Source organism: uncultured Nostoc sp., from assembly GCF_937863485.1.
In the GTDB taxonomy this organism is placed as follows: Bacteria; Cyanobacteriota; Cyanobacteriia; order Cyanobacteriales; family Nostocaceae; genus Nostoc.
This window is the reverse complement of sequence record NZ_CALMFY010000174.1, coordinates 1-57,671: the sequence shown is the minus strand read 5'-3', so window position 1 is coordinate 57,671 and position 57,671 is coordinate 1. Positions and strand designations below refer to the sequence as shown.

Annotated in this window: 49 protein-coding genes and 2 pseudogenes; 31 read left to right on the top strand and 20 right to left on the bottom strand. The window is 42.3% G+C overall.

Features of this window, described 5'->3' with window-relative positions; translation table 11 throughout:
* Positions 1-302: 302 nt before the first annotated feature.
* The 4 genes and pseudogenes from Q0541_RS34580 to Q0541_RS23390 form a co-directional block, all read left to right on the top strand.
* Positions 303-488, top strand: a pseudogene (locus Q0541_RS34580) (toll/interleukin-1 receptor domain-containing protein); the annotation flags it as partial.
* Positions 489-524: 36 nt separating this feature from the next.
* Positions 525-1,160 (top strand): hypothetical protein, encoded by a 636-nt coding sequence (locus Q0541_RS23400; protein WP_298916152.1) that lies wholly within the window; start codon positions 525-527, stop codon positions 1,158-1,160.
* Positions 1,161-1,521: 361 nt separating this feature from the next.
* Complete coding sequence (locus tag Q0541_RS23395) at positions 1,522-1,920, top strand: type II toxin-antitoxin system death-on-curing family toxin (RefSeq protein WP_298916149.1); 399 nt, start codon at positions 1,522-1,524, stop codon at positions 1,918-1,920.
* 134 nt (positions 1,921-2,054) lie between these two features.
* A complete protein-coding gene (locus tag Q0541_RS23390) occupies positions 2,055-3,110 on the top strand; it encodes a M20/M25/M40 family metallo-hydrolase (protein ID WP_298916146.1) in 1,056 nt (351 codons plus the stop codon).
* 220 nt (positions 3,111-3,330) lie between these two features.
* On the opposite strand, the gene Q0541_RS23385 is transcribed toward Q0541_RS23390, so the two are convergent.
* Positions 3,331-3,783 carry a hypothetical protein gene (locus Q0541_RS23385; RefSeq protein WP_298916143.1) on the bottom strand — a complete coding sequence of 151 codons (453 nt, stop codon included), beginning with the start codon at positions 3,781-3,783 and terminating at the stop codon, positions 3,331-3,333.
* A gap of 640 nt (positions 3,784-4,423) precedes the next feature.
* Here Q0541_RS23385 and Q0541_RS23380 point away from each other — a divergent pair.
* The 12 genes and pseudogenes from Q0541_RS23380 to Q0541_RS23325 all read left to right on the top strand — a co-directional run bounded on the left by Q0541_RS23380 (position 4,424) and on the right by Q0541_RS23325 (position 17,552).
* Positions 4,424-6,097, top strand: a complete 1,674-nt coding sequence (locus tag Q0541_RS23380; RefSeq protein WP_298916138.1) for an alpha/beta hydrolase — start codon at positions 4,424-4,426, stop codon at positions 6,095-6,097.
* Between the two features lie 842 nt (positions 6,098-6,939).
* Positions 6,940-7,617, top strand: a complete 678-nt coding sequence (locus Q0541_RS23375) for a DUF6875 domain-containing protein (RefSeq protein WP_298916135.1) — start codon at positions 6,940-6,942, stop codon at positions 7,615-7,617.
* 1,681 nt (positions 7,618-9,298) lie between these two features.
* A complete protein-coding gene (locus Q0541_RS23370; RefSeq protein WP_298916132.1) occupies positions 9,299-9,862 on the top strand; it encodes a DUF2808 domain-containing protein in 564 nt (187 codons plus the stop codon).
* A 303-nt stretch (positions 9,863-10,165) separates the two neighbouring features.
* Positions 10,166-11,227, top strand: coding sequence for an LLM class flavin-dependent oxidoreductase (locus Q0541_RS23365; protein WP_298916129.1), 1,062 nt, complete (start codon positions 10,166-10,168; stop codon positions 11,225-11,227).
* Positions 11,228-11,464: 237 nt separating this feature from the next.
* Positions 11,465-11,680, top strand: a pseudogene (locus tag Q0541_RS23360) (FAD-dependent oxidoreductase); the annotation flags it as partial.
* 18 nt (positions 11,681-11,698) lie between these two features.
* Entirely contained in the window at positions 11,699-11,878 is a 180-nt protein-coding gene (locus Q0541_RS23355; protein WP_298916126.1) for an NIL domain-containing protein, read from the top strand.
* Between the two features lie 113 nt (positions 11,879-11,991).
* Positions 11,992-12,198, top strand: coding sequence for a hypothetical protein (locus Q0541_RS23350; protein WP_298916123.1), 207 nt, complete (start codon positions 11,992-11,994; stop codon positions 12,196-12,198).
* Between the two features lie 56 nt (positions 12,199-12,254).
* A complete protein-coding gene (locus Q0541_RS23345) occupies positions 12,255-12,953 on the top strand; it encodes a MetQ/NlpA family ABC transporter substrate-binding protein (protein ID WP_298916120.1) in 699 nt (232 codons plus the stop codon).
* Positions 12,954-13,051: 98 nt separating this feature from the next.
* A complete protein-coding gene (locus Q0541_RS23340) occupies positions 13,052-13,258 on the top strand; it encodes a hypothetical protein (RefSeq protein ID WP_298916117.1) in 207 nt (68 codons plus the stop codon).
* A 29-nt stretch (positions 13,259-13,287) separates the two neighbouring features.
* Positions 13,288-14,499 (top strand): MFS transporter, encoded by a 1,212-nt coding sequence (locus Q0541_RS23335; RefSeq protein ID WP_298916114.1) that lies wholly within the window; start codon positions 13,288-13,290, stop codon positions 14,497-14,499.
* 71 nt (positions 14,500-14,570) lie between these two features.
* Positions 14,571-15,638 carry an NADPH dehydrogenase NamA gene (namA, locus tag Q0541_RS23330; RefSeq protein ID WP_298916111.1) on the top strand — a complete coding sequence of 356 codons (1,068 nt, stop codon included), beginning with the start codon at positions 14,571-14,573 and terminating at the stop codon, positions 15,636-15,638.
* A gap of 594 nt (positions 15,639-16,232) precedes the next feature.
* A complete protein-coding gene (locus Q0541_RS23325; protein ID WP_298916108.1) occupies positions 16,233-17,552 on the top strand; it encodes an MFS transporter in 1,320 nt (439 codons plus the stop codon).
* Between the two features lie 151 nt (positions 17,553-17,703).
* Here the strand turns inward: Q0541_RS23325 and Q0541_RS23320 are convergent, their stop codons facing one another.
* From Q0541_RS23320 to Q0541_RS23305, 4 genes are read right to left on the bottom strand one after another with little or no spacing between them, the layout of a single operon-like run.
* Positions 17,704-18,528 (bottom strand): ABC transporter permease, encoded by an 825-nt coding sequence (locus tag Q0541_RS23320; RefSeq protein WP_298916105.1) that lies wholly within the window; start codon positions 18,526-18,528, stop codon positions 17,704-17,706.
* Positions 18,529-18,533: 5 nt separating this feature from the next.
* Positions 18,534-19,316 carry an ABC transporter ATP-binding protein gene (locus Q0541_RS23315; RefSeq protein ID WP_298916102.1) on the bottom strand — a complete coding sequence of 261 codons (783 nt, stop codon included), beginning with the start codon at positions 19,314-19,316 and terminating at the stop codon, positions 18,534-18,536.
* Between the two features lie 4 nt (positions 19,317-19,320).
* Positions 19,321-20,073, bottom strand: a complete 753-nt coding sequence (locus Q0541_RS23310) for an ABC transporter substrate-binding protein (protein WP_298916213.1) — start codon at positions 20,071-20,073, stop codon at positions 19,321-19,323.
* A gap of 18 nt (positions 20,074-20,091) precedes the next feature.
* Positions 20,092-20,316 carry a hypothetical protein gene (locus Q0541_RS23305; RefSeq protein WP_298916099.1) on the bottom strand — a complete coding sequence of 75 codons (225 nt, stop codon included), beginning with the start codon at positions 20,314-20,316 and terminating at the stop codon, positions 20,092-20,094.
* 630 nt (positions 20,317-20,946) lie between these two features.
* On the opposite strand from Q0541_RS23305, the gene Q0541_RS23300 reads away from it, so the two are divergent.
* The 8 genes from Q0541_RS23300 (at position 20,947) to Q0541_RS23265 (ending at position 30,352) form a co-directional block, all read left to right on the top strand.
* Positions 20,947-22,788 (top strand): vanadium-dependent haloperoxidase, encoded by a 1,842-nt coding sequence (locus Q0541_RS23300; protein ID WP_298916096.1) that lies wholly within the window; start codon positions 20,947-20,949, stop codon positions 22,786-22,788.
* Positions 22,789-22,854: 66 nt separating this feature from the next.
* Complete coding sequence (locus tag Q0541_RS23295) at positions 22,855-23,898, top strand: cytochrome c (RefSeq protein WP_298916093.1); 1,044 nt, start codon at positions 22,855-22,857, stop codon at positions 23,896-23,898.
* A gap of 215 nt (positions 23,899-24,113) precedes the next feature.
* Positions 24,114-25,511, top strand: a complete 1,398-nt coding sequence (locus Q0541_RS23290) for a tetratricopeptide repeat protein (protein WP_298916090.1) — start codon at positions 24,114-24,116, stop codon at positions 25,509-25,511.
* Positions 25,508-26,518 carry an aldo/keto reductase gene (locus Q0541_RS23285; RefSeq protein WP_298916088.1) on the top strand — a complete coding sequence of 337 codons (1,011 nt, stop codon included), beginning with the start codon at positions 25,508-25,510 and terminating at the stop codon, positions 26,516-26,518. The genes Q0541_RS23290 and Q0541_RS23285 overlap by 4 nt, the downstream gene beginning before the upstream one ends.
* A gap of 439 nt (positions 26,519-26,957) precedes the next feature.
* Positions 26,958-27,599, top strand: a complete 642-nt coding sequence (locus Q0541_RS23280) for an HAD family hydrolase (protein WP_298916085.1) — start codon at positions 26,958-26,960, stop codon at positions 27,597-27,599.
* 452 nt (positions 27,600-28,051) lie between these two features.
* Positions 28,052-28,645, top strand: a complete 594-nt coding sequence (locus Q0541_RS23275) for an HD domain-containing protein (protein WP_298916083.1) — start codon at positions 28,052-28,054, stop codon at positions 28,643-28,645.
* 25 nt (positions 28,646-28,670) lie between these two features.
* Positions 28,671-29,663 (top strand): ABC transporter substrate-binding protein, encoded by a 993-nt coding sequence (locus Q0541_RS23270; RefSeq protein ID WP_298916078.1) that lies wholly within the window; start codon positions 28,671-28,673, stop codon positions 29,661-29,663.
* 254 nt (positions 29,664-29,917) lie between these two features.
* A complete protein-coding gene (locus Q0541_RS23265) occupies positions 29,918-30,352 on the top strand; it encodes a hypothetical protein (RefSeq protein ID WP_298916073.1) in 435 nt (144 codons plus the stop codon).
* Between the two features lie 190 nt (positions 30,353-30,542).
* On the opposite strand, the gene Q0541_RS23260 is transcribed toward Q0541_RS23265, so the two are convergent.
* Positions 30,543-30,695, bottom strand: coding sequence for a lmo0937 family membrane protein (locus Q0541_RS23260; RefSeq protein ID WP_298916065.1), 153 nt, complete (start codon positions 30,693-30,695; stop codon positions 30,543-30,545).
* A gap of 131 nt (positions 30,696-30,826) precedes the next feature.
* Positions 30,827-32,167, bottom strand: a complete 1,341-nt coding sequence (locus tag Q0541_RS23255) for a hemolysin family protein (protein ID WP_298916062.1) — start codon at positions 32,165-32,167, stop codon at positions 30,827-30,829.
* Between the two features lie 768 nt (positions 32,168-32,935).
* Between Q0541_RS23255 and glgX the strand changes: the two genes are divergently transcribed.
* Positions 32,936-35,062, top strand: a complete 2,127-nt coding sequence (glgX, locus tag Q0541_RS23250; protein WP_298916059.1) for a glycogen debranching protein GlgX — start codon at positions 32,936-32,938, stop codon at positions 35,060-35,062.
* Between the two features lie 164 nt (positions 35,063-35,226).
* Here glgX and Q0541_RS23245 read toward each other — a convergent pair whose 3' ends face one another.
* From Q0541_RS23245 to Q0541_RS23235, 3 genes are read right to left on the bottom strand one after another with little or no spacing between them, the layout of a single operon-like run.
* The gene (locus Q0541_RS23245; RefSeq protein WP_298916056.1) at positions 35,227-35,610 is read right to left on the bottom strand and encodes a hypothetical protein; all 384 of its coding nucleotides are present in this window, start codon (positions 35,608-35,610) and stop codon (positions 35,227-35,229) included.
* Entirely contained in the window at positions 35,607-37,196 is a 1,590-nt protein-coding gene (locus Q0541_RS23240) for a GMC family oxidoreductase (protein WP_298916053.1), read from the bottom strand. The genes Q0541_RS23245 and Q0541_RS23240 overlap by 4 nt, the downstream gene beginning before the upstream one ends.
* A 36-nt stretch (positions 37,197-37,232) precedes the next feature.
* Positions 37,233-38,861 carry an FAD-dependent oxidoreductase gene (locus Q0541_RS23235; protein ID WP_298916050.1) on the bottom strand — a complete coding sequence of 543 codons (1,629 nt, stop codon included), beginning with the start codon at positions 38,859-38,861 and terminating at the stop codon, positions 37,233-37,235.
* 732 nt (positions 38,862-39,593) lie between these two features.
* Here Q0541_RS23235 and Q0541_RS23230 point away from each other — a divergent pair.
* The 4 genes from Q0541_RS23230 to Q0541_RS23215 all read left to right on the top strand — a co-directional run bounded on the left by Q0541_RS23230 (position 39,594) and on the right by Q0541_RS23215 (position 43,939).
* Positions 39,594-40,520: an SMP-30/gluconolactonase/LRE family protein gene (locus Q0541_RS23230; RefSeq protein WP_298916045.1), complete on the top strand. Its 927-nt coding sequence runs from the start codon at positions 39,594-39,596 to the stop codon at positions 40,518-40,520.
* Positions 40,517-41,059 (top strand): DoxX family protein, encoded by a 543-nt coding sequence (locus Q0541_RS23225; RefSeq protein ID WP_298916042.1) that lies wholly within the window; start codon positions 40,517-40,519, stop codon positions 41,057-41,059. Before Q0541_RS23230 ends, Q0541_RS23225 begins: the two co-directional genes overlap by 4 nt.
* Before the next feature lie 330 nt (positions 41,060-41,389).
* On the top strand, positions 41,390-43,675 hold the full coding sequence (locus tag Q0541_RS23220; RefSeq protein WP_298916040.1) for an FUSC family membrane protein: 2,286 nt from the start codon (positions 41,390-41,392) through the stop codon (positions 43,673-43,675).
* Between the two features lie 123 nt (positions 43,676-43,798).
* A complete protein-coding gene (locus Q0541_RS23215) occupies positions 43,799-43,939 on the top strand; it encodes a hypothetical protein (protein WP_298916037.1) in 141 nt (46 codons plus the stop codon).
* Positions 43,940-44,380: 441 nt separating this feature from the next.
* Here the strand turns inward: Q0541_RS23215 and Q0541_RS23210 are convergent, their stop codons facing one another.
* The 10 genes from Q0541_RS23210 to Q0541_RS23165 all read right to left on the bottom strand — a co-directional run bounded on the left by Q0541_RS23210 (position 44,381) and on the right by Q0541_RS23165 (position 53,015).
* The gene (locus tag Q0541_RS23210; RefSeq protein ID WP_298916034.1) at positions 44,381-44,803 is read right to left on the bottom strand and encodes a peptidoglycan-binding domain-containing protein; all 423 of its coding nucleotides are present in this window, start codon (positions 44,801-44,803) and stop codon (positions 44,381-44,383) included.
* Between the two features lie 417 nt (positions 44,804-45,220).
* Complete coding sequence (locus Q0541_RS23205; RefSeq protein WP_298916031.1) at positions 45,221-45,511, bottom strand: hypothetical protein; 291 nt, start codon at positions 45,509-45,511, stop codon at positions 45,221-45,223.
* 5 nt (positions 45,512-45,516) lie between these two features.
* Positions 45,517-46,476: a VOC family protein gene (locus Q0541_RS23200; RefSeq protein WP_298916028.1), complete on the bottom strand. Its 960-nt coding sequence runs from the start codon at positions 46,474-46,476 to the stop codon at positions 45,517-45,519.
* A 296-nt stretch (positions 46,477-46,772) separates the two neighbouring features.
* A complete protein-coding gene (locus tag Q0541_RS23195; protein WP_298916026.1) occupies positions 46,773-48,137 on the bottom strand; it encodes an NAD(P)/FAD-dependent oxidoreductase in 1,365 nt (454 codons plus the stop codon).
* 54 nt (positions 48,138-48,191) lie between these two features.
* Positions 48,192-48,437 carry a hypothetical protein gene (locus tag Q0541_RS23190; protein ID WP_298916023.1) on the bottom strand — a complete coding sequence of 82 codons (246 nt, stop codon included), beginning with the start codon at positions 48,435-48,437 and terminating at the stop codon, positions 48,192-48,194.
* A 39-nt stretch (positions 48,438-48,476) separates the two neighbouring features.
* Positions 48,477-49,142, bottom strand: a complete 666-nt coding sequence (locus Q0541_RS23185; protein WP_298916020.1) for a heme-copper oxidase subunit III — start codon at positions 49,140-49,142, stop codon at positions 48,477-48,479.
* 177 nt (positions 49,143-49,319) lie between these two features.
* Positions 49,320-50,996 (bottom strand): cbb3-type cytochrome c oxidase subunit I, encoded by a 1,677-nt coding sequence (locus Q0541_RS23180; RefSeq protein WP_298916015.1) that lies wholly within the window; start codon positions 50,994-50,996, stop codon positions 49,320-49,322.
* Positions 50,986-51,906, bottom strand: coding sequence for a cytochrome c oxidase subunit II (locus tag Q0541_RS23175; RefSeq protein WP_298916012.1), 921 nt, complete (start codon positions 51,904-51,906; stop codon positions 50,986-50,988). Before Q0541_RS23175 ends, Q0541_RS23180 begins: the two co-directional genes overlap by 11 nt.
* Before the next feature lie 24 nt (positions 51,907-51,930).
* Complete coding sequence (locus tag Q0541_RS23170) at positions 51,931-52,524, bottom strand: DUF2231 domain-containing protein (protein WP_298916009.1); 594 nt, start codon at positions 52,522-52,524, stop codon at positions 51,931-51,933.
* Positions 52,521-53,015, bottom strand: a complete 495-nt coding sequence (locus Q0541_RS23165; protein ID WP_273765609.1) for a DUF2231 domain-containing protein — start codon at positions 53,013-53,015, stop codon at positions 52,521-52,523. The genes Q0541_RS23170 and Q0541_RS23165 overlap by 4 nt, the downstream gene beginning before the upstream one ends.
* A gap of 957 nt (positions 53,016-53,972) precedes the next feature.
* On the opposite strand from Q0541_RS23165, the gene Q0541_RS23160 reads away from it, so the two are divergent.
* Together Q0541_RS23160 and Q0541_RS23155 are read left to right on the top strand one after the other, a co-directional pair.
* On the top strand, positions 53,973-54,785 hold the full coding sequence (locus tag Q0541_RS23160; protein WP_298916002.1) for an SDR family oxidoreductase: 813 nt from the start codon (positions 53,973-53,975) through the stop codon (positions 54,783-54,785).
* Between the two features lie 609 nt (positions 54,786-55,394).
* The gene (locus Q0541_RS23155) at positions 55,395-57,521 is read left to right on the top strand and encodes a glycogen debranching N-terminal domain-containing protein (RefSeq protein ID WP_298915999.1); all 2,127 of its coding nucleotides are present in this window, start codon (positions 55,395-55,397) and stop codon (positions 57,519-57,521) included.
* The last annotated feature ends 150 nt before the right edge of the window (positions 57,522-57,671 follow it).

Below are 57,671 nucleotides of genomic sequence, written 5' to 3'. Positions count from 1 at the left end.
CTCTTCTTCTTTGCTCAGTACTCAGCACTCCTCTAGTGGGGCACTGTAAGTGAAGTTGCGCTCTGTGTCAAAAGACGAACTGTCAAACTTGATGTTTACTTTCGGAAATTAGTTCTTTTGTACTGTTATAAGATATAAAGGTATTAATCATAAGTAAATACCTGCCTTTGATTAATAATTGTCGAATGGCTACAGTTTTTTTCTCTTATTCACATCGGGATGAAACCCTGCGCGATAAGCTGGAAGTTCATCTTGCTATGCTAAAAAGGCAAGGTTTCATTGAGACGTGACATGATCGGCGAATAACTGCTGGTGAGGAATTTGATAAGGCAGTAAGCAAAAACTTAGAAGAAGCAGACATCATCCTTTTATTAGTCAGTTCAGATTTTCTAGCTTCCAATTATTGTTATGACATTGAGATGCAACGTGCGATGAAAAAGCATGAGCAAGGAGAATCTCACATTATACCAGTCATCCTGCGTCCATGCGATTGGCCCAGTGCGCCATTTGGCAGGCTCTTGGTCATGCCAACTGATGGCAAGCCTATCACAAAATTCCCCGATCAAGACGATGCTTTTCTTGAAGTAGTCAACGCTGTAAAACGGACAATTACTCGCTTACAACTCCGTCAGAATTCCACGCCACCAAGCATAAGTTACGGTTCTGCTGTCAAACCACAAATTTTGGATATACCAAGATCGAGCAATCTGCGTATTCGCCAAACATTCTCGGATCGAGACAGAGATCAATTTGTAGAGGAATTGTTTGAATACATAGCCAACTTTTTTGAGAATTCACTTGCTGAATTATCCAAGCGAAATCCAGAAGTAGGTACACATTTTAAACGTATAGATGCAAATCATTTTTCGGCTATTGTCTACATTGGGGGAAAGAAAGCTACTCAATGTCGAATTTGGATAAGAGGAAGTAGCCATCTTTATGGAAACGATATTGCATATTCCTCAAATGCTTCAGGAAGTGACAATAGTATTAATGAATCTATGTCTATAGTTGATGATGGATACGCTCTTTTTCTGCAACCTTTGGGAATGGCTTTCTTTGCAAGCCAACAGAATGTAAATAAATTATTGTCTCAACAAGGAGCTGCTGAGTATTTTTGGGACATCTTGCTAAGACCATTGCAACAAGGATCAACATGAATGTTCTGTCATAAGAGTCAATCTGTAAAGTAAAAGAAACCTCTTGCACAAATAATTTATAGTATAGTAACTGATTAACCAAAACTTAATTGAGGATTACCGTCAACATTTGTATCTTCTAAATTCTAACCACTACTTTTGAGTTTATCATGCAAACCTTAAGACTTCGTAAGATCAAAAACAAATTGATACCATCTTTTCAAAGTCTAAAGTTTAGACATAGTAAGAATGGGGTATTTTTAGTTACGAAACATTCTCGGAATCCTCAAACAACACATTACAAGTCTGAATTTGAAAAGGCTATGGAAGCTTATCAAAAAGTAAGCATTAAGTATAGGAATGCACTTCGTGAGCTAGCTAAGTGAATGAGATTTTTTGGTTGAGTGAGGCAGTCATTAAAACGATGCACGAAGAACAACTAGCAGAACACGGCGGACTTATAGGTATAAGAGATAGAAATCTGCTTTTAGCTAGTTTAGATAGACCTAAAAATTTATTTGCTTATGGTGAACCTACACCAACTGTTTTTGAGTTAGCTGCTGCTTATGCTTTTGAATTTGTAAAAAATCATGCATTTATAGATGGCAATAAAAGAGTAGCTTTCGTTTCGATGGCTACCTTTCTGATATTGAACGGTTATTCTTTAGAAGTGCCAGAAAAAGAAGTTGTATTAATGATAAAAAGACTTTCAACTGATCAAGAGACTCAAGAGTCGATAGCAGATTGGTTTAAAGAAAATTGTCTTAAAATAGACAATTAAACTTATTGCAAAGTGACTTTGCAGGCTTATTTAAGAATTTAGGGAACCAAAATATTAAACCCTTCCTAGCAATCTTGGAAAGTTATACCTGTGGATTTGCGCTACCCTAAGTCTGAAAGCCAAGGATAAATCACATGAGAAAATGGATTTGGCTGATGCTGTTGGTGCTGATGGCAGTTGCGGTGGTGGGTAGCAGAGGTAGTACGTTTTTTGAACAGCGTCCGTCACCAGCAATTGTTCAAAGCATTCCAGTGGAAACACGCCAACCACAGCTAGAGTCAAAGGAAGTTGACAGTACCCTGCAAGTGTCTAGTGACAAGCTGTTAATCCATATACAAAAGTTGAATTTTCAGCGCTATACAACAACAGAGCGATCGCTTACTCGCACTTATATCACAACTGAACTGAGAAAATTAGGCTGGAAGCCCAAATTAGAAAAGTTCTCTGACGGTGTGAATATTTTTGCCGAACGCCCAGGAACTAACAAAGCCGCTAAAGCAATTCTCGTAGGAGCGCATTACGACACTGTTCCCTTATCCCCTGGTGCTGATGATAACGCCAGTGGTGTAGCCGTGGTGCTGGAAGTTGCTCGGTTGCTAGGTTCCCGTCCCACCCCACGGACGTTACAGCTAGCTTTTTTTGACAAAGAGGAAGCAGGACTTTTAGGTAGTCAGGCTTTCGTTAGCAAGACACCACGCTTGCAAAACTTGGGCGGAGCGATCGTTATGGATATGGTAGGTTATGCATGTTACACTCCTGGATGTCAAAAATACCCTGCCGGATTGCCTGTTACCCCACCTAGCGACAAGGGCGACTTTTTGGCAGTAGTCGGTGATACAGAACATTTGCCTTTGCTAAATGCCTTTCAAAGCTCACAGATGTTCCGCTCAACCGCTCTGAATAAACAGGAATCAAATTTGCCACCAGTCCTAACACTACCAATTCCTTTTAAAGGTTTACTGACACCAGACACCCTACGCAGCGACCATGCACCATTTTGGTATCAGGGTGTGGGCGCTGTGCTGGTGACAGATACCGCAAATTTACGGACTCCCCACTATCATAAACCTAGCGATGTTCCAGCGACTATCGAGCGATCGTTTTTCACAGGAGCAGCACAGATTGTAATCAATGCTACTACTGCCTTGTTAGAGAAAAATGAGGTTTTGGAAACTCAACCACCAAGCTGAGTAAATAATTCCTAATTCGTAATTAATCAATTCAGGGACAGAGTGACTTAATTTATTACAGCAGTTTTCATTTCTTTGAACCACATATGTTGTAGGCACACAGCAATGCTGTGCACATAGGGCGTGGCCTATTTACCTGAAAATAGCTGTAATGAAAAAATAAATTTATTCATTACTTATTTGCCTACGACACGCTGTACGAACAGGCATGGGGCTATAATTACGAATTATGTTGACCAACTTTTAGTTCAGGGAAAGTCAACGTCCAGTTCTGTTTATCATTGATCTGAGAATACAAACCTTGGAGAATCAGCCGCAGAGCTGTTCGAGTTCTAATAAACTTCCTTAGCAGATAAGTTCCTGGTTCAGCAAAGATATCATTAAAGTTTTTTTGATAACCAAATTGTTTTGAACAGTAACTGCCAGCACCTTTAACTGTTAACACAAAAAATTGAGCTTGTTTGTATTTATCAGGAATCATAAAGATTCCATATATATGGTGACGACCAAGCCACGGCTGAACAATAACCTTAGTAGCATGTACTTGGAATTTTGTAGTTTTTGATGCAAGAATCGCCTTGGAATTGCAATCAGAATTATTCACAGGCCAGTAAAATGTAATAATACTCAGGGAGAGCAGCAAAATTAAAATATAGCGGAGTCTGTGACGCATAAAGCCAAGAAAAATTGTTGATGCAGCTGGTATTTGATGAGTAATGATTGTGCAGCCACAGCAGCAAGCTAAGGGGCAAAGACAAAACATTCAGCGCTCGGTTAAAGTTTCCTGTCAAAAAAAATTGCACTTAAGATATCAGTTCACAAAAAGTGCAGATTGGAGATGCGTAGTTTACCGCCGCAGGCATCGCTTACCCTGTTTTAGAGCTTCGTTACAGTATTAAACTTAGTTGAGAAACAATCGGACTTTTGTGGCTGTAAACACCGATTTATGCTCAAATTTTTAGCTGTGATGAATTTTACAATTCGTTGCTTTTGATGTGGCTCTGTTCGCATTAGCAGATGCTTTGAGGATATTAGGACTTACGCAATAACTCTCTGAAACCTTATTCCTTTGTGTCCTTTGCGTCCTTTGCGGTTCGTTTTTTCATGATTTTGCGTAAGTCCTGGATATAAAAGCGACGCTTAGAGCGAGTCTTGTCTGCGACACGCTCTTGCGTTCGAGCGTCATAGCCCGCCCTTAGACATCGCCATTAAATTCAAGAAAAAATTTGCTTTTGTTTCTAGACAATTAATAGAGTAGTCAAATACACAAATATTGGTTATATTCCCGTAAGTAACAATTGGTATAAAAGTTTGTGGGAAAAAGTTGGGGAAATATTAAGACAGTTGCGGGTTTCTTTAGCGCAATTGTACTGACACAGTTTGGGGCAAATACTTCGGCGATTGCGGCTGACACAGTTGTTGTGCGTTTGGGTTTATTTACAGAATCCATCTCCCTTGCTGAGTTGCAAAAGGCTGCAAAAACTGGGAAATTGTCTGGGAGTTTGCAGCCTTACGTTAAAAAATTATCTGAACAACAACGCCGCTTTTTCTTGGGGGCGCTGGGCATGAATGTACCGATGAGTGTTGTCACTGTTAATAAGTTAGTTAATACTCAGATTGGCACAACTATTCTCAATGACTTCGCTACGGCCTTAGCCCGAAAAGACAAAGCTGGGGTACAAGCACTTAGAGCAGGATTGGTATTAGGCTCTACTGCACCGCAGGGTCTTTCTATACTGAGTTTTATCGCTGCTTATCCCAGTAAACGCCTAGAAATTAATTTGCCACAGGCTTTTATAGTTACAAGGAGTTTGAACACAGCTTTTTGGCGTACCCAGCAATTTATGCTAGCGTTGACGCATAGCGGCTTGTCGTCAGACATCTCTCCCCAACTCGACCCGAAAACACCGCAGATTCCTTTCCCTTTTGATCCTAGCCAACCAGGAATAGCTCAAGTAAAAATACTCAACTTAAGCCTGAATGACCAAAAGCGCGCTCGCCAAATTCCAGTTGATATTTACTGGTCAACTGCTGCAACTGCCAATAAACCTGTAATTGTATTTTCTCACGGCTTTGGGTCAGTCCGCACGGACTTGCGTTACCTAGCAGAACATTTAGCATCCCACGGTTATGTGGTAGCAGCTTTAGAACATCCCGGTAGTAATGAGGCAAATATAAACTTCGCATTTCAAGGCAAAACCAGAGTTATGAAGCCTCAGGAGTTTTTGAATCGCCCTCAAGATATTAGTTTTGTTCTCGACGAATTAGAAAAGCTCAATCAAACAGCTAATAATCCGCTTCAAGGGAAACTTGCAACCAATAAAGCGATGGTTATTGGCTATTCTTTTGGTGGTAGTACAGCTTTAGCACTTGCTGGAGCAGAGTTCCAACTGGAACATCTCAAACAACGGTGCAAAAAGAACTTGACTATCTTGAGTCTGGGAGAAGCTATGCAGTGCATCGCTCAAGAACTACCAGAAAATAGCTATCAACTACGGGATACCAGAATAAAACAGGCGATCGCTCTCAATCCGACAACTTCTCTGATTTTTGGCGAAACTGGGTTAACTAAAGTGCAAGTTCCTACCCTAGTGTTAGCAGGTTCCGCAGATAAAACCACCCCAGCTTTAACTGAACAGATTATAGGATTTAACAAAATCCCATCTCCCAAATGGCTAGTTGGCATAGTTGGGGGTACTCATCTGAGTGTAAAAGACCCCAGTAAGACTTTGGATCAGATAGGACAACCGAATACACCAATCAGTGGCGGTGAAGTTGTGGGTGAACAAGCAGCAGATGTTCGCAAGTACGTTAAAGCTATAGCTTTGGCGTTTGCTGCACAGATGACTCCAGAAGCTAAAAACTACGCTATCTTTCTGACATCAGATTATGCCCAGTTTGCTTCAACTGCCGCATTTCCATTTCGCCTAATTACACAGATTCCTCCTGATGCTATGGCAGTGGTGAAAGAATTTGTTGAGAAATAAGTGACTTCCAATTAAAAAAATATCCAATTTTGTAAGAGAGCCAGTCTATTGCCCAAAGTTGTCTGAGTAGAGGTTTCCTCCGCTTAGAACTAAGAGTAGGGATACGGAAAACGGCAGAAGCCGCTGCTCATCCTGCCTCCCCTACGATTAGTAGATAAGTCAGTTAGCACAATAAAACCAAACTATGTCTATATTGATGAACTAGGCTAAAACCCTCTTCCCTCCTGCTTTCTAACTTATCCCAACGACAAATTTTTACGTCAACTTAAGTAATATACAGCTTATAAAATTGGATTTAATTTTTTATATTTTAATTGTATAACTTTATACTTTTTAATGTTAAGCATATAGTTGCTGTAGAATCACTACTAAATTTTTACAGTAAAAATAACTATTTAGACATAAATTTTATCTAGTTAAAATTCTATTAACTTGATATTAAGCCTATAGGTGCTGTTAAAACAATACTAAATTTTTACATTAAAAATAATTATTTAGACATAAACTTTATAATATTTTAGCTAAAAATAATAGAAACTTGAGAGTATAAAAAAAAGTAGGAGCATCTACTGGACAATACATATGTAGTATCAAGCTAAAATGCCAAAAATAAATGAACACAAGTTGCTTAGTGTGAAAACAAATTTGTGTATTTATTAGCATAATTATTTTAAAACTCACAAAAATACTAGAGCATTTTTATCTACTACAAGCCACAGATGAACCAAAAAATATCAAAGCTTGTTTTGTTTTCTTAGATAATAATTGGATTTCAGACACTTAATATTGTAAAAAGAATTTTGAATTCATAATTAAACTATTATTTAATTTTACTCAAGCTTATGCAACTCTATACACCTCTTGAAATCAAACAACTCCAGCAATACGAAGACCTTCCTTACTTACTTGAAATTCTGGAGTGGGTGAAAAGTTTTTTAGCAAGACCTCATCCTAACTTAGGAAGACCGGGTGTAGTTTGCCCTTTTGTACCTCACTCTCTCAAGTCAAATAGTATTCGTTTGGCGGTTATTCATACAAAAGATTTGTATCTAGAACAATTAGAAAAAGTTGTTGTGCGCTACCGAGATATCTTTCTTGAGATGGAAGTTAAAGAGCAGGAATTGGCAATAAATAGAGCTTTTTTACTTATATTTCCTGATGTTCATATAGAAGATGCTTGTAAGCTAATAGATAGTGTCCAACAAAAACTTAAACCTTTGTTTGTTGAGTCAGGACTGATGATAGGAGAATTTCATAAACGTAATGAAAGTCCTGGTCTGCACAACCCAAACTTTCGTCCACTTCGTAGCCCTATCCCTTTGTTGGCTATCCGGTTTATGGTTGAAGCTGACCTCCCCTTTCTTGAAAGTCCGGCTGATCCACGCTTACGTATTAGGTATCTAGAAGCTTATTTAAAGTGTTTTGGTAATAAATTTACAGATGAAACAAAGTTTAAAAATGCTCATCAAGCATTGGCTTTAGCGAAAGAAGAACTTAAAGGCGAAAATTTGGTGTATTAGCATATAAAATCAAATATTTGAATTGGGGGCGATCGCCTGGAGTTGATTTTTGAAAAGGACTTGACAAAATCAATCAAATGTGAAACTGATGAGATGATTAACTGAGTCTTGAAGATTATGTCTGATGCAGAAGAAAAGCCACTGTACGCGAGTAAGTTGAAGCGATCGCATTTGTTTCTTTGTGTCCTACCCTGCGGTCAGCCACAACTCTACAAGACGCTCCGCGTAGCTTGCTTCTCCGTAGGAGTATGTGTCTATGCGTTCAACTCTACAAGAGGCTGCGCGTAGCTTGCTTCTCCGTAGGAGTATGCAGTTCGTTCCTCATATAGTTTGGCGCATCTTCATACAGAATTGGTATAACGAACCCCCAGTGAACTATTTTGGATGAATATCAGTGACCGAGGCAATATGAAATTTTTAGAATGGCTGTTGTCATTCCGTCCCATAATGTCATCACTCATAAGTTACTACGACAATTGACATGATTGTTTTACTACAAAAGCAAAAAGTCACTTTGATGTGGTACGAAGTGCGTTTTTATAATTTAACTTTAAATTTTCCAGAATAACTCCTTCTGTTTTAGGCAAAGAGGGAGTTTGGTTAATTGCAATTTTTCTCCGTGGAATTTACGAAGGCGATTACGGCGTTTCTATTCCTAATAGGGATTTTGCCTAATAGAGGCGGAAGCTAAAGATGCAGCATTTATCAGGGATAGTTTGATCTTACCCTGCCTTTACTTCCCATTCCCTACTTCCTAATTGTCTAGAGTGAATAGAATGAGACTGTTGGCGAATTGATACGGGGTCTAACCCATTAGCTTCAATCCATCTGAAATTTCTGGAATTTTAGTGCGTTGAATTTATTGCAGGGCGGGAAAGCCAACGCAAAACTAAAGTTTTAGGGGTGGGGGGTTAAACCCCTTGTCAATTGACCAGCAGTCTCATAGAATTCGCGGCTACACAAACGTAGGTAAAGCGTTCCTTGTGGGTAGTCTGCTGAGACGGAAAGCATGAAAAATACAGGCTTTGAAACCCACGTTCGCGCAGCGTCCCGTAGGGAAGGTGGGTTTTGTCTATGTAGCTGCGGTTTATAACCGCCCTTCTAATATCATGTTCGCTTGATTACTTATTGTATTTTTAGGGAAAATCACTAATCTAAATCTGCTAAATTTGTGTCTTTTAAAGGAATTAAATCATTATAAATCAGTGTATTTTAGTATTTTAGTATAATTTAAAAATTATTACTTAAATAACCTTATTGATATGTAATTCAATTGATAAATTTACTTTTATGGAAATTTATTATTTAAACTACGGTAAATATATCAATTTCTAGATATATGCATTTATTAAAACTACGGTAAATGTATCGAGATGAGTGTGTTTACGTTTAGTCATAGCCCAGTAAAATCATCGGCTTCCGAGGGAATTTACTAATAAAAATTATGGCAAAATTACTAGTTATATTTAAATTTAACTATCTGTCTTTTATTTATAGACAATTAAAAATTGCGTGCTAGAATTACAGCAAAATAGCCTAATAAATAGTCAGCGAACTTGATTAAAGTTGCTGATTTGAGAGGCTGTAGTCATTCATTTGCTCAGGTTTAAATATGGGTATTTGAAGCAAGACTCAAATTATTGAGTCTTAGATAAAAGTCATTGAGGTAAAAATATAAATTATGAAATACGTTACTAATTTTTTTAGTACTCTATTTGTTGTTAGCACTGGACTATATTTACTACCTCATTCGGTAGCCAATGCAGTTACCTTAAGCAATGGCACGATCGCCTTTGCCCAACCACCACGTTTAGTTAGTGCCAGCACTCCATACAGCGATACAAGTGTTCCGAATACGACATACTATTTCACTCTGGAAGTGCCAGTGACAGCTGGGGAACCGTTGCAGCAGGTTACTTTTAATCAGATTGAGGGGACTGAAGATATTGAATTCAATCAGAAAGATACTTTTGCTTTTGAAGGCACACGTAATAGCCAAGGTTCAAAGTTGGCACTCAAAGCTGTGAAAGCTGACAACAAACAACAGACTTTCATAGTAACTTTTGACACCCCTATACCACCAGGAAAGACGGTTACTATTGGTCTGCAAACTTACCGCAATCCTTTTTATGATGGCGTCTATTTATTTGGTGTGAAGGCTTTTCCCTCTGGTAAGCAAACCGCTGGTCAATTTCTCGGCATCGGTCGCTTGCAATTTTACGCACCCATGACTACAGAGAATTAAGTTCATCTAACGCATTCGACGCAGAATCTGTTATTTTAACCATTGAGGACAAGAATTATACTTGTCCTTTATTATTTTTGAGAAAGTTTTCGCCACAGACCCAACTCTCTGTCTGAGTAATATCAATAAATTTTAATAAACTCTTGTTTTTTAGCACAATCTATGTAAATCTCATAACTATATACTACGGTAAATTAATCGGATTGCCGTAGATTAAGCAGCAAATTATCTGGGTTAGCCAATAAACTCAAAATTTAGTGCCAAGTAAACTTTTAGCGTCTATTACAAGGGTTCTTGAAAGCTATGTCTAAGCCACGCTACGGGATCTGGATTCCTGTTTACGGCAACTGCGGCGTAATGAACCACCCTCTTGAACCTCGTGATGCCAGTTACTCACGAGCTAAGGATCTCCTTCAGTTGGCTGAACGGTGCGGGTTTACTACAACTTTGATCGCAGAACACATTATTAATCCCAGAAATCAACAATTAGATCAGCTGGAAACTTGGACGGCAGCAGCAGCCCTTGCCGAAGCAACAAATTCAATCGAAATTATTGCCGCTGTAAAGCCTTTACTTTTTCATCCAGCAATCTTAGCGAAGATGGCATTAGGCATTGATGCAATTAGTGGTGGGCGTTTTGCGATCAACTTGGTAAGTGCCTGGTTTAAACCAGAAATGGAGAAATCAGGCATATCTTTTCTTCCCCACGATCAGCGTTACCGCTATTCCGACGAGTGGATAAGAGTGGTAAAGGCCCTGTGGAGTGGAGAAAGAGTTAACTTTCAAGAAGATTATTTTCACATCAGTGACCTAAGCTTCAATCCTCGTCCCGTGGCCAATCCTCATCCGCGTGTGTATGTGGGAGGTGAATCAGAACCAGCGCAGGCATTAGCGGCAAAAGAGGCAGATGTATTTTTTCTCAATGGTCGTCCTATAGAAGTGATCCGAGAAACCATTGCTCAGGTTGCTAAACAGCCGCGTTCTCATTCCAAGCCTCTGGGCTTTGCGATGTCCGCATTTGTGATTGCTCGACCCACAGACGAAGAAGCCCAAGAAGAATATCACAACTTGAAGGCAATGGTAATAGCACAAGACGATCGCTCAGAGCTGCTCAAAGGAGTCGATTCCGAAGTGGTGATGTTCAAGAATTTGGCCAAGTACCCTGGCGTGGGAAGTAACGGTGGCACAGCTGCTGGCTTAGTTGGTAGCTATGACACCGTGGCTGGTCGCATTGCCGACTTTTCCAGGGTGGGAATCGGCACCTTTATGCTGCAATTTCAGCCGTTTGCGACTGAGATGAGGCGTTTTTCCGAGGAGATAATGCCACGAGTGCAATCGTTAGAACTTGTGGCTGCAAAGGGATAGGGGAGGGAGCAGGGGGCAGGGAAGAAATGCCCAATACAACTCTACCAGAGGCTGCCGCTTAGGGCGTAGCTATGCCGCAGGCTTTACGACGCCAGCTCTATCGAGCGTACCCCTACGGGGATCTTGCTACGCGTAGCGTCTCTAAGAGTTGTCGAGATGCTCAGTACAAGTGCCCAATTCAATAAGTTAGGAGATGTAATCGTGAGTGCATATCAATCTGAGTCAAGCAATAGTTCTATTTCGCAACTAAATTTAGAGACTGATGTTCTAGTCATAGGCGGTGGTCCGTCAGCAACTTGGGCGGCTTGGAATGCAGCTGCTCAAGGGGTAAGAGTGGTACTTATAGACAAAGGCTACTGCGGTACGAGTGGAGCAACAGCACCTTCTGGTACTGGTGTTTGGTATGTCCCACCTGACCCAGAACAACGGAAAGCGGCAATGGCCAGCCGGGAATGCTAGCAACGATCGCCTTTGCCGGAGAACAAGCAAGTCAGCCGATGTTTTGATGTTGATATTAATATCCTCAGCGGTAGCGTCGAAACCGTAGGCGATCGCCGTGTTGGTCAGTTTCACATCGAACTAGAGCGAGCAAAGGTGACTCAAGCCTTGAAATATTTACACGAATCAGAGTTTGAAGTGGAAGTGCATTAGCAATCCGTAATTCGTAATACTCGCCTCCGGCGAGAAGCAAGCTACGTAATTTGTAATCATTTGTTGATGCAAATAGTCAATTACCAAATTTAAATCAAAAATTAGACCAAACTATGACTGCAATTGACACTACTTTTCTTAAAACAGGTGCTGCGATCGCTAGTCCAGCAGATTATCCCGATAGCCAGTTTTCCCAGGCTTTACGGCAACCCGTTCTGCCACATAAATCGGCTGTAGAGGCTTGGAACTGTATGCCTTTACCCTTGTTTTTTATCTTCATCTATGCAAATCTTATCGTTTTTACTACATTAAATTTATAAATTTACCGTAGTATGCAATCAGATTGTCCAATAGCAGGTAAGTCATTCAAGTCGGGGTGACGGGAATCATATCTGAAGATATTTTGAAGTTTGTAAATACAAAACTAGCACCTCAGGAAGGATTAGAAGTAAAAGTTGTGACTTTTAATGACTGGATACAACCGAATACAGCTTTAAGAGACAAAGTAATCGATGCCAATTTTTTTCAACATCGACCTTTCATGAATAATGCTGTCAAGGAACTCAAAATCAATTTAGTCCTATTAAATCTAGTTTCCTTAAGCACACTCGGTCTTTTCTCAAAAAGCCTTAAATCTGTGAATGAGGTTCCCCAGAATGCCACTGTCACAATTGCCAATGATGTGATTAATAATGACCGAGGACTGAGGTTACTGGCAAGTAATGGCTTAATAAAACTTAAGGAAAATACCAAAGAATTTGTAACTCTAAGAGACATAGCCCAGAATCCCAAAAACTTGCGAATCAAGGAAGTAGAAGGAGTCCAAGTAGTTCGAGCTATTAATAATGTAGACTTCATTGGTTCCTCGGCTCAAATTGTTGCTCTAGCAGGAATAACACCGCAATCGATGGGACAGGAGACAGCTAAAGATACAAAGTATGCTTTGGCATTAGTTACATTACAGGGTCGAGAAAATAAACCAAAAATTCAGAAGCTAGACAAACTTCTTCACGATCCACAAGTTAGAGATTTTATTAACAAGCAGTATCAGGGGCGAATAGTACCTGTATTTTAAAGATGGTGAAAGAATCAAAGATGAAAATCTTATACTTCATCTTTCCTAAATTACGAGTTACTAAACTTAAGTTGTCACATTAGTTGGAGAATAAAGCCATGTATTTCGGAAAAATTGAAAATGAATTATGCTGTGGAGAAATTTGGTCAATTTGGCAAACAACTAAATTACCAGATCATCTACAGTTATTAGTGGATCAAGAACTAGGAAAAGACGATATCTGGGAATTGCAGAGCCAAAAGCCTGATGATCAGCCGATTCATCCAAGTCCTGATCAGGACTCTAGTAATTCAACAAGTATTTAAGCTACTATTCAATATTTTGGTGCATATTAATGAGTTCTAAAGAGCACGCTGTTACCACTGATAGCAATTCGCTGACGCAGCGAAGTACCGTTTTAGCTTTAGCGATCGCTTGTGGTTTAGCAGTGGCCAATGTCTACTACAATCAGCCGCTACTGGCTAATATGGGACGTAGCTTGAATATCTCTGTCCAGCAGGTAGGATTTATTCCCACTCTCACCCAAACTGGTTATGCAGTGGGGCTATTGTTGTTAGTTCCTTTGGGCGACATGATGGAACGCCGCTGGTTAATTGTCACTATGCTAAGTTTGCTGGCCTGTGCCTTGGTGGTGGAGGCTACAGTTCCCAATCTCGTTTGGTTATCTGTGTCGAGTTTCGTAGTTGGTTTCTGTAGCATAGTGGCACATCTAATTATTCCACTCGTCGCCCATCTGACACACCCCTCAGAGCGAGGTAAAGCGATCGGAACGCTACTCAGTGGTATGATCCTCAGCGTCCTCCTTGCCCGTTCAGTCAGTGGGATAATTGGGGAATATCTCGGTTGGCGAGCCGTATATGGCATCTCAGCAGGTGTGATGCTTGTCTTAGCTTTGGTCATCCAAGGGCGGATACCTCAGAGTAAGCCTTCGTCTCCACTGTCGTATCAGCAACTAATGCAGAGTCTTGTACAACTCGTTCGTGAGCAGCCTGTATTACGTGAAGCGGCGCTGAACGTTGCACTAGTATTTGCAGCCTTTAATGCTACGTGGGTGACTCTAGTTTTTCTGCTGGAATCTCCCGCGTATAATTACGACAGTCGAGTTGCAGGTCTATTTGGCTTAGTTGGCTTAATTGGCGTTTTTACCACCCCCATTGTTGGACGGGTAGCAGATAAGCGAGGCCCCAGAATTTTAGTTGGAATAGCTGTTGCTCTATCTCTATCAGCTTTTGTCATCCTTTGGATAGCTGGTGGAACTCATTTGATGGGTCTTATATTAGGGATGCTTTTTCTTGACTTGGGAATGCACACTGGTTACGTTTCAAACCAAATCCGCGTCTACAACTTAGTTCCAAATGCTGAGAGCCGTTTGAATACGGTGTACATGGTAACTAACTACACTGGCGGCGCACTCGGCTCTTTTCTTGGTACTTATACCTGGGGATTGTGGCAATGGAACGGCGTTTGTGGCTTGGGATTCTTTTTGTTGGCTGTGGCGTTTATCGCTCATTTCAGTGTACGTAACAGAAAATCTCCAGCTGTTTAATGCAAATTCGAGTTCATGCTGCAAATTCGTCCCCAATTTCTTTCACCTAACAAGAGAAGGAATCAATATTAATGGCACACCTGTTTGAACCATTCAAGATTCGTGAAGTTACCTTTCGCAACCGCATCGCTGTTTCACCGATGTGTCAATATTCCAGTACAAATGGATATGCTAATGATTGGCACGTTATTCATCTAGCTTCTCGCGCAGTTGGCGGTGCAGGTATAGTGATAACAGAAGCAGCAGCTGTAGAACCTCGCGGACGCATTAGCCCCCAAGATTTGGGAATCTGGTCAGATGCACATATTGAAACTTTAGCCAAAACTGTGGCATTGATTCATAACTTCGGAGCTGTTGCAGGTATTCAACTTGCTCATGCAGGTAGAAAAGCCAGCACTGCTAAACCCAGTAAGGGAGGAAAAGCGCTAGATGAATCTCAGGAAGGTTGGCGTCCCTTGGTTTCGAGTAGTGCGATCGCCTTTAGCAAAGATAGCCCAGTTCCAGAAGCCCTAAGTCTTCAGGGAATTCAACAAGTTATTGAAGCCTTTGTCGAAGCTACCAAACGTTCTCTGGAAGCTGGTTTCAAGGTAGTTGAAATCCATGCTGCCCACGGTTATCTACTGCACCAGTTTCTCTCACCTCTTTCTAACCAACGGCAAGATGATTATGGTGGCAGCTTTGAAAACCGGACTCGTCTGCTCAGAGAAGTTGTTCAAGCAGTCCGAGAGGTTTGGCCTGAGACATATCCACTGTGGGTACGTATTTCTGCCACTGATTGGGTAGATAAGGGTTGGGACATTGAGCAAAGTATCGCTTTAAGTGACAAACTCAAGTCTCTAGGAGTTGATCTCATCGATACTTCATCGGGCGGTATTATACCGGGCATCAATATACCAATTAAACCTGGTTATCAGACTGAGTTTGCCGAACGCATCCGCCGCGAAGCCAATATCCATGCAGGAGCCGTGGGCTTAATTACATCCCCTGAGCAAGCTGACGAGATTATTCGCACAGAAGTAGCTGATATAGTGCTGTTAGGACGTGAACTACTCCGCAATCCTTACTGGCCACATCTGGCAGCCAAACAACTGGGACACGATAAACTCTGGCCTGTTCAATACGACCGAGCTTGGCTATGATCTCACCTGTGCTTAATTTAAAATCAACCACCCCAAACCTTTGCTGCTTGGCGGTAGGGGTTGGGGGTTGATTTGTAAGAATTGTGGGTATTCGACCAGACATGGTATAATACATATTCTAGTCATACTGTCGCTATTTTTTTGTTGTAATACTAAGCATACAAACTTTCTGTGTTACAAACATTAAGCTTTGCTAATACTCTTTCAGGGCTGGTAATATGTAAGTCTGCTAAAACTCCATCAAAAAAATAGTAGAGACGTTGCAATGCAATGTCTCTACTAATATCCTCGTCCGTGCAAATTATCTTCTCCAAGCGTAATGGGTTAAAGGAAAAGCCCAAAGGCTTGTGTCACCTCGTTAAGAGTCTTAAGACTGGGAATGTATTCCTGTGGGCTGCTGCCTCCCTGACTGGTTAAGAGCCTCAAGGCTCTTAACCAGTCAGGGCAAGGGCTGTATCTTAACTTAGCGCCATTCAGCTATAGTCCGTGAAATTTAGTAATAAATCACTCATTACAAACCACTAGTTCATATTTTCAAGTAAAGTCTATTTTGAAAAAACAGGGCTGCAACAATTTTTAAACAGGTAAACATTCATGATACCAAGTAATAGAGAAAACTTCCAAAAAAGCAAGCTAAACTTTGTTTCTTTTGAACTTCCATCTGCGTTGAAATCCGTAAATTTTTCTTGTTTCGTTATCGGAGAAAGCTTATCTTTTTTTGGGTCTTGGATGACTCAAATTGCTTTGGTATGGCTAGTTTATCAAATAACTAATTCGGCTGTATTAGTTGGTGTGGCTGGATTTACAAATCAAGCTATGGGCTTGATTATTACTCCTTTGATAGGAGTATTACTAGATCGCTGGAACTTACGATATGTCCTATTAACTACTCAGCTAGTATCTATTTTACTATCTTCTACACTAACATTTCTAACTCTTAGTGGGAACATCAATGTTGCATGGATTATTATCATCGGTACGCTTCAGGGAACGGTAAAAGCTTTTGATTTACCAGCACGTCAGGTAATTATTCCCAGACTTTTAGATAAGAAATCAGATACTTATAGTGCGATTGCTTGCCATTCATTCTTGATTAATACAGCGAAGTTTGTTAGTCCGATGATTGGGGGTTTCCTAATTGCTAGATCTGGTACAGCTTCTTGTTTTTTAGTAGATAGTATTAGTTATCTACCTTTTCTATCTGCAATCTTAACTGTCAAAGTAAACCCAATTATAAATAATTCCTTGATTCAAAAATCGCAAATTTGGGAAAACCTCAAAGAAGGGTTTGTTTATGCATACGAATTTTTGCCAATTAAATATTTATTGATATTACAAATTATTATCTGTTTTATGGGAATGACTTATGTCAATTTAGTGCCAATTTTTGCTCAAGAAGTTTTGAAGGGTAACGCTGAAACTATGGGCTTTTTGATGACAGCTTCGGCGCTTGGTTCTATAGTTTCAGGTATTTATCTGATCTCTAGAAAAAATGTCATAGGATTGGGAAAAATTATAGCAAGCTCTGCTGCAATTCTAGGTTTAGGTTTAATAGTTTTTTCTCGGTCAACCAATTTAGAGATTTGTCTAATATTCATGTTTATTATAGGTATGAATAATACTCTAACTCTGGCTTCAATAAATAATTTTATGCAATCAATTCTTCTTGATGAAAATAAAAGGGGTAGAGTAACTAGTCTATTTACAACTGGTTTTTTAGGAATCTTGCCTTTTGGTAATTTATTTTTTGGGGCATTGGCAGGTCATCTGGGTGTTACCAATGCTTTATTATTTGGCGGAATTTGTTGCATTTTAGGAGCATATTTCTTTAGTAGACAACTGCCCCAAATCAGAAAGATAGTGCATCCAATTTACGCAGAGTTGGGCTTACTTCCACAGTCAAGTAAAGGCTAAATCCGCTTTGATTGGATTTTGTCTGGAAGCGATGTCTACGACAGGCTATGACGCTCGAAGACTCGCTAACGCTTCGCTATCGGCGTCGCCTAATTCTCTCAACTCGACCTTTCAACAACAATTGCCTTTGATACTTCATCAAAACCCAAGTTTAACTACGTTTCATACCCCATTTTTGCACTGTTTTAATTTCAATTAATCGAAAAATATAATCGACAGCTAAACCCAAAATTGCAATCACCACTAATCCGGCAAATACGCGATCGGTTTGCAGGAAGTAGCGACTGTTATTAATCTGCCATCCCAAACCGCTAGTAGCACCCCCTGAACCGAAGACTAACTCAGATGCAATCACAGTGCGCCAACCAAAAGCCCAAGCAGTTCTCAAGCCTGTTAAGATGTGAGGCAATGCAGCAGGGAGCATAATTTCTCGAATTAGTCTGAAACCATCTAGACCGAGGTTTTTCCCCACCATCAGAACCGTTGGGTTGATGGTACTCAGTCCCATTTCTGTATTCAAGGCAATAGGCCAAGTTGTAGCATGGGCAGTAACTACGATCAGAGAAACAGAAGTGAACCCAAACCAAATGATCACTAGGGGTAAAATAGCGATCGCAGGTAAGGGATTCAGCATCGAACTCATCACAATTAGCAAATCTTGACCAAAACGAGAAACTTTGGCAAAAGCTGCTAAAGCCGTACCTACAATCACACCCAAGACCATACCAATAGATAACACAGACAAAGTACTGAGTGTTGCTTGCAGCAGTTTTTGACTCAGTAAGTCGCGCCACAGTACTTCTAGGACTGCTATTGGCCCAGGAATGAGTAAGGCGGGAACCTGAGTAATCCAGACATATAATTGCCAAAAAATCAATAGACCGCAAAAAATTGCTCCGCGCCTGAAAGTACTACTGGCTTTGAGTGAAGAATATAACTTCTCAAATTTATTGGAATTTGCTGTTGTTCGAGTCACAAATTTCATACTCGAAAAGCCTCACGACGGGAATCATTGACGAGTAAACTTTCTAAATAGGCAGCAACTTCGACAAACTTTTTAGTGTTGATGTCATTAATCTCTGCGGTATCAACAATTTCTTTGACAGTTCCAGGTACTGCTGTCATCACTAAAACTCGATGTCCCAGGTAAACAGCTTCTTGTATGGAATGGGTGATTAAAATGATTGTCAACCCTGTATTTTGCCAAATAGTATTGAGTTCGTATTGCAGTTGAGTCCGCGTCAGCGCATCCAAAGTAGCAAAAGGCTCATCCATCAGGATAACTTGAGGTTTGACAGCCAAAGCGCGGGCGATCGCTACCCGTTGTTTCATCCCTCCTGATAACTGATGGGGATACTTATTGACAGCTGCTGAGACTCCCACTAAGTCGAGATATCTTACAGCTTCAGCAATGGCGGCTTTACCAGCAGCTTTACCTGTAGTCTCAAGGGCATAAACAACATTTTGCACCACAGTCTGCCAAGGTAGGAGTTGTTCAAAATCCTGAAAGACAACGATCCTATCTGGGCCGGGAACAGAGATGCGTTTACCTGCCATCAGTAATTCTCCGCTACTGATAGACTCAAAACCAGCGATCGCCTTTAACAGCGTACTCTTTCCACAACCCGATGGCCCAATAATTACAAACTTTTCTCCTGGTTTGACAGCAAAGCTAACATTTTCCACAGCCAGAAATTTATTCTTACCTTCGCTGTAGTTAATATGGACATTTTTTGCTACTATTAACGATTCTAAATTAACCATGAATTTAATCTCCCCCAGCACCTTTAAGCGGTGGTAAAATCAATTCATCAATCGATTTGGGCTGCTTATTTAACATGCCGATTTCATGCATAAATGCTCCACATTTGAGGAAGGCTCTTGGCTCAATACCGTATGCCACGGCCTGATTATTGAGCCACTTTTTATATTGCTCCTGTGAAACTTTTCCACTATCTATTTCTGAGAGAATTTTGGCTGCTTCATCAGTTTTTTCATTCACGAGTTTAGTAGCATCCGCAATTGCGGTATACAAAGCTTTCCCAAACTCCGGATATTGATTGTAAAATTTTTCAGTCGTAAATACACTTGCTATGCTAGTTTTACCAAAAATATCAGAGCTTTTAATAATTACCCTACCACCTTTTTCAACTTCCTGAAATTCAAAAGGTGGTGTTGTAAAATGTGCATCAATTTGACCTGTTAATAGAGACTGTAACCCTAAAGGATGAGCAATCACTTGCAGGTTTTGATCAAGTGCTGTGGGATTTCCTAAGTCTTTTTGTGCCACCTTCCGCAGTCCAATTGCCTGTACCCCATCTAGAGATGGTAAACCAATTTTCATTCCTGGCTTGAAATCTTTGAGACTTTTGATATTGGGGTTTTTCGTTATTAGCCAAAACTCACTATAGTTAAGTGAAGCTAATATTTTCCAGCCCACGCCTTTATCCCAACCTACGAGAAACGACCCAGGACCACCTGCACCAACTTGTATTTGATTAGCGATAATTCCATCCCTAATAGCTGCACCATTCGATAATTATTGCCATTGAAATTGTGTCTTGGGAAATTGTTTTTCTAAAATTTTCTGCTGCTTGACGATAAGTAGATTAGCGTAATTAATTCCAGGTTGATAGGCAATTGTTATTTTTTCTGGTGCTTGTGAAGCAGTTTTATTACCAGTAGCACAAGCGACAAATACAAACGTCAATAGTGCTAATCCAATCAAGAAAACCCACGTTCTAAATCTCTTGAATATCATCATTTTTTTCCTTTTGTAAGAGATTTATGTGATTTTCTAAATTAAACGAAAGTATCACACAGCTAGCAGCAAAAAACAAGGTCTTTTCGAGCTAGACCCCCACGGACGATTCGCCCACAACGAGGGCATGAAAATTTATTTCCTCACTCCCCATGTTGCACTGGCGTAATTCCTCCGGGGCTTTCACGCTCTTGCTAAGTTTATTGTAAAAACCTCTTGATTTTGATCACCGTTTGTGAGAAAGTCTGATTTAACATCTTAAAATACGGTAAGTTGATAGACTTACAGGGTTATAACAGTTTGACTGGAAGAAAGTACAGCTAATATAGCGACCCTTGAATCCTGGCAACACGCTATAGGACTGATTAAGACTACGGAAGTGTAATAGCCATGTGATGAAAGCTTGAATATTAGCACTAAATACCTAAATGACTGTCAGGAGAAGCATCTCCAGTGCAAGATACCTTCTAGTAGAACAACCCTAAATTCCATACCAAATTTAGTGAGATTGCCCTCTTTTTCTAGAGGTGGGTATTCCATGTGTGGCTCAAAGTCATTCTAGCTTTTAGCCGCTCATGTATTTCCTGATGGCTGGATTTTTGAATTATTTTTTGTCAGTGGAGAACAACTTAGATGCAAGCAGATCCCAATTCTGATCAAGATTCTGAAAAAAATGCTCAGGCTCATAGTGAAATAACAAAAACTAAGCAATCTCAAACTAGCGCAGGTAGTAGAAGATTATTCCTCGGTCGCGGCAGTAGACGTTTATTTCTCGGTCGCGCCGGTTTGTTTAGTGCAGCTAGTCTTTTGGCAGGGGTTTTCAGCTCATCCCTTTCCTTGAAGAAAGGAAGAAATGTTGTCCAGGCCCAGGAACCTGCTGCAAAGTCTAACTATGGCAACTTACCTGAGAGAGCTTTTCAAGTACGTACAACAGCAGCCAAAGTTAATCGGGAAATTCCCATTCCTCCTCATCCTACCAACAAAGATGAAGCGAAGTACGCCAATAAAATTGCCACGGATACACGAGGATTGCCCCATAACCAGCTGGGCGAAGTGGATTTGAAGGCTTATCAATCTTTGATTAATGCGCTGAACTCCGGTGATCCCAACGAGTATGAAAAGATCATCCTGGGCGGCAAACGGAAGCTGGTACAACCGCTGACTCCATTAGCAATTAGCTTGAGTGGGGTGAATACTTGCCAATTGGCGATTCCAGTGCCACCCACCCTCGATAGTGCAGAGCAGGGGGCTGAATTCCTCGAAATTGCTTGGCAACAACTGTTGCAGGATGTACCCTTTAGCGAGTTCCGCAATGATACAACTAACCCGCTGATTCTGGCAGCAGTTCAGGATCTGAATCGGTTGTCAGCATTTAAAGGGCCTAAACAGAACGGACGGGTTACACCTGAACTCCTATTTCGAGGCACCGCGATTTACGTTGATGCCTCTGGTCGAACGGCTTACCACACTTTACCAGGGGTAGATGTGGGGCCATACGTATCCCAGTTTTTACTGCGTCCTGTGCCCGCAGGAACACATAGTTATGCTCAACTTAACCGTGTTCCCCTAGCTATTCCCGAAAACAGTTTCCAAACCAACTATGACGAGTGGTTAGTAGTACAAAATGGTGGCGAATCTGGTCGAACGATTAAGTTTGACTCGACCCGTCGCTACTTTATCAATGGGCGCGACCAGTCAGAGATTGCCCACACGCCACCACCCGTCTATACAAATGCTGCTTTAATTCTACTCGCCAAGCCAGTCAAGGATGACCTCCTAGCTGGTGGCGTTGGCTCACCTTACAATCCCGGTAATCCCTATAACAAATCGAAGACTCAAGCAAGTGGTTCTGGGACATTTGGCCCAGGATATTCACAATCTCTGATCGCTTGGGTTAGTCCACATGCAATTAGAGCGGCTTATTGGCAAAAATACTATGTTCACCGTCGTCTGCGAGCGGAGGCTTATGGTGGGTTGGTTCACAACAACAAGGTGAATAAAACGAACCATCCGATTCACCCTGAAGTTTTCAAGTCAGAAGCACTCGATCGCTTCTTCAGCAAAAACAAATCCTATCTGCTACCGCAAGCCTATCCCGAAGGATCACCGTTGCACTCTTCTTATCCAGGGGGCGCTTCGGTGTCCGCAGGTGCAAGCGTCACAATCTTGAAGGCGCTATTTGATGAAACTTATGTGATTCCGAATCCAGTGGTACCCGATCCCCAAGATCCTACCAAGTTGATTCCCTATGAAGGGCCACCCCTGACGGTGGGCGGCGAATTGAACAAACTGGCGACAAATATTGGCTTGGGTCGTGATAGCGCGGGGATTCACTGGCGCACAGATGCAGCAGCGTCGTTGGCCCTTGGGGAAGCGATCGCCATCAGCATTCTTAAGGATGAAAAGCTAACGTTCCGCGAAAAATTTGAAGGTTTCACATTTACCAAATTTGATGGCACAAGAGTCACGATTTAAAACTTTCACTGTTTAGAAAAGTACCATACCCACTTTGGTAATTGGCATTTTGTCAGTGGTTATATCATGCCTAATCTTCGGAAATTTTACTCGCGATACCTGCGGCGGGCTGCGCCTACGCATTTTGTCCTCTTAGGCATAGTTTTAGCACTTGCCCTCTTTATCTACACGCCACAAGCACCTAACGTAGACAATAGTGTATCCGCAGTAGAAACATCGCCAGATATAGAACTAGCGAAAAAAGTAGCTAAAGAAATTATTGCTGCTTGTCCCATTGTCACAGATGTTAAAAATTTAGCTGCCTACGACTCGTGCGCCCAAAAACTCTCTCAGCTGAAAACCCTGCGCGACACTATGAACGCACCATTTTTCTGGGGCGCTCAAAGCAAAGTTGGCAACTATAATATCAAAGATAGTCAAACAACTGAATTTGACCCCTTTGTCTGGCGTCGCATTTACCTGGCTACCTTTATGTTCAAAGCTGAACTCCAGATTGAACAGGTAAACAACTTAATTGTCATCCACCTTCCTACCCAGTTCCGCAACCAGTTTGATATTGGCGCTTATCCTTATCCGTTTTGGCACTCATCGAAAAAGTGGAATTCCTACCAGCAAAGTACTGAATTACTTTTGTTTCTAGAACAGGGAAAGCTTAAAGGAGCGCTGCGTTCAGCTGTGGTTGATCCACAACGCCCGAAGGTAAACCATGCATGGGACGGTAAGTGGGTTTGGACTGATGCTCATGGTAAGCAGCCCTATGTGACACTCTATACCCGTTTATTTTCTCCATCAAACCCACACGTCGCCAAAGTTGATGCTGCTTATCGTGCATTTGAGGCCAAGCTGCGGCAGAATGCTTGTGTTGTCTGCCACAGTCCTGACAATGCTAGCAAGCAGAATCCTTTATTAATCCTGAGTTATCCCAATCAGGCAATCTCTTTACGGCACGAAACTGTGCGCCAAATCAAAGAGAAACGGATGCCTCCTCCGGCTGGTATTTTTGATGATCAAGAGCGACAACAGCTAATTGAACTCGCCCAGACATTTGCCCAAGCAGGTGATCAGGCTCTCGCTTACGAAGGAGAAAAAATAACTTCTGGAAAAAACTAATACCAACAAAAGTAGTTGTGTGTCTTGGCGTTTTCAGAGGCGATCGCAACTCCTAAACTGCTTAATTTTGAGAAAAGCGATCGCCATCACATGAGCATTTGTACAAAATTCTTAATCAAATCATTATTAACTCCGATAACCCGATTGAGATACAGTAGTTTATAGCCTAGCTTTGCAAAGTTATGCTTGTAGCTGTGCAATACTCTGGGAAACCAATGGTAAAAGATGCATTTGAACTCGAAATTACTACCGACTCATCAGCAGCGGTAAATGCCATCGATAGCTTTGTCGATCAATTATTGAGTGTTGGTAACGATGCCCAAGTTATTCTCAAAGCAGTTGAGGCAGATCCAGCCTGTGCGATCGCCAATGCTCAAGCTGCCGCCTTTTATCTGTTTGCTGGTGGCTCTGTTGCCTTAACTCAGGCGACATCTTATCTAAATACGGCAAAAGCAAACCTCACCCACGCTAATGATCGCGAAAAACTTTATGTTGCTGCAATTGAAGCATGGGCAAACCGAGATATTGCCCAAGCGATCGCCCACCATGAAGCGATCGCTGATAGCTATCCCCGCGATTTAGCCTCGTTGCATGTTGCCCAATACCACTATAGAAATTCCGGTAACAGTCAAGGGATGTTGCGAATTGCCGAAAAAGTTTTCGCCGCCAATCGTCACAACCCGTATATCTACGGTATGTTGGCCTTTGGGCTAGAAGAGTGTCATCGAATAGCCGAAGCAGAAACATATGCCAGGCAAGCGATCGCCCTGAAACGAGATAACCGTTGGGCACACCACGCCCTTGCTCATGTGTTAGAAACTCAAGGGCGCTTAGATGAAGGGATCGCCTTAATGGAAAGTCTCAGCGATACCTGGGAATATGGTAACCCAGTGTTTTACGGACATCTTTGGTGGCACACATCCCTTTACTACCTGGATGCAGAGAATTTTGCCAAGGTAGTAGAAATTTATGACCGAAACATTTGGGGACGTGCCGAAAAAGACAATAGACGCGAGCAGATTAATGCGATCGCATTATTATTGCGGCTAGAGTTACGCGGTGTAGATGTCGGTTCGCGTTGGCAGAAACTTGCTGCTTACCTGCAACCACGGCTGCACGAACACGTCCTCGCCTTCCTGGATTTGCAATATATCTATGCACTCGTGCGGGGTGGTAAAGATGACTGGGCCGCACAGATGTTAGAGAGTATGCAAACTCATGGAGAGAAAGTTTTACCCTACGTGCGGCGTACTTGGCTAGAGGTAGGAGTACCAGCAGCTAGGGGGATGATTGCTCATGCTCGTGGAGATTGGGAGAGGGCGATCGCTCAACTAGAGCCAGTGTTACCCGATTTATACTCCACGGGTGGATCTCATGCTCAACGAGATTTATTTGAGCAAATTTATCTTGATGCACTGATTCGCGATCGGCAGTATCACAAAGCCTTGAATGTCCTGGAAAAGCGCAATGCTGCCCGTGGCAATATTCCAGTGATTCAGCGGGAATTAGCTAATACTTACAGCCAGCTAGGACACATCGATGAAGCAAATCAAGCTTCTCAACTTGCTTTAGAACTTTCACAACGTTATCAAAAAGTAGAGCAAACAGTATGACGACATACGTAAATCTTGGAAAAAGTGGACTGAAAGTATCACGCCTTACTCTGGGTACTATGACCTACGGTTCTCGGAAATGGCGAGAATGGGTATTAGAAGAAGAAGAGAGTCGCCCGTTTATTAAACTAGCTTTGGAATTGGGGATTAACTTCTTTGACACCGCCGATGTTTACTCTTTAGGTGCCAGCGAAGAAATCTTGGGACGGGCGCTTAAGGATTTTGCCAAAAGAGATCAAGTTGTCATTGCTACCAAAGTCTTCAATAAAATCGGTGATGGCCCCAATGATCAAGGGCTGTCTCGCAAACATATTTTTGATGGCATTGATGCCTCATTGCGGCGGCTACAAACAGATTACGTCGATTTGTACCAAATTCATCGCTGGGACTACGAAACACCAATAGAGGAAACCCTAGAGGCACTGCATGATGTAGTCAAATCAGGTAAAGTTCGTTACTTAGGAATCTCAAGTGTTTACGCATGGCAGTTCGCCAAAGCCCTTTACACGGCTGACAAACACGGCTGGACTCGCTTTATATCTATTCAAAATCACTACAACTTAGTTTATCGAGAAGAAGAGAGAGAGGTGATACCTTTATCTCTAGATCAAGGAATTGGGATCATTCCCTGGAGTCCTCTAGCACGAGGCTTTCTGGCGGGAAATCGCAGCAAGCAAAGCTATGGGGAAACTGTGCGGGCTAAAACCGATGAATTTGCTCACAATCTCTACTATCAAGATTCAGATTTCCAAATAGTCGATCGCGTCGTAGAGTTAGCCCAAAAACGCGGTGTTAAACCAACACAAATTGCCTTGGCTTGGTTGTTGCATCAACCGGGTGTGACGGCTCCGATTGTTGGTGCTAGTAAGATAGAGCATCTCAAAGAAGCAGTGGAGGCTGTGGATTTGAAGCTTTCCGATGAAGAACGCAAGTTCCTTGAAGAACCTTACACACCCCATCCCATCTTAGGACATCAGTACCCAACCGCCTCTGCCAGTCGCCCATAGCAATATCTGGTACTGGGGAAGAAGTAAGGGAATAGGTAACAGATGATAGGGAATAGATTTAGGACTAGCCCTTTCAAGGTGGGTAAAAATTTTGCTCAAGAAACTCCTATTCTAACCTGTTGACTCTGTGTTCTCTGTGGTTAAACAAAAGACTTTTTAACCGCACAGACGCAAAGAGCGCAGAGAGAAAAAAGAGATTTTACAAGTCACCTTGAAAAAGCTAATCCTAGATTTATGAACTTTTCTGTTTCTCCCTTGGCGCTTTTGGCGACTTGGCGGTTCGATAATTTTCATTAATAGGACTTACGCACAAGTTACGGAATAACGAACCGCAGAGGCACAAAGGGCACGGAGAAATTAGAGTTTGAGAGATATTTTGCGTAAGTCCTAATTAACTTCAAATAGGATTACTATAGTTGACCAAAAATCAATAATACGAGTGCCAACAGAACTGGTTATTTTTGACTGTGACGGAGTATTAGTAGACAGCGAGACATTGGGCAATCGCGTTCTTGTCCAATTTGCCGCAGAATTCGGACTCACGTTGGAGCTTGAAGAAGCCATTTTATTATTCAAGGGTTGCAAAATAGCTGATTGTGTTGCTGTCATTGAGCAAAGGCTTGAGCAGAAATTGCCGCAAGATTTTGTGACTCAGCTTCGTGCCCGCACTGCCGAAGCATTCGAGCGTGAACTGCTTCCGGTCGTTGGGATAGAGGCGGCTTTAGACGAAATCAATCTACCTATCTGCGTTGCTTCTAGTGGCCCACTAGAAAAAATTAAGTTAGCTCTACGTGTGACTAACTTACTACCTCGATTTGAAGGACGTATCTTTAGCTCCTATGAAATTGGAAGCTGGAAGCCAGCACCTGACTTATTCTTATATGCAGCTAAAAATATGGGAGTTCAACCTTCATCTTGCACTGTTGTAGAAGATAGTGTTTTGGGTGTGCGTGCAGGTGTGGCCGCTAATATGAAAGTTTTAGGGTATACGAATCAGAGTGAGGCTACTCTACTGGAGTCATTTGGAGTAACTATCTTTCACTCTATGTGCCAACTGCCTTGTTTACTGTCATACCATTAGTTTATAGGTTGAGTAATGTAAAAAAATTTAACCCAGTTCACTTAACTAAGTACATTTTTGCATTAAAAGCGTAGCGTTTTTATTGTAGAGGGACACATTAACATTGCATCAAGATGCATTGGCATTGTAGAGGGAGACATTAACATTGTATCAAGATGCATTGGCATTGTAGAGGGACACATTAACATTGCATTAAGATGCATTGGCATTGTAGAGGGACACATTAACATTGCATCAAGATGCATTGGCATTGTAGAGGGACCCATTAACATTGCATCAAGATGCATTGGCATTGTAGGGGGACGTATTGGCATTGCATTAAGACGCATTTAAACTGTAAGATATTGTCAAATTTAATTCGCTACAAATTAATTAAATGCTGTACTAAGTTGCAAAAAATAACTCACATTGGATAAACAAAGAATTTTGAACTTTACACTAGGAGGAATGTAATGTCAAACTCATCTACAGAAAGACCTATTGCCACCTATACACGAATGGCAGATGGAACAAAAGAAGATTATTTTCTATTACAGGAACACTCTAAGCCTTTGTTGAATCAGGTTGGAGATCGCGCCATAACACTTTTAGTTGACTTGCAAGAAAGTTATCCAGGAAATCTGATTGATCGCTATCAGCATTCGCTACAAACAGCAACACGGGCTTTTCGGGATGAGGCACAAGAAGAGGTCGTAGTGGCTGCGTTGCTTCACGATATTGGAGATTTACTAGCACCCGGAAATCACGCCCAGCTAGCAGCAGCCATCCTCAAACCTTATGTAAGTCCAGCTACGCATTGGATAGTTGAACATCATGGGATTTTCCAAGGCTATTATTTCTGGCATCATATAGGACGCGATCGCCATGCTAGAGAAAAGTTTCGAGGTCATCCTTACTTTGACTGCACCACTGAGTTCTGCCATAAGTGGGATCAAGAATCATTTGATCCAAACTACGATACTCTGCCGCTGACTTTTTTTGAGCCGATGGTACATCGGATCTTCGCTCGTGAACCTTGGGGTCAACATACAAAACAGGAATCATAAAACTATCGGAGTGCAGGAGTCAAACATGATTCAATTCAACCATGCCAACAAAACACTTATGCTGTTTGCTGCATTCCTCCCTTTGCTAGGACTGTATGGGTGTGGGCAGCTAGCCAGCCCGGAAAAAACGGCAACTGTTGATCTGTCGCAAGTCACTGTGGTGCTAGGCGATCAAGTCAGTGGCACGCGGGCCCTTGTTGAAGCCGCCAATGTACTTGAAGGTGTACCTTATAAATACAAATGGGCAAGCTTCCAGGGGGCAGCACCTTTGTTTGAGGCGCTGCGTGTGGGTGCAGTCGATACCGCACCCGCCGGCGATCTTCCAGTTTTGGCCGCAGCCGTAGGTCAGACACCGCTGAAGATCCTTGCAACCAGGGTCAGCAAGGGCGAAGGACTTGGCATCATCGTTCAGGCTGATTCTCCCATCAAAGGCGTAGCTGACCTGAAGGGTAAGACTGTGGTAGTATCCTCGGCGCGGGGCAGTGTCTCGCAATACCAACTTTACGGTGCGCTGGAAGAGGCTGGTCTCAAACGCAGTGACGTAACGGTTAAATTCGTGCTGCCGACTGATGCGGCTGCGGCTTTCTCATCCAAGAAAATCGAAGTGTGGGCGACCTTCGATCCCTACTTCTACGTGGCACAGGAAAATGGTGGGCGGGTGCTGCGCGACGGTAAGGGCATTAACAGTGGATTGTCGTTAATCACTGCAAGCGATGAGGCCCTGGCCGATCCGGGCAAGCGGGCAGCGATCGCTGATTTTTTAAAGCGGTTGAACAAAGCCAATGATTGGGCGATCGCGAATCCAGACGCCTATGCTCAGGTTTACGCGAAACTGTCGCGCTTGCCACTGAATACCTCCAAATCCATTACCCAGCGCGGAGCGCGAGAGCTACGCCCGGTCAGCGATGACGATATCCGTGCATTGCAAACCGTGGCTGATCGTTCCTACCAGGACGAAATCCTGCCTACACGGATCGAGGTGCGTTCCATCGCTAACCAAAGTATCTGGACGAAATGACGCTATTTAGTCAAAATTCGGTTATCTGGTTTAACTTGCCCTCAAGTAAAGCCATCCACGGCAAAGTGTGCTTAAATGCACAAAATAAAATTTAAACTTGTGCATACGGGCATTTTATTACTGCTAAGGGCCTGAGCAAGAATATCTAATTATGAACAAGATCAACATATTTTTTCATAATTTTGATGAATAAAGGTAGTACCAATTCGATGATAAAACCCCCAAGGAGTTACTACGATGCTGAGTTTGGAGAGATGAGAATCGAAGATAACTACTGGACTTTAGTACAATGTGCTGTTTTGGGCGATCGCCGTGTACCGATTTGTGTGGATTTTGAACAGGGGCAGATTGGGGAACTTTCATCCCTTCAGCGTGAAGCTATTCGGCAAGCTCTAGCCTTGCCACCCGATGTGTTACGCATCACTGCTCCTATTGTGCTGCAAAATTATGATGTATATCGTGACATGATTGGAGATCAGGAAATGCCGCTGCTGGCTAATCCCATTCAGGTCTGGGATCAGGTCACTTTCTCATATATCTATGTGCCGCCCCACGTTGAGTATGACCTGCATATTGCTACCTTTGAGTTGATAGCTGAGTGTGACTGGGAGCCAGAACACGGTTTAGAAGTACGCTTTCGCAATGGAGTAGCAGACGATGCAGATCAGATAGGTGAAACAGGACGGTAAAAACTAGACCTCTTGCAAAAAAGTTTTGTGGTATGGTTGAGGGCTGACTAAATCCAAGAGAAATTTAGGCTTCTTTTTGAACTTCGTAATTATAAATCCCAGCAATTAAATGACAGCGCTCTTGCATTACGTTTCCTACAATTGCGGTAGCGCTGACTTAAAAGTCATGAACGTATGATCATTTATTCATCTACATAGCACGGCTTTTGGCAAAATTATAGATAGCAAGGGCTATGGCTACAATTAAGACTATATGAATTAAATTTCCAGCGATATGAAGTGCGAATCCTAATGCCCAAAAAGCAAATAGTACAACTACAATTCCCCAAAGTATACCCAACATATCTTTGCTCTGAGTCAGGTGGTTTTTTCTAACTCAGACATTTTAATGGTTACCTCAGTTAAATTCTATTTATCTTAAGACAGATATCCGAATTCAAATCATCTTCCTTTGGAAATAAAATCAATTAAAAATCAGACAGCCTTTAAATGAGTGCTTACACGAGCAACCAGCACTTTATCAACTCGGTTCCCATCCATATCAATTACTTCAAAACGTAGTCCCGCCCACTCAAAATATTCAGCAGTAGAGGGAATATGTCCAAGCTGGTTCACAATAAAACCCCCTAAAGTTTGATAGTTGATTCCTGCCTGTGGTGGCAACTTTTTGATGTCGAGAATTTCTTTCAACTCGTCAATGGGCAATAGTCCATCTAACAACCAAGATCCATCCTCGCGTTGTACAATCTCAGGGTCAGTTAGATCTTCACTCGACGGGATATCACCCACAATCGCTTCTATAATGTCAGTGAGTGTAACCAAACCTTGTGTCACACCATACTCGTCCACGATTAAGGCAATGTGAGTCCCAGATTTCTTAAATAAATCCAGGAGTTTCAAAGCATTCATACTTTCTGGCACATACAAGATTGGTTTTAATAAGGCTTGCAATTCAATCGGTTGAGTTGGATTATGGGCTAAAAATTCTTTGGTTTGTACAACACCTAATAAATTATCAACGCTATCCTGTCCAACAGGAAAGAAATAATGCATACTTTTGATGACTTGATGGCGGACTATTTCAAGCGGCTGATCAATGTTAAGCCATTCTATCTCTGTACGTGGTGTCATAAACGCACTAACTCGTCGATCGCCAATACTAAACACTCGCTCCACTACATCTTGTTCGGCTGACCCCAATAAGCCTGCTTCATGACTAGCTGCGACTAAAAGTTTCAATTCTTCAGTAGAATGAAATAATTGTTCGGCATTTCCTGGTTGCAAGCCGATAAGTTTGAGAACGAAATTTCCGATATTATTCAAACCCTCGACAGCTGGGCGAAATATGGCTAAGTATAGTTCTAACAGATTAATCACAGCGAAGGCAGTGCCTTCTGTACGTTGAAGTGCTAGACTTTTAGGAGCTAATTCTCCCAAAACGATATGGAGACAGGTAATGATTATGAATGCTACAATCACTGATAGGGTATGGGCGCTCAACAAGGCCAAGGATTTCGGTAGCCAGTGGAAAGCAGGCTCAACGATTACAGCTAGTGCTGGTTCTCCAATCCAACCTAAGCCCAGAGAAGACATAGTAACGCCAAGTTGAGTTGCTGCTAGATAAGAGTCCAAGTTGTTGACTGCACGTTGTAAAGCCTTTGCCCGAGGATGTTCTTCAGCAACTAGCTGCTCGACACGACTACGACGTAAAACGACTAAGGCAAATTCTGCTGCCACAAAAAAGCCGTTGGCTAGTACCAAGAAAATTAGGGCTAGTAACTTGCTTGCTGTTAGCAAATTAAGTTGGCTGTTCATAATAATTTCAAGTTTTGTTGACAGACTATTAAATATATTTAACTCTAATTAATTAGATTGAGCGTGGCAAAGTAGATGTAATCAGTAAGTGCGATGCCTCTACTACTTGCCACCGTCAATCGCCACTCATGCTTTAGTTTTATAATTATCACTCCTAGTGCGATACAACCAGCTAGTACCGCAAGGCAGAAGTCACTCATTCAAAAGTCAAAAGCCAAAAGTATTACGGAATGGGCTTTTTAGGGTTTTTAAATGGTTGCTCTATTTACGCCGTGTTGTACTAACAATATTCGTTTCAATGTGCTTTTTTATGAGTATTAACAGATGCATTAAGCAAAAATACTGTGTAAGTTAATCTCAAAATTGACATTAAAGATGCACAAAAGATGTTTTAAGTAAATCTACACGTTGACTGAGATAAATTACGTCATTTTGGTAGATGTAGGTGTCCGCTATTTTTGATAAAACTATTAGAATTGAAATATTTGGCAAATAAACTTGTTAGAGAATTTATGAGTCAAGTAGTAATAACGGGGTTCTCAATCTTGATATCGTCGATTGACAATATCAAAAATTCTCTTCTAGCTGGAAATGAAAACCAATCCTTGTCATCTGCTGATAAGACTTTTTAATTATAAAAGCTCTATGGTAAGATTTGCTTAATTCAAATTTGTTAGCTTTCATGTTGAAATTAACTTACAGAAATTACTATTCAACACATCTTCAAGTTTGTTAGTAAAAGTAAAATTAGCTTTTGGTATTTCATTTATGTATGTATCTGTATGGCCTGGAAATGTATATCCCTTGGGTGCTAGTTGGGATGGCAAAGGCACGAACTTCGCTTTGTTTTCCGAGAATGCAACAGGTGTAGAACTTTGTTTGTTTGATGCTGATGATCAGGAAATCCGCTTACATTTAACAGAAAAAAATAATTTTGTTTGGCACGCTTATTTACCAGGAGTGGGGCCTGGACAACGCTATGGGTTTAGAGTCCATGGCCATTGGGCCCCAGAAGCTGGTCATCGCTTTAACCCTAATAAACTACTAATTGATCCCTATGCCAAGGCAATTGATGGGGAAATTAACGAGAGTTCAGCTATTTTTGGCTACTCTTTAGATGCACCAGAAGAAGACCTAGCTTTTTCCGATTTAGATAATGCCCAAATTATGCCAAAGTGTGTTGTTGTTGATCAGTCCTTTGATTGGGGAGATGACAAACCACTTGGTAGGCCGTGGCACGAAACTATTATTTATGAAACTCACGTTAAAGGTTTTACTAAGCTACACCCAGATATTCCAGAAGAATTACGTGGTACTTATGCAGGGCTGGGACATCCAGCGGCAATTCAATATCTCCAACAACTAGGAATCACATCTGTAGAATTGATGCCTGTACATCACTTTTTATCTTCTCCAGGATTTCTGGTGGATAAAGGACTGAAAAACTATTGGGGTTACGATTCCATTAATTATTTCACACCCCACTCCGGTTACAGTGCTAGTGGCTCACTCGGAGAACAAGTGACCGAGTTTAAGCAGATGGTAAAGGACTTACACTTTGCTGGCATTGAAGTAATTTTAGATGTAGTTTATAACCACACTGGCGAAGGCAATCATTTAGGGCCAACATTGTCGCTGCGAGGCATCGATAATAGTGTGTACTACCGCTTGATCAAAGATAACTCTCGTTACCACATGGACTTCACAGGTTGCGGCAACTCTCTGAATGTACGTCATGCCCAAGTTCTGAAGTTAATCATGGATAGTCTGCGCTATTGGGTAACAGAAATGCATGTTGATGGCTTTCGCTTTGATTTAGCTTCGGCATTAGCGCGAGAACTATATGAAGTAGATAATCTCGCAGCTTTTTTTGATATTATTCATCAAGATCCAGTTCTGGCAGATGTGAAGCTGATTGCTGAACCTTGGGATTTAGGAGAAGGCGGTTATCAAGTTGGCAATTTTCCTTTACGTTGGTCTGAATGGAATGGGAGGTATCGTGATACTGTGCGGGATTTTTGGCGGGGTGAGGATGATAGCCTCGGACAATTTGCTTACTGTTTTACTGGTAGCCCTGATCTTTACCAAGCAAACGGGCGCAATCCCAGTGCCAGTATTAATTTCATCACTGCTCATGATGGCTTCACGCTCAATGATTTGGTCAGCTACAACCAAAAGGATAATCAGGCCAACGGCGAAGATAACCGGGATGGAGAAAGCCATAACCGATCTTGGAATTGCGGTGTAGAAGGAGAAACCCATGAGCCAGACGTGATCCGCTTACGGGAACGTCAGCGGCGCAACTTTTTAGCAACTTTAATGCTATCTCAAGGCATACCCATGCTACTAGGAGGAGATGAAATTGGTTTTAGTCAGAAGGGTAACAACAATGTCTACTGCCAAGATAATGAACTTTCCTGGCGTGATTGGACTTTACAAAAGTCTAATGCTGAACTATTAGACTTTACCCGCCAACTGATTAATTTTCGTCATCAGCATCCAGCATTTCGCCGGCGTAAGTGGTTTCAAGGCCGTCCGATTCATGGTTTGGGTATTAGTGATATTGGTTGGTTTAATGCCGACGGTAGTGAAATGACCCAAAAGCAGTGGCTAGTTAGTTATGCCAAAGCTATGGAAATTTTCTTGAATGGCGAGGGCATTGTTACTCCTGGCCCTCGCGGTGAACGTATTATTGATGAGAGCTTTCTGCTATTTTTTAATGCTCACTACGAAACGATTGAGTTTGCCTTACCCAATGTTTTCCAGGACAGGGAATGGGAAATAATTATTGACACCAACGAATCTCGGTTTCTTAACTCAGGAAAATTGATTATGGGTGAGCAAACTGTGCCAGTTACAGACCGCTCTCTCATGCTATTACGTCGTGTTTCTTAGTAGCACAAAAATCTCAGAAGTTATAGCGGTTCTCAGTTGAGGGCAATATAGTGGCAATCTGATTTGATTGTGTGAAAAAATATAACTATATATATGTAGAGTGCGTTATGGAGATTAGTCCAAACGCACTAAAGCTTTCGGACGGTGCTTTATACCATTTTGGGTTAGGTAGCTTGGATTTCTCCACCTTGGGATTTTGACAGCGCCTGTAGTTCTTCCCAAGTGTAGTGACGGGGTAGTTCAATTGGTTTGTGATCGGCTCCTAATCGCAATCCAATTATCGGCTGGAGTTCTTCAATGAATTCCTCAGTGTACGCTACTAGCTGATTACCTGCTACGCCACCGGCGATCGCTCCTGCAACCCCACCGATCGCAGCACCCAGTTTACCCGCAATTGAGCGACCCAGTGCGGCTCCTGCTACGCCACCTCCCACAGCCCCTAAACTTGTAGCTATAGGATGAGAATCCGTTGCATCTGAGTTGATTTGTTGAGATTCAATCTGTGGTTGGTCTTGTCGTTTAATTTGTTGTTCATCGTTTGTCATCATGTTCCTCCTTTTGATTTCAAGCGTTCAGCTATGCGGTCGCCAACCCGCAATGCATTCGCCATAATTGTTAATGTTGGGTTAGCACCTGAATTTGAGGGAAAGAAACTACTATCAACCACATAAAGATTATCGACATCATGGGTACGGCAATTGATGTCAAGGACTGAGGTTTTAGGATCTGTGCCAAATCGACAAGTACCGCATTGATGGGCAACTGCTTGTTCTGGTATAGTAGTGCGGGGATAAATACTAAATGGCAGAACGTGTTTAGCGGAGTTAGGAATTGACTTGAGTACAGATGTCCAACGATGGATTAAGCGATCGCCTGCTTCGGTATTGTTGAGTGTATAGTCAATGTAAGTCTTGTCACCCACTACCCGAATCCGATTATTCGGGTCTGGTAAATCTTCTGTTTGCAACCACCAGCCCACTGATCTTTCAGCAAGCAAATGGCGCTCATACTCAGGAATCAGTTTAATAAACGGAGCCATGAGCGGCGGAGCCTCTGCGGGAATCATATCAGCTAGGACATTGCCCGTATTTTGTACCATTCCCATGGGATAAGGAAAATCTGGCTCTCCCCAATAAAAATCGTTGACGGCGATCGTTTTCTGATAGTTGGCACGATTTACATTTAGATGTATGGAAACAATCGCAGTTTCCAACTGTTTCATATAATTCCGCCCCACCTGATCGGAACTGTTTGCCAATCCATTGGGATGTTTGTCATTAGCAGAGCGTAAAAGCAAGAGAGCCGAGTTGATAGAGCCACAGGCAACAACTACAATATCACCTGCAAACCAATGTGACTCTCCGGCAATTTCAGTTTCTACACTCGTAACCTCTCGCCCCGACTCACTGGTATGCAGCCGTAAGACTTTGGCATTAGTTAAGAGGGTGAAATTAGCATACATTTCGCGGCTGGGACGAATGGCGTTAACATCAGCATCGGCTTTTGCATCTACCAAACAGGGGTATCCATCAAAGGTATCGCAGCGAATACAGGGACTTTTAGTGCGATCGCTTTCATTGAGTTTTAATCCCAGTGGTAGGTGGAATGGGTAATAGCCCAGTTCGCGGATGCCATCAGCCAATTCCTGCATATCCGGCTCATGACTCACTGGTGGATAGGGATATGGTTCGCTACGAGGTGGTTCAGTTGGGTCTTCCCCTTGCTTGCCATGCACATCATACAGCTTTTCTGCTTGGGTGTAGTACGGCTCAAAGTTTGAGTACTTGAGTGGCCATTCTGGAGAAATTCCTCCCTTGTGAATTACCCTTTCAAAATCTCGCTCGCGGAATCTAATCAAGGCTGCACCGTAGAGTTTGGTATTGCCGCCAACCCAGTAGCCTGTCTGCGGTTTAAAGGTTTTGCCTTCCTTGTTATACCATTCCTCATCTGCGTGGTAGCGATGTTTTTGATAAACTTCCCCTGGACTCCAGTTAGCTTTCTCTCTCGGTAAAAAGTCGCCTCGTTCCAGCACTAGAATTTTTTTACCTGTGGGTGCGAGGCGGTGAGCCAGTGTCCCTCCACCGGCTCCCGTACCGATAATGATAATGTCGTAGTGTTCAGTGATGTTTGTCATATATGCAGGAGATGCAAAATTACTCTTGTCTCAAACCTATTGCTTGTTATTAACTGGCTGTCTTTGAATCAAATCAACTGTACCACGCCGTAATTCCTCAACAGTTAACGTCTGGTTCAAGCGCATCAATTCTGAGATAGCTGCTGTTTCCGTATCTTTATGGCTGGTTGCAACTGCCAAGACTTGATTGTTTTTGACGTAGAAAGCAATAAATTCCTGTTTTTGCAAATCCCCATCTACAATTATCTCATCCCAACTTTGGGCGTGGCCGATGTAGCGCAAGGGAAACTTGAATTGCATCGTCCAAAACAAAGGAAGCCCTCTAAATTTAACTGCTTTCCCTGCCATGTTATGAGCTGCAATTCGCCCCTGCTGTGCTGCAACTCGCCAATGTTCAACCCGAAGCGATTCACTTGTGCGCCAATCGGGATAACGGGCAATATCGCCTGCGGCATAGATGCCATCAGCTGCACGCAAGTATTCATCAACAACAACACTGCCATCTTTAGGATACAAATCGATCCCCTGAAGAAAGTCTGTTGCAGGCTGTACACCAATTCCGACAATTACTATATCTGCTTTGAGGCGATCGCCATTATCTAAAATTACAGCTTCTACCTTGTCACTACCTTCAAATTCAACTGCTTTCCTACCTAACTTAAAGGAAACACCGTTTTCTTCATGAACTTGCTGAAATATTTTGCCAATTTCCTCACCAAGGGTTTTTTTAAAAGGTACAGAATCCGGTGAAACAACAGTTACTTGTAAGCCGTGCTGACTCAGCCCAGCTGCTGTTTCCATGCCGATAAAACTGGAGCCAATGACTACCGCTTGTCCTTTTTGCTTGCTCAGTGTCAAAATGCGGTCAGTATCATCAAAACTGCGTAATGTGAGAATATTTTGCAAGTCTGCACCAGGAATATCTAGCTGGAGTGGTTTTCCTCCTGTTGCTACCAGCAAGGCATCATAATTCAACGAATCACCAGACGCTCCTGCGTCGCTACCGCTTGCGCTATCGGTAAAGGTGATCGCTTTTGCCGTTGTTTGCACCTGTTCTACTCGCTTATTCAACAGTACTTCAATCGCGTGTTCTTTGTAGAAATCTGGCGATCGCAGGGGCATTTCCTCTGAGGATGTTTCACCAATGAAGTAGTCTTTACTCAGCTTGGTGCGATCGTAGGGTAGCCTGTCATCCTGAGTGATCATGACGATTCGCCCTTGATATCCAGCTACTCGCAAAGTTTCTGCGGCATGGACACCCGCCGCCCCTGCGCCTAAGATCACAAATGTGCGTCCATCAGCGTCGGGGTTAAATTGCGCCATTGCAGGCGATCGCAATCCCGTTGTTTCCTCTGGGACGCTGACAATGACGTTTTCACCTTCAATCCGTACCTGATAACAGCCTAAAGAATCTAAGCCAGGTGGTTCTAGTTGATCCCCACTCGTCACGTCAAAATAAGCATTGTGCCAAGGGCAAACAACATGATGTCCACTCAGCACCCCCTCTGCCAGCGGCGCTTTATAATGAGAGCAGTGTGCGCCGACGGCATGAAACTTTCCATCTAATCGGGTCAGTAAAATTTCTGTCTCGCCGACAGCTACCTGTCGCATTTCACCATCATTTAGATCATTTATATTGGCAACAACTGCTTCTATCTGTTTCATAATCAACTCTTAAATTAAGAATAAGAGTTATACCAATTCTTTCAAATCCGACAACAGATTAAAACCCGAAAAACCAGATGCAATCTGAGTCTGAGCGCAAGACTTACACCCCTTTATTACGAATTACGAATTGATATAACAACAAAGAACTTACATAAATTGTAACCTTTGCACCCTCATCAGCAAGCAGTTTCGCTTCGCTTTTCCAATACCGGAATTACCTCCAGTAATTACAGCTACTTTGATCCATAAGCTATTTCTTAATTGGGAACAATTTATGCCAAATTGAGAAATATTCAGATATTTTTTGCTTGCACGTTTTTCTTTATATCACAAAGTCTGAATTTTTCAATTTCTCAATGGTCTATATCTAAAATGATAAATTCAGCCTTTAGACATAGGGAAACTGTGAAAAAAATTGTTTGAACTAAGATTTATGACTGAAAGTTGGGAAAGTTTTTGGCGATAGATGGATTGGCATAACCCAGATAAACAAAAATATTCTAAATCTAAAATTTTAGATTCTACCCAATGGCTTAATTTTTATTTATGCCTAAAGAGATGCTAATATTTCATTTTAATTTGATTTTTGTTTATATATTATGTAAGTCAAGCATATTTGATATCTATAAAAAGTGCGGATAAATTTTATAATCTATTAGTTTTTAAATTGATATTAACTTTAACCTGCTATTTATTGTCAGTAAGTAAGTTAAATAACAGGAGATTACTATGACTGAAGCCATTGAGATTTATGACGATCGCCTGCGTGCTATTATACCTCCAGATGCTTCACTCCAAAAGCTTGCCAATGGTGCAGTCCATAGCGAAGGCCCTCTTTACTTCCATGAAGATGACAGTGTTGTGTGGAGCGATGCTCACGGTAACCGTTTATTACGCTGGAGTGCTACTGAGAACGTGAGTGTCCTCCGAGATCCATCTGATTACCAAAGCGGTAATTACCGAGACTTGGAGGGTCGTCTAGTTGCGTGTTCCTCCGGTTTGCGTGCGATTATCCGACGCGAAGACGATGGTGAATGGAAGGTTTTAGTTGATCGCTACGAGGGCAAACGCCTGAACAGTCCAAATGATTTAGTAGTGAAAAGCGACGGCACAATTTGGTTTACCGATCCGCCTTATGGGATCACTGAGCCAAAGCAAGGTTACGGCGGCGAACAAGAACAACCCGGAAGTTATGTGTATCGCTTTGACCCTACTAGTGGTGAAATTTCTCCTATAGTAACAGACATGGTGCGCCCGAATGGGCTGGCTTTCAGTCCAGACGAAAGCCTTTTGTATGTTTCAGATACAGCCGCGTTTAATATACCTGGGGGGCCTCATCATATTCGCGTGTATCAGGTCGTGGACGTAGGCGTAGCCCGTCGTAGACATCGCCATGTGAAGAATGGCCGTGTATTCTGTGTCATCGATCCAGGACAACCTGATGGATTTCGGGTTGACGAACATGGCAATGTTTTTACTAGTTCCCAGGATAGCGTGCAGATATACGCCCCTGACGGGACTCAGTTAGGGAAAATTCTCCTACCGGAGATATCCACTAACCTAACTTTCGGTGGGAAACAAGGCGATCGCTTGTTTATCACAGCTGGTCATTCCTTATATGCTATCGACCTTAATACCCGTGGTGTACAGCAATGATTTATAAATTTGCCAGTGGTGTAGCGATCGCCTTTTTTCTAGGAGCATTTAATTTCCCGCAGCTAGGGCCATACCTATTAAGTTCACTTTATCATCTGTATCCTGACGGATTCCCCGGATTGGCACTTTTACTACTAAGAGTTAGCCTTGGCTGGTTATTCATCCTCCACGGCTATCCAAAGATAACGCATCTTCAACAGTGGGCTGAGTCTGTAAAAATGCCTGTCTTTCTTTGCTTTTTATCAGCTGCATCCATGTTAGGTGGCGGAATTTTTCTGATTGTGGGATTCCTGACACTCTTAGCGACATTGCCCATTCTCGGCTCAATGATTTTTGCAATATATTTAGAAGTCTCTGGAAGTAAACCTTTTGTAGCCCAAGATCCATACTTAATTCCAGAAGACCAATATAAAGGCCCTTTAGGAAAAGGTGAACCGCCAAGTTGGGAAAAAGCGTTTATGTACTGCGTCATGCTGATTGCGATCGCCGTTTTAGGCCCTGGAGCATATTCGCTAGATGCTCTGATTTTTGGCCGGTGAAAATTATCCGACTGAATTACCTCAAAAGGCATATTACAGTTATCCTCCAACCATTTGTGTCTCGGTGTCTCGTTCCCAGTCTCTGATTGGGAATGCCTAATCAGAGGCTCCGCCTCAAAATTAGCGACACCGCAATGAAAGGGAATTTCCAGCCAGAGGCTAGAAACGAGGTTTTAAAAAGGTTTGCGCTTAACTTGACACTAATGGGCATTGCCATCCCCCGACGATAAATCTATATGTATCAGGGTTTTTATGAATTGATATTAGATATAGATATGTGGCTAAAATGCTGTAATAGGCGATCTGCTTTGTTATATAGCAATCCTAATAATGCAATCTACAGATAAACGTCCTCTCAGTTGGTTGTTTCAGCAGTTTCAACTCAAACCAGGTAAACCCGCCATTTTCTCAGGATTGCGTAGCCTTTTTGTACTGGGTGTCCCGATTGGAGTGGGAATCATTTCTGGTCACGCGGCTGCAAGTGCGATCGCCACTATGGCGGCTTGGTTCGTTGGCATGGTAAATGTTGACGGAGCCTATCGTCAGAGAGCGACTGCGATGATCGCAGCTACGATTGGGGTAACTTTGATGTTCGTGATCGCCAGTCTGGTTAGCAGTCATCTCTGGTTAGCTGTGCCGACAACATTCTTGGTGATATTTATAGCAGGTTTAGCAAGTCTCTATGGCAACGTAGCTGCATCTGTCAGCTTAGTTACTTCGATCATGTTTGTGATTTCGCTTGCTAGATTCGCTTCATATTCCAATTTGTCTACTCTTATCCAGCAATCTGCGCTATGTCTGGCTGGTGGAACATGGACAACCGCGCTCTCATTAGGACTGTGGGTGGTGCGTCCTGATGTACCTGCAATGCAGATAGTCGCTAACTGTTATCTCTCGTTGAGCAAATTCGTAGATTTGGAAAGCCAGAGAACATTAAATCCAAAGGCTCGTCAGCAGTGGGCAGAGCAATTTTTGCAAGCTCAGGATACCATTATCCAGGATTTGACCGCTGCCCGTAGCGTCTGGACAACTATATGGACTAGACAAAAAGGAGCTAACCTGCGGGGAAATTACTTACTGGTGTTAATCGAGGATGTAAATCAAATTGTCAATTCTGTTGTAGCACTGAGCGAACTGTTAGCGATCGCATCCGAACATCAACTATTTTCTCGATTACAGAAAGAAATTCAGCAAGTGATCGAACAGTTAGCAATTGCTCTGCAAATGTTGTCACAAGCAATCACCAAAGGAAAAAACTCACCTTACTTGGGGGATCTGGATCGGAGTCTTGAAGCACTGGAACACCATCGGCAAGTTTTGCGCTCTCAAGTCCTGAATAAAACGATAAATGTTCAGCCAGATAGCTATTCCGATCTAATCAACCTTGAGAAGATTACAGCCAGTCTTAGAAAGCTGGCACAGCAAATTCATACTGATGCAGATATTGTTACAGATTTAATCCAGGGAAAACAGCCTAGCATTGCCCAGCGAGACATTTCCCCCCCAGCCCAACCAGAGCGGACTGCATTTATTGATACACTGCGGAATAACTTCACTTTTGATTCAATCCTTTTTCGTCATGCGTTGCGCCTAGCACTGATCACAACTTTTGCTGAATTGATTGCGTCGTTATTGCAACTACCTAGAGGCTACTGGATAACGCTCACAGCTCTTGTCGCACTCAAGCCCAACTTTGGTGGAACGTCGCAGACAACAGTACAAAGCGTCATCGGTACTATTTTGGGGGGAATTATTGGTATTATTTTGGTTTTACTAGTTAAGAGTCAATTGGCGATCGCAGTTTGTTTCTTGCTGCTGGTGTTTGTGGCGATGTCGGTGCGATCGTTAAGCTACAGCATATTCACTATACTGCTGACTCCCGCCATCATCTTGCTACTCAACATTATTAGTGCAGGTGGCTGGAAAGTTGGAGCATTGCGGATTTTCGATAGCTTGGCTGGGGGTGGTTTAGCACTGCTTGGCAGCTATTTGCTTTTCCCCCGTTGGGAACGACAGCAACTTCCTGCACAACTGGAAAAGACAATTAGAGCCAATCTTGCCTACTATCAGCAAGTAATAGCTAACTATATGCATCCAGAACAGAATGCATCTGCCGATTCTATCAATATGCTACGCCATCAAGCAGCACTAGAGAACGTCAATGCTAACGCCGCCGCTCAACGATTGTTCAGCGAACCTCGTCACATTCAGGGAGAAATTGAACCTGTAATGACGCTGATGGCATACATTCGGGGCTTTTTCAGTTCGGTGACAACTTTGGCAGAACATCTGCGGGAATTTAGCGGCGAGTACCAATTTGTTGAACTCAAGCGGCTTACTGATACCATTGTCCAAGTTTTGGAAAACTTAGCAGATGCCCTTCGGCAAGGACAGCCACCCCAACCGTTACCAGCGCTGGATAGCTATCTCGAAGCAATTCACAACCAAATAGAACAGCTACATACTGCTCGGTTATTAGAGATAACCACAAATTCCCACACTTTAACTCCCACATTACAAGCCGTTCGAGAACAAACTCCTCTATCTACAGAACTGGATCGAATTGTTAATGAAATTAAAGTTATGCACTGTGTAATTGCTCGTCTGCAAGAATAATTTTCTTGACTAGGGTTTCGCAAAGGCTCAACCCAACCTCCGAATATTCTTAACTGGATTTGGATAAATTTACAAAACTCACAAAACGCACAAAACGTACAAAACGCACAAGTACAAGACGCGATGAATCGCGTCTCTACAAGGGGCGATCGCAAAAACGATCGCATTCCCATCCTGTTTACAATATCTGTTTTAATTGGGGCGATGTCTGCGACGGGCTACGCCTACGCATTCCCTCGATTGCGGAAAGATCAGACGCGATAGATTTACCAGATGCTTACGAGACGCGATGAATCGGGTCTTTACAAGGGATTACTGCTCCCTTTGCAGGCCAGCAAACAGAATGCGTAGGACTAGCCCGTCGTAGACATCGCTGCTCGTTTCCTTGTCGCCTAATAATAAGTCGCACACTATAAATGTTTGCAACACATCAATTATTCGTAAGGGCACAATATTGTTCATACGTGTAAACTTAAGCCAAAACCCTTTTCAAACCTCGTTTACAGCCTCTGGCTGGAAATGCTCTTTCATTGCGGCAGAGCCGCAAGTCTTGAGGCAAAGCCTCACGTTAGGCATTCCCAGTCAGAGACTTCTTTTCGAGACAATCTCTAAAAGCTGTTTCTAAACTGGCTTTCACTTTAAGTTGACACCAATGAATATTGTTGTGCCCTTACCTATCTGTCGTATTCTTTTTTCAAATTGGTATTATTTTAGAGATGCTAAAGTCCGGCGTCCAAGTATTCCGTCTGCTCTTAATCCTTTAGACTTTTGAAATTTGATCACCGCTAAACGTGTCTTGTTATCAAAGACACCATCCACATTTGCGGTATAGAATCCTTGCTGCTTTAAAGCATTCTGAGCAGTTTTGACTGCTTCTCCTCTGCTACCAACTGTCAGTACGTTACTATGGTTTGCCATACTATTAGACCTGTGCATAGCATTAGACTTGTGCATAGCATTAGGCTTGTGCATAGCATTAGGATTTTTCATCATGTTGCCTTGCGGAGTACTTTGTGCAAGGTGGGTAGCAGTAGTCGGATTATGACTTTTATTGTTGGTTAAAGAGTAACCAGGCAAAGCAGTAGCTAGAGTCAGAGCCGGGATCAAAGCAAGTACTTTCCAATTCATTTTCTTCTTCCTTCCAATTATGATAAATTTTGCAATTTTGATTTGAAGAGTCATCATACAAGGATTTGTACCTGATAGTGATTCTCCTCGATCAACTCTGGTGTGTGGATTTGGTCTAGAGCGAACCTATTTTTTAACCCAGAGCTATAGCATCACACGTTATATTGACAGAGTTATTGCAAAAATGTGATAAAAGTGTGACAAAAGCATGACTAATTCATTAAGGGTTATGTAGCACAAGCCTATACTTTTGATTTCTGATAATTTCTCTAATAACCTTCTGCAATTAGCAGATGTGTCCATCAGGGTCTTTACCTAGACAACCCTGCTGATAAGGACTTGTACTATCACTAAACTGTACAATCTGCGATGATACAAACTGAACCCCTTTGTGCCTTAGCCTATCCAGAGTCTATTTTATTTACTGCTTAACTGTTGATTGCGATGCCTGCGGCGGGCTACGCCTACGCAAAGCATCCCGTAGGGAAGAGAAGGGATCACAGTTTTAGTCCTTGGTGTATATTCGTTGAATCCTCTCATTTTTGGACGATGAATTATCGTTAACACTGCACTGCGCTTTTCATCCCAAAAGATAAGCGATGAATAGAAGCTTCTTGCTAATAAAGAAGTCAAAAGTTTAAATGTTTTGTATGCAACTTGCTCATTGTTGAAACTAAGAAAATAAACAGTATCGTCAAATAATTCCATTTAGATTATTTTGCAATTAGCAATATTGCGTGTCCATCAGGGTCTTTAACTATACAACCCTTTTGGTAAGGACTTGTATTATCTGCAAACTGCACAATCCGTGATGACACAAACTGAACCCCATTTTGCCGCAGTATCTCTACCGTCTGCTCAATATCATTGACAACAAGCTCAATTTGCACCCTCGCAATATCACAACTTTTCCAGTCACTCGGTATAGGACGACCTTTTCCAGGCACAAGGTAGTCTAACAATTCAATCCCTAAGCCGCCTTGAGCAGGTCGCAGTGCTGTAATTCGGACTTTTGCTCCAGGCAAGTCATCCAAGCGAGTTTGGGTAGGACGCCAGTTGAGACTGCGGCTATCGACTTGCATTCCCAAGAGGTCGCGGTAAAAGTGTAGACTCTGCTCAGTGTTAGAAATAGCGATCGCACTATGATCAATTCCCAAAAACAAGCGATCCCTGTTTTGATGCCATTTATCCTGTCCTTTCTCGGCAGGAAACCAAATTAACTCTAAATCATGACCATCAAGGTCTTTAAACTTAAAGGCGCCGACACCACCAGATGTTTCATTATCAGATAAAATTGTCTGCGGTGCAACTGAAATGGGTTCAATCGGAAACGAACGCACTTGTGCATAAGCACGATCCATATCACTCACTACAATTGCCAGATGTTGAAACCATAAATCATTACTTTGTGAATCTTTTGGGATGGGTTTACCCTTAATGTTGATATACTCCATCAACTCGATGAGTTCATCTCCTAGTTGCAAGGTGACAATGCGAATTTTTGCCTCAGTTATACCTTCTAGGTCGCTGTAATCCTGTCCTTCAACTGTGATGTCGGAAAATAGTTCAAAACCAAGCGCTTCTTTATAGAAATTTAAAGAGCGATCGCAGCTTGTCACTGTTAATCCAATAGCTCGAATTTTTTGCACCCCTACATTGGTTTGACTAGGCATATTTAACAGCCCCTAAACTTACAATTAACTTTCTGTTAAAAGGTATTGGGAATTGGGCAATTCAATTTTGGATTTTGGATTGACGATAGCGCAGCGTAAAGCCTGCGGCATGGCTTCCCTTAGAGCGAGTCCGCGTACCCCTTCCTTACGGGACGCTACGCGAACGGGGAAGCAAGCTACGCGCAGCGTCTCGTAGAGAGCGTCTTTTGGATTAAATTTCAATCTAAAATCCAAAATCTAAAATCTAAAATTCTTGCTCCCCTGCCTCCCCTGCTCCCCCTGCTTTCTGCCTTTTCCTAATCTTTTTTATCCTCATCTCCCAACATTTTCAGTAATTTTCTTGCAGCTAAAATACCCACAACTCCTGCACCGACTATTTCCGCTGCTTGCACCACTTTTTTCCCTACATCTTGAGGGTCGAGGTGCTGATGAAAAATCTCTTCATCTACCCATTCAGTTGTGGCTTTAAAATCATGAATTGGTGTTGGCAACAGCGTTAAATAAGTGGCATGACGGATTAAATGTGCGGGTTCGCCTGCTACTTCAAAAACATTGAATAAGTTAGCAGCAGCATTATTTACCCCTAATTTCAAAAGGGTTCCACGGGTATTAACCTTAACAGGTTTGAGTTCTTCTCCTAGAGCGATCGCTTTCAAATTATGGGCAATATTAGCTCCTTGTTGATAAGCTACTTGGGCGGTAGGCGGTAGCGAATTATCCGGAAGTCCTACACAATCGCCGCCTGCAAAAACTTCTGGAAAGTCAAGCAGTTGCATGGTGGGAGTGACTAGTGGGAGACCATGATACCGATGCTCTTGGGAAATTGGTAAATCTTTAATCAGTGGATGGACAGAAGTACCAGCTGTCCAGATTGCGGTATGTGCAGCTAATGTCTTAATTTGCTCATTGTGCTTATATTCAATAGCGTTAGCATGAATAGTAGTGACTTCTGCTCCCGTGAGTATTTCAATTGGTATCCGGCGTTTTTGTAATTCTTTCTCAGCAATTGGGCGCAGTGGATTGTTAATATCGTCATTCAGGATTTCTTTGCCGTGATTGAGCAATACTATCCGGATTTCACTAGAATTACCTCCCAAAACCTCATACCAAGGTGGTAGAAAATCAGCTAAAGTTGCTGCAATTTCTACGCCACTAGAACCACCACCAACCACTCCTACTGTGAGCAGTTTCCGGCGTTCTTCTAAATCTTCTGTTTGCACTGCTAGTTGTAAACGATCGCGTAAATGACGTTCAAGAGCGATCGCATCTGCTTGTGTCCAGAAAGGAAAGGCATTTTCTTTAGCACCCTCAACTTGATGATAGGTAGTAACGCTGCCCAAAGCTAATACTAAGTTGCTGTAGTTGTAGGAGTTTCCTGAAGCTAATTTGACTTCCCGTTGATGCAAATCTATCGATTGCACTGCATCTTGAACAAAAATGACACCGCTACCTTTGAGTAGTTCCGAAAAGCGCGGGACTACCTGAAAGGTATCCATCTCGCCATTGAAATATTCATATAATAGCGGCTTAAAGCAAAAGCGCTCGTTTTGATCAATCAAGATAACAGAGCGAGGATAATGTTCGTGAGCTAGGTGTAAGGCTGTAAATAGTCCTGTAAAGCCACCGCCGATAATCACAGTTTGATAAACTGGGCTGTTCATGAAATACTCTCCAAACTCTTCTGAAATCAAGATGTTCAATTAATTAGCACTTTCTTATAGAAATAACAAGAAAGCAATCAAACCAATGCTCAGGATCACAGCGAATGCAATAGCGTATTCAACTCGGCGACTAAAAAATCCTACAGCAGCAATTAAAGCGATCGCCAGCCCAATAATGCCAATATATTGCTGTTTTTGTAACCCACTTGCAATTAGTGGGTCTTGACCTGGTGCTGGAGTTTCCTGAATTGTTTTTGGTTCGCGTTGTGATGCTGGTATTTCTTGCAAGTATAAATTCATGAAATTACTCCTTAAAATACATGGAATTTGTGAATTTTTTTATGCCCGCCAAAGGTAGATCAGCGAGAAAAGTAAGACCCAAACTACATCAACAAAGTGCCAAAACAGAGTGGTCGCACTTGTACCGAAGTGAGTCTTATTATAGTTGCCTGGAATGAAGGAGCGAATCAGCATAATTATCTGAAGCACAACACCAGCCAGAACGTGTAGACCGTGGAAGCCTGTTAGTAAGTAGAATGTAGAACCAACTAACCCTGTAGTAATCTTGAAATCGAGATTTTTCCACTCAATTAATAGACCAATTAAAAAGTAAGTTCCCATTGCGATCGTCATCAGCCACAGCCAGCGAAATTTCTTGAGTTGATTACGCTTCAGGGCATTTTCTGCTGGTTGAATGACAAAGCTACTGGAAAGTAATACTACCGTATTAATAATTACAGGTGTAGACAATTCTGGCCCAGAAATACCAGGCGGTAGCCAGTTATTAGTAGTCAGTCGCAGAACAACATAAGTAAAGATAAAACTCAAAAAGATGATGCTTTCCGACAGCAGGAATACAGTAAACCCGAACATTCCCTTACCATGATGATCTTCATGAGTACCGCCACCACTTGGTAGGAAGCGCTGTAACCAATTTGGCAAGCGTAGCCGCCACAGATCAAAACGGATAGGACTTTCATCTTTATGAATAGGGCGACGTTGCATAACTCAATTGGGGCATTGGGTATTGGGCACTTGTACTGAGCGAACGCAAGAGCGTCTCTAAGAGTTGCCGTAAAGCCTGCGGCATAGCTACGCTTAGGGCGCAGCCTCTCGTAGAAAAGTATTGAGAATGGGTTATCCTCCTTATCCCCTTTGTCCTCAGTAAAAGGTGTTTTATCCTTACTCACCATTATCAGTCTCTAGGACTACCGAGTACTTTGGATCGCCGTAGTCATAAGGAGGTTTTGTCACAACCGGAATCTCCTCAAAGTTTTCTGGTGGAGGTGGTGAAGAGGTTGTCCATTCCAGTCCGGTAGCGTGCCAAGGATTGTTAACTGCCTTTGGCCCGTAAAGCCAAGAGCCTACCATGTTAGCAATAAAAGGCAGTGTCGATGCTCCTAGCAAGAATGATCCCAGGCTAGCGATGACATTCCATCCCTGATACTGTGGGTCGTAGGAAGAAACTCGGCGTAGCATCCCTTGTAAACCTAATGGGTGCATGGAGAAGAAGGTGATATTGGCAGGAATAAAAGTCAGCCAGAAATGCAGCTTACCCCAACCCTCGGCATACATTCTTCCAGTTATCTTGGGAAACCAGTAGTAAATTGCCGCGAAGATTGCCATTGTGATCGTGTTAAAAACGATGTAGTGGAAGTGTCCCACAACAAAGTAGGTATTATTAACGTGGATATCAAATGGCGTGGCAGCAAGCATTACACCAGTAACACCGCCAAAAATAAACATCGCTGCACCTCCCATCGCAAACAGCATTGGTGTCTCTAGGTGCAGCTTACTTCTCCAGATGGTGGCAGTCCAAGCGAAGGCTTTAATACCAGTGGGTATTGCAACTAACATTGAGGTAGCCATGAAGGTCATCCGCATCCAACCAGGGGTGGCACTGGTGAACATATGATGTACCCAAACGAAGATGCTGACCGCAGCAATACCTAAGGTAGCGATCGCAACTGACCGATAACCAAATAGGGGATTACGAGAAAATGCAGGCAAAACCTCAGCAAAAATGCCGAAGGCTGGTAGTGCCATGATATAAACTGCTGGGTGAGAGTAGAACCAGAATAGGTGTTGGTAAATGATCGGATCGCCATTTGCGTCCGGTTTAAAAAATTGTGTACCGAACGAGAGGTCAAGCAACAGCAGGATCAATGCAGCCGTCAAGGCAGGTAAATTAATCAGCTGCAACAACTGGGCGCTAAAAACCGACCATACAAAGACGGGCATTCGGAAAAATGTCATCCCTGGTGCCCGCATCCAAAAGATAGTAGTTACAAAGTTGACAGCCCCCATAATTGAAGAGATACCTATTAGTACTAGGCTAACTATCCAAATGAATTCACCGTTAATGAACTGATCCCCTGGAACTTGCAGACTAATTGGTGGATAAGACCACCAGCCAGCTTGTGCAGTCCCGTTAGGTAGGAAGAAGCTAGACAGTAGTAAAAGACCAGCTGGTGGCAGAATCCAAAAGGAGATGGCGTTGAGCAGGGGAAAAGACATGTCCCGCGCTCCAATCATTAGCGGCACTAAGTAGTTAGAAAGACCTGCATTAAAGGGAATAATCCACAGGAAAATCATGATTGTCCCGTGCATGGTGAACAAACCATTGTAGAGGGGACGATCAACTAAATTTGATTCCGGGGTGAGCAACTCAGCCCGGATGAGCATCGCCAACAGCCCGCCAATCAGGAAGAAAATGAAGGTCATTACCATGTACTGAACTCCAATCACCTTATGATCGGTGTTGAAGCTGAAATATTCCCGCCAAGTATTCTCAGACTTGTTCTGGTAATTTTTCGATTCTTGATCCCCGGTAATCTCTCCACTCAAATCATGTGTCATTAGTTAGCTTCCTTTTATTGGCAACGGCAGGTTGAGCCGGTGCGACGGTGTACCAGCCGCTATTGAATAATGTTTTCGGTGGTTGGATATTTTCGGCAACTGCCTGATTTGCTGGAGTTTGTTCGCTATTAGCAGTTTGCGTGAGCCACTGGTTATATTTATCAAAGGATTCAACGTATACGTCCGTTTCCATTAAGGCAAAGTAAGTACCGCTAAATTGAGAATCTTTCAGCCGATATTTACCTGGGCGAATGGGTGTTAGCACAAGATTAATCTTGCGCCCTGGAACAATATCCTGCTTTAAGCGAAACTCAGGGACGTAGAAACCGTGGATTACATCCTGCGCTTGCAGATTTAAGCGAGTGCTGCGATTGATCGGCAGATGCAGCTGATTACTAGTAACATTATTTGGATAACGAAAAGACCAATCCCACTGTTTAGCGAAAACATCAATAGTTTCAGACGCAGGTTTGGGGACATCGCTGACGATTGCGGCGTAGGCGGGTGCAGATTCTAGGGGTGTGTGCAAATGCACAATTTGGTTTAGACCGAGAATATTTAATTGCTGATAAATATTGAAGCTTTGCAAAGCAATCCACACTACTAACAAAGTCGGGGTTGCTGTCCACAATATTTCTAGCCTCGCATCACCTCTAGAGGGGTGTCCCTCGCTGTAGTCTTTTGGACTGGCACGATGGAAAACGATCGCATACACGATAATGCCAACCAGCCCCAGGAAAATGAATGCTCCAATTGAGACTAAGAAGCTAAACAAATCATCTACCCGTTGTGCTTCTGTTGTAGCTTGGGGAGGCATCCAAGAAAACGCCTGCTGCCCAATCCACCGACTGATGATGAGCAGCACTGCTACATAAAACGCCATTAATACATATTCAAAAACACTAAACATAAAATTCGATAAATTCTCGTTTAATTATTTGTTGTAAAGATTATTGGAAATGGTATTAGCAGCGGTAATGTGAATCCCAAATTCCTCTCCCAATTGCGCCCCCAAAGTTCCATGAACGAATAATATGCCCATTATCGCAATGCCTGCTAACAAGTAACTCCACTGCACCTGCCTGGAAGCATCTTTACGCCAGCGGTAGCGTTGCAAACCTCTCCATACAGTCATGCCTACAATGATCCCCAACAGCAAAACGCCACCCAAACCATGTAAAAGCATTGTCCAACCAGCATTTAACCCCCAAGCACTCTTTTGCTCAACTGGTGGATTTGCCAACACTAGCTCAAAAAAACCAGCAGCAACCGTGAAAAACGTGATACCTGCTGCTCCTATAAGGTTGTACCAGCCGACATCAAAAAAGCTAGAACGGATGGCTGTCAATCCCAAAAATTTGAAAATTGGCTTTTCTAAGGGAAACAGCGCTCCTGCTATATCAAAAACGATCGCAATGATCAACAAACCCAGCGTTAGATGCACCAACTGCGGATGTACAGGAATTTCGTAGGGTAATCCGTTAGCACCCAGCCGCAATCTCAACTGCTCAATCAGTTGCCAGTTCATGGTGAAACTCCCTGTTTCATGGCTTGAACTACAGGCTCTACGTGCAACCCATATACCCAAAACAGTTTACTCCCCAAATACACTTGCAAAAACACTAGGCAGACTAAAAATGTTGCAGCACCCAGGTAAGCAGGCGGTACTTTTCGGGGGTTGCGGTTGCGAATCACAAAACGCCAAGCTGCGATCGCCACGACAATAGCTGCCAGTGACCAACCCAAGATAGTATGATAATTCAACGTTGGCTGAACGGCTTGGTAGATGTTTGCCAAACCTGCTTCAAATTGACCAAAAATCACCGCTACAAAAATGGCTGCCGAAGCAACAAACATATTCCAGAAACTCACCTCAAACAAACGCACGTTGCGGGTGAAATAGCCCAGCACATCGCAGATGAAAGAAAAAAGCACCATCGCGATTACGAAGTGGACGATGATCGGGTGTAGAGGGTCAGGGTATGGTAAATCTTGGTTATTCAGAGACAGACTAGGCATCGCTTTCTCCTTCATGGATCTAAGTATATAGATGCGTTGCATGGAATTGCCATCCGCTTAACGCACCATTGATATTCTCAAGAATACTGCTGCTAACGCCGCAGCTAAACCTATTCAAAAACATTGAAAATTTGCGATGCAATTATATTTTGAAAGGAACTTTTTAAATAAATAGCTTTTTCCATATTTACTATTTTTTAGTAATTATTTTTTCCCCTATCAAAAGTCTCTAAATTAACCACAATTTTAATTTATATCATATCCAAATGGATATTTATCAAAAATATCCAAATTGATATTTTTAATTAGATCCGCTATTTGACAATAGCGAATCTAATCAGACACTTTAGAGGCGGCTAAAAATGTCTTAACATCTTATATTGTTCTCTTATTTAGGTCATTTAAACGTTATCTATATTGAGAACCGTAGTTTTTGCCCTCACCCTAAATCCCTCTCCCAAGTAGGGAGAGGGACTTCTTTTTGGCTCCGCTTATGGCAATATTGAGAGAAGGGGCTGGGGGATGAGGGTTTTTTCTTTTCATATGGAAAGAATTACAGTTTTCAAGGTAGATGCGGTTTAGTTTGATTAACTAAAAATTTTACTTTGACCCATAACCCAAGTTGCTCTGAATATACCATAAATTTTTATTAAAATTTAGATAAAATTTAAAGTTACAGCTTTACAAATCTTAAAAATAAAGACACACCGTTGTCACAGAAATGATAAATAATTGAAATATTAATCAGTCAAGCAATATACTGTTTATCTTTCTTTAGATAGATTAGGAAAATACTGGGTATTTCTTACACTAAAAAAAGTTTTGATTAAAAAATCAAAACTTTATCGATTTGACAATCTAAATCGCCAACTTAATACTACGCCTAGAAAGCAAAAATATCATGCAAGTCTTCAGCTACTTGCAACAAACGCAAATTTTAAAAGTACCGAAAGCATTATGAGCTATTCCCCTAACCTGCTCAAAGGTCAAAAAGCAATTGTGACAGGTGCTAGTTCTGGCATTGGTGAAGCTATAGCTCGCCATTTGGCCGCATCAGGTGCAGCAGTAGCTGTTAACTACCATTCGGAAGCTGAAAAAGCCGAAAAAATTGTCGATGATATCAAAGCCGCTAATGGAGAAGCATTTGCCATTCAAGCTGATGTCAGCAAAGAAGACGAAGTAAAGGCAATGTTCAGCAAAACGCTCCAAGAATTTGGCACTATTGATATTTTAGTGAGTAATTCGGGCATTCAAAAAGACTCAGCATTTATAGATATGACCCTTGACCATTGGAACATGGTCATTGGACTAAATCTGACAGGACAATTCTTGTGTGCGCGAGAAGCTGCAAAGGAATTCTTGCGTCGAGGTGTGAAGCCTGATATTTCATCTGCCGCAGGTAAGATTATTTGCATGAGTTCCGTGCATCAAGTAATACCTTGGGCGGGGCACGTTAATTATGCTGCTAGTAAGGGTGGTATAAATATGATGATGCAAAGTATTGCTCAAGAACTTGCTCCCCACAAAATTCGTGTCAATAGTATTGCCCCTGGTGCGATTAAAACCCCAATCAATAAATCAGCTTGGGACACACCAGAAGCAGAAGCGAAGTTACTTCAACTGATTCCAGCAAAACGGGTGGGTGATGTTGATGATATTGCCAAAGCAGCGGTTTGGCTAGCTTCTGATGACTCTGATTATGTGAACGGAATAACAATGTTTGTAGATGGTGGCATGACCTTATATCCAGGGTTTGAGGGGAATGGTTAAAATAATTCGTAATTCGCAATTATGAAAGTCATATTTAGTCTAGGTTTCCAGGTTTAAACCTCATCTATGTTGAGAACCGTAGTTTTTGCCCTCACCCTAAATCCCTCTCCCAAGTAGGGGGAGAGGGACTTGTTTCCGGCTCCCCTTCTCCCAATATTGGGAGAAGGGGTTGGGGGATGAGGGTTTTTTCTTTGCATACGGAAAGAAATACAGTTTTCAAGAGCAATCCTTGCAGGAGTCGTGAAAAATATAGATAAGGAAACGAACCGCCATCTCTGCGAGAGGCTGACGCCAACGCGCAGCGTCTCCAAAAGTTGGACGCAAACAGAAAAAAGAAGAAAGAGATATGTAATTTTCACAAATGATTTAGGATTGCTATATGTAGTCTCATTTGGGAAAATTGGGATGAGACAAAATTGGTAAAGGCACTATTATTTGAGGAAAAGGAGAAAGGATTAAAAACACTCTTGATTAAGCTTTTGAAAGTGTGCATTAATTACGAACTACGTTAGCGAGTTAGAGGCTACGCACAGTCGCTCAAGCAACTTTTAGAAACCCTTTGCGAAGGCTGTCCAGCATCATTATTAATTACGAATTAGTCTGACTTCTATGCCAACAAAAGTTATTGTCAATCCTAATCTGATCACAATTAACGATGGTTCCTCGTTTTTAGTTACAGCTACTGATGGTTCCATTGATGACAATCAAGCCCAAGGCTTTTTTGTTCGTGATACCCGCTTAATTTCTTATTACGAAATTTCTCTCAATCGTTACCAACTTTCACTGCTAGCTTCTAGTAACATCACGCATCACAGTGCGCTTTACCAATTCACCAACCCGGAACTTACCACTGTCAACGGCATTTTCCCTTCTGGTAGTTTGCTTGTAACCATCCGGCGCGACATTATAGGAGGGATGCACGAAGATATCGATATCACCAATCATCACTTAGAAGCAGTTGAGTTTCAACTGATGTTGGCGATTCGTTCAGACTTTGCAGATATCTTTGAGGTGAAAGCAAAGAAGATTTTGACACGGGGAGAGACAGCAACAACATGGAAAGATGGAATACTTTCTACTGAGTACCGTAACGGTTCTTTTGTCCGAGGCATTGTAACTGAGACAGTTTGTGCAAGTTCAACAGCAAGATATGCAAACGGTCGTTTGATGTTTGATGTAGCGATCGCTCCTGGTAAAACATGGCATACTTCTATCAACACTACAGCCTTAGTCGATGGAGAAATCCTCAAACCTCAAGAAAACTCTACTGTGTCTCACAATACAAATGGAGAGATCAGTGATGAATTTCTGACTAATGCGACAAAGTTGCGATCGTCTAATGCTGATATTCAAGGATTTTATCAGCAGGCGATCGTCGATATGGGAGCGTTGCGGATTGAAGTCGATGATAACGGCCATAAGTTTTGGATGCCTGCGGCTGGTATTCCCTGGTTTATGGCTGTCTTTGGCCGTGACTCTATAATTACCAGCTTGCAAAGTATGGCAGTTTACCACGATTTTGCCCGTGGTACGCTTGTCAGGTTGGCTCAACTACAAGCAACTGAGTTAGATGACTGGCATGATGCCCAACCAGGCAAGATGCTGCATGAACTGCGTGAAGACGAGTTAACTAAAATCAATCAACTCCCATACAATCCCTACTACGGAACGGTAGACACTACCATTCTCTGGATTATTACTTTAGCTGAAACCTATTCTTGGAATGCTGACCTTGGGATGCTGGATGAGTGCCGATCGCCACTAGATAAGGCACTGACTTGGATTGATAAATACGGTGATTTTGATGGCGATGGATTTGTTGAGTACTTAACTCATTCAAAAAAGGGATTAGGCAATCAAGGTTGGAAAGATTCAGGTGAATCAATGGTTTACCCGAATGGCAAATTAGTTGATCCCCCAATAGCTTTGTGTGAAGTTCAGGGTTACGTCTACGATCCTTGGCTAAAAGCAGCTTTAATTTATGAGATGTGGGGAGAAAAAGAGCGATCGCAAAACCTCCGTCAAAAAGCAGAATCACTTTATCAACGATTCAATGAACAATTTTGGATGGAATCAGTTGGCTTTTACTGTCTTGGCTTAGATAGCAACAAGCAGCAAATCCAATCGATTACCTCAAATCCTGGGCATCTACTCTGGTCTGGTATCGTCCCCCAAGAACGAGCGAAAAAGCTGGCCCTGCGACTTTTTCAACCAGATATGTGGTGCGGTTGGGGTGTGCGGACTCTTTCATCTCAAAATCCAGCTTATAACCCAATTAGTTATCAAAGAGGAAGTGTTTGGCCGCACGACAACTCAATAATTGCCGCCGGTTTAAAGCGTTACGGCTACCACGAAGAAGCAAACCGCATCGCTGAGGGGATTTTTTCTGCGGCTAATTATTTTCAATCTGGGCGGATGCCAGAATTGTTTGCCGGAATTGAACGCCAAGAGAATAACTTTCCCGTGCCTTATCCCGATGCCAATATTCCCCAAGCTTGGGCTGCTGGCTCAATTCTTTTACTGATTCGCACCATTTTAGGACTTGAAGCCGATGCACCACAGCGAAAGTTAAAGGTACAACCTTCACTACCAGAGTGCTTATCAGATTTGGAACTGACAAATCTAAGTGTAGGAGACGCTACAGTTGGATTGCGCTTTTGGCGGGAAGGAAAACAAACTCAATGGGAAGTTACCAATAAGACAGGCGAATTAGAAGTAGGACTTATGCATCAGTAAATTCGTTTCGGAGATCGCAAAAGCTGTTTCGGAGATCGCAAAAGCTATTTCGGAGATCACAAAAGCTAATTCGGAGAAAACAAAAGCTAATTCGGAGAAAAAAAAAGATAAATCGAAAAAAAAAAAACATAATTATCAAAAAAAAAAACA

Bases quoted from the DNA above. Each gene is read 5' to 3' on its own strand.
- Q0541_RS23385 (WP_298916143.1), bottom strand. From the start codon at position 3,783: ATGCGTCACAGACTCCGCTATATTTTAATTTTGCTGCTCTCCCTGAGT.
- Q0541_RS23160 (WP_298916002.1), top strand. From the start codon at position 53,973: ATGAGCTATTCCCCTAACCTGCTCAAAGGTCAAAAAGCAATTGTGACA.
- Q0541_RS23315 (WP_298916102.1), bottom strand. From the start codon at position 19,316: ATGGTTAATTTAGAATCGTTAATAGTAGCAAAAAATGTCCATATTAAC.
- namA (WP_298916111.1), top strand. From the start codon at position 14,571: ATGGCACACCTGTTTGAACCATTCAAGATTCGTGAAGTTACCTTTCGC.
- Q0541_RS23275 (WP_298916083.1), top strand. From the start codon at position 28,052: ATGTCAAACTCATCTACAGAAAGACCTATTGCCACCTATACACGAATG.
- Q0541_RS23155 (WP_298915999.1), top strand. From the start codon at position 55,395: ATGCCAACAAAAGTTATTGTCAATCCTAATCTGATCACAATTAACGAT.
- Q0541_RS23300 (WP_298916096.1), top strand. From the start codon at position 20,947: ATGCAAGCAGATCCCAATTCTGATCAAGATTCTGAAAAAAATGCTCAG.
- Q0541_RS23290 (WP_298916090.1), top strand. From the start codon at position 24,114: ATGGTAAAAGATGCATTTGAACTCGAAATTACTACCGACTCATCAGCA.
- Q0541_RS23260 (WP_298916065.1), bottom strand. From the start codon at position 30,695: ATGTTGGGTATACTTTGGGGAATTGTAGTTGTACTATTTGCTTTTTGG.
- Q0541_RS23255 (WP_298916062.1), bottom strand. From the start codon at position 32,167: ATGAACAGCCAACTTAATTTGCTAACAGCAAGCAAGTTACTAGCCCTA.
- Q0541_RS23200 (WP_298916028.1), bottom strand. From the start codon at position 46,476: ATGCCTAGTCAAACCAATGTAGGGGTGCAAAAAATTCGAGCTATTGGA.
- Q0541_RS23375 (WP_298916135.1), top strand. From the start codon at position 6,940: ATGCAACTCTATACACCTCTTGAAATCAAACAACTCCAGCAATACGAA.
- Q0541_RS23220 (WP_298916040.1), top strand. From the start codon at position 41,390: ATGCAATCTACAGATAAACGTCCTCTCAGTTGGTTGTTTCAGCAGTTT.
- Q0541_RS23235 (WP_298916050.1), bottom strand. From the start codon at position 38,861: ATGAAACAGATAGAAGCAGTTGTTGCCAATATAAATGATCTAAATGAT.
- Q0541_RS23185 (WP_298916020.1), bottom strand. From the start codon at position 49,142: ATGCAACGTCGCCCTATTCATAAAGATGAAAGTCCTATCCGTTTTGAT.
- Q0541_RS23165 (WP_273765609.1), bottom strand. From the start codon at position 53,015: ATGCCTAGTCTGTCTCTGAATAACCAAGATTTACCATACCCTGACCCT.
- Q0541_RS23335 (WP_298916114.1), top strand. From the start codon at position 13,288: ATGAGTTCTAAAGAGCACGCTGTTACCACTGATAGCAATTCGCTGACG.
- glgX (WP_298916059.1), top strand. From the start codon at position 32,936: ATGTATGTATCTGTATGGCCTGGAAATGTATATCCCTTGGGTGCTAGT.
- Q0541_RS23240 (WP_298916053.1), bottom strand. From the start codon at position 37,196: ATGACAAACATCACTGAACACTACGACATTATCATTATCGGTACGGGA.
- Q0541_RS23245 (WP_298916056.1), bottom strand. From the start codon at position 35,610: ATGATGACAAACGATGAACAACAAATTAAACGACAAGACCAACCACAG.
- Q0541_RS23325 (WP_298916108.1), top strand. From the start codon at position 16,233: ATGATACCAAGTAATAGAGAAAACTTCCAAAAAAGCAAGCTAAACTTT.
- Q0541_RS23225 (WP_298916042.1), top strand. From the start codon at position 40,517: ATGATTTATAAATTTGCCAGTGGTGTAGCGATCGCCTTTTTTCTAGGA.
- Q0541_RS23350 (WP_298916123.1), top strand. From the start codon at position 11,992: ATGACTGCAATTGACACTACTTTTCTTAAAACAGGTGCTGCGATCGCT.
- Q0541_RS23205 (WP_298916031.1), bottom strand. From the start codon at position 45,511: ATGGAATTATTTGACGATACTGTTTATTTTCTTAGTTTCAACAATGAG.
- Q0541_RS23180 (WP_298916015.1), bottom strand. From the start codon at position 50,996: ATGACACATGATTTGAGTGGAGAGATTACCGGGGATCAAGAATCGAAA.
- Q0541_RS23215 (WP_298916037.1), top strand. From the start codon at position 43,799: ATGAATCGCGTCTCTACAAGGGGCGATCGCAAAAACGATCGCATTCCC.
- Q0541_RS23340 (WP_298916117.1), top strand. From the start codon at position 13,052: ATGTATTTCGGAAAAATTGAAAATGAATTATGCTGTGGAGAAATTTGG.
- Q0541_RS23285 (WP_298916088.1), top strand. From the start codon at position 25,508: ATGACGACATACGTAAATCTTGGAAAAAGTGGACTGAAAGTATCACGC.
- Q0541_RS23390 (WP_298916146.1), top strand. From the start codon at position 2,055: ATGAGAAAATGGATTTGGCTGATGCTGTTGGTGCTGATGGCAGTTGCG.
- Q0541_RS23210 (WP_298916034.1), bottom strand. From the start codon at position 44,803: ATGAATTGGAAAGTACTTGCTTTGATCCCGGCTCTGACTCTAGCTACT.
- Q0541_RS23230 (WP_298916045.1), top strand. From the start codon at position 39,594: ATGACTGAAGCCATTGAGATTTATGACGATCGCCTGCGTGCTATTATA.
- Q0541_RS23370 (WP_298916132.1), top strand. From the start codon at position 9,299: ATGAAATACGTTACTAATTTTTTTAGTACTCTATTTGTTGTTAGCACT.
- Q0541_RS23400 (WP_298916152.1), top strand. From the start codon at position 525: ATGCCAACTGATGGCAAGCCTATCACAAAATTCCCCGATCAAGACGAT.
- Q0541_RS23265 (WP_298916073.1), top strand. From the start codon at position 29,918: ATGAGAATCGAAGATAACTACTGGACTTTAGTACAATGTGCTGTTTTG.
- Q0541_RS23365 (WP_298916129.1), top strand. From the start codon at position 10,166: ATGTCTAAGCCACGCTACGGGATCTGGATTCCTGTTTACGGCAACTGC.
- Q0541_RS23195 (WP_298916026.1), bottom strand. From the start codon at position 48,137: ATGAACAGCCCAGTTTATCAAACTGTGATTATCGGCGGTGGCTTTACA.
- Q0541_RS23305 (WP_298916099.1), bottom strand. From the start codon at position 20,316: ATGATGATATTCAAGAGATTTAGAACGTGGGTTTTCTTGATTGGATTA.
- Q0541_RS23175 (WP_298916012.1), bottom strand. From the start codon at position 51,906: ATGTTTAGTGTTTTTGAATATGTATTAATGGCGTTTTATGTAGCAGTG.
- Q0541_RS23190 (WP_298916023.1), bottom strand. From the start codon at position 48,437: ATGAATTTATACTTGCAAGAAATACCAGCATCACAACGCGAACCAAAA.
- Q0541_RS23270 (WP_298916078.1), top strand. From the start codon at position 28,671: ATGATTCAATTCAACCATGCCAACAAAACACTTATGCTGTTTGCTGCA.
- Q0541_RS23295 (WP_298916093.1), top strand. From the start codon at position 22,855: ATGCCTAATCTTCGGAAATTTTACTCGCGATACCTGCGGCGGGCTGCG.
- Q0541_RS23170 (WP_298916009.1), bottom strand. From the start codon at position 52,524: ATGAACTGGCAACTGATTGAGCAGTTGAGATTGCGGCTGGGTGCTAAC.